Origin of the sequence: Subtercola boreus, assembly GCF_003399645.1 — a bacterium.
Lineage (GTDB): Bacteria > Actinomycetota > Actinomycetes > Actinomycetales > Microbacteriaceae > Subtercola > Subtercola boreus_A.
Map to the genome: position 1 here is coordinate 1 of NZ_NBXD01000013.1, position 57,671 is coordinate 57,671.

50 protein-coding genes (1 of these 50 running past the window's edge) are annotated in these 57,671 nt (G+C 67.4%); 30 read left to right on the forward strand and 20 right to left on the reverse strand.

Annotated elements, in window-relative coordinates; translation table 11 throughout:
* The 9 genes from B7R24_RS18375 to B7R24_RS05655 all read left to right on the forward strand — a co-directional run.
* On the forward strand, window positions 1–89 hold an 89-nt coding region (locus tag B7R24_RS18375; RefSeq protein ID WP_367302594.1), incomplete at its 5' end, for an IS3 family transposase.
* A 266-nt stretch (window positions 90–355) separates the two neighbouring features.
* Window positions 356–1,000 (forward strand): sigma-70 family RNA polymerase sigma factor, encoded by a 645-nt coding sequence (locus tag B7R24_RS17990; RefSeq protein ID WP_116418001.1) that lies wholly within the window; start codon window positions 356–358, stop codon window positions 998–1,000.
* Window positions 1,001–1,013: 13 nt separating this feature from the next.
* Entirely contained in the window at window positions 1,014–1,661 is a 648-nt protein-coding gene (locus B7R24_RS05625) for a hypothetical protein (RefSeq protein WP_116418002.1), read from the forward strand.
* A complete protein-coding gene (locus tag B7R24_RS05630) occupies window positions 1,654–4,524 on the forward strand; it encodes a hypothetical protein (RefSeq protein ID WP_116418003.1) in 2,871 nt (956 codons plus the stop codon). The genes B7R24_RS05625 and B7R24_RS05630 overlap by 8 nt, the downstream gene beginning before the upstream one ends.
* A 732-nt stretch (window positions 4,525–5,256) precedes the next feature.
* Window positions 5,257–5,541 carry a type II toxin-antitoxin system Phd/YefM family antitoxin gene (locus B7R24_RS05635; protein WP_172582723.1) on the forward strand — a complete coding sequence of 95 codons (285 nt, stop codon included), beginning with the start codon at window positions 5,257–5,259 and terminating at the stop codon, window positions 5,539–5,541.
* A complete protein-coding gene (locus B7R24_RS05640; RefSeq protein WP_116418005.1) occupies window positions 5,538–5,810 on the forward strand; it encodes a type II toxin-antitoxin system RelE family toxin in 273 nt (90 codons plus the stop codon). The genes B7R24_RS05635 and B7R24_RS05640 overlap by 4 nt, the downstream gene beginning before the upstream one ends.
* Window positions 5,811–5,954: 144 nt before the next feature.
* Window positions 5,955–7,088: a hypothetical protein gene (locus tag B7R24_RS05645; RefSeq protein ID WP_116418006.1), complete on the forward strand. Its 1,134-nt coding sequence runs from the start codon at window positions 5,955–5,957 to the stop codon at window positions 7,086–7,088.
* 48 nt (window positions 7,089–7,136) lie between these two features.
* Window positions 7,137–8,306: a hypothetical protein gene (locus tag B7R24_RS05650; RefSeq protein ID WP_147303974.1), complete on the forward strand. Its 1,170-nt coding sequence runs from the start codon at window positions 7,137–7,139 to the stop codon at window positions 8,304–8,306.
* 206 nt (window positions 8,307–8,512) lie between these two features.
* On the forward strand, window positions 8,513–8,665 hold the full coding sequence (locus tag B7R24_RS05655; RefSeq protein ID WP_253259290.1) for a DUF805 domain-containing protein: 153 nt from the start codon (window positions 8,513–8,515) through the stop codon (window positions 8,663–8,665).
* Here the strand turns inward: B7R24_RS05655 and B7R24_RS05660 are convergent.
* The 4 genes from B7R24_RS05660 to B7R24_RS05675 form a co-directional block, all read right to left on the reverse strand.
* The gene (locus tag B7R24_RS05660) at window positions 8,662–10,557 is read right to left on the reverse strand and encodes a S9 family peptidase (protein WP_253259291.1); all 1,896 of its coding nucleotides are present in this window, start codon (window positions 10,555–10,557) and stop codon (window positions 8,662–8,664) included. The genes B7R24_RS05655 and B7R24_RS05660 overlap by 4 nt on opposite strands.
* Window positions 10,554–12,338, reverse strand: coding sequence for an N-acetylglutaminylglutamine amidotransferase (locus B7R24_RS05665; protein WP_116418009.1), 1,785 nt, complete (start codon window positions 12,336–12,338; stop codon window positions 10,554–10,556). Before B7R24_RS05665 ends, B7R24_RS05660 begins: the two co-directional genes overlap by 4 nt.
* Window positions 12,319–14,895 carry a carboxylate--amine ligase/circularly permuted type 2 ATP-grasp protein gene (locus B7R24_RS05670; protein ID WP_116418010.1) on the reverse strand — a complete coding sequence of 859 codons (2,577 nt, stop codon included), beginning with the start codon at window positions 14,893–14,895 and terminating at the stop codon, window positions 12,319–12,321. The genes B7R24_RS05665 and B7R24_RS05670 overlap by 20 nt, the downstream gene beginning before the upstream one ends.
* Before the next feature lie 83 nt (window positions 14,896–14,978).
* Window positions 14,979–15,506 (reverse strand): DUF4190 domain-containing protein, encoded by a 528-nt coding sequence (locus B7R24_RS05675; protein ID WP_172582724.1) that lies wholly within the window; start codon window positions 15,504–15,506, stop codon window positions 14,979–14,981.
* Window positions 15,507–15,630: 124 nt separating this feature from the next.
* Between B7R24_RS05675 and B7R24_RS05680 the strand changes: the two genes are divergently transcribed.
* A complete protein-coding gene (locus tag B7R24_RS05680) occupies window positions 15,631–16,590 on the forward strand; it encodes an alpha/beta fold hydrolase (RefSeq protein ID WP_116418011.1) in 960 nt (319 codons plus the stop codon).
* A gap of 266 nt (window positions 16,591–16,856) precedes the next feature.
* Here the strand turns inward: B7R24_RS05680 and B7R24_RS05685 are convergent, their stop codons facing one another.
* Window positions 16,857–20,678 (reverse strand): ABC transporter ATP-binding protein, encoded by a 3,822-nt coding sequence (locus B7R24_RS05685; RefSeq protein ID WP_216363629.1) that lies wholly within the window; start codon window positions 20,676–20,678, stop codon window positions 16,857–16,859.
* A 137-nt stretch (window positions 20,679–20,815) separates the two neighbouring features.
* Between B7R24_RS05685 and B7R24_RS05690 the strand changes: the two genes are divergently transcribed.
* Together B7R24_RS05690 and B7R24_RS05695 are read left to right on the forward strand one after the other, a co-directional pair.
* Entirely contained in the window at window positions 20,816–21,736 is a 921-nt protein-coding gene (locus B7R24_RS05690) for a 2-deoxy-5-keto-D-gluconate 6-phosphate aldolase domain-containing protein (RefSeq protein WP_116418012.1), read from the forward strand.
* 84 nt (window positions 21,737–21,820) lie between these two features.
* Entirely contained in the window at window positions 21,821–23,206 is a 1,386-nt protein-coding gene (locus B7R24_RS05695) for an NtaA/DmoA family FMN-dependent monooxygenase (protein ID WP_116418013.1), read from the forward strand.
* A gap of 59 nt (window positions 23,207–23,265) precedes the next feature.
* Here B7R24_RS05695 and B7R24_RS05700 read toward each other — a convergent pair whose 3' ends face one another.
* The 5 genes from B7R24_RS05700 to B7R24_RS05720 form a co-directional block, all read right to left on the reverse strand.
* On the reverse strand, window positions 23,266–23,721 hold the full coding sequence (locus tag B7R24_RS05700; RefSeq protein WP_116418014.1) for a VanZ family protein: 456 nt from the start codon (window positions 23,719–23,721) through the stop codon (window positions 23,266–23,268).
* A gap of 126 nt (window positions 23,722–23,847) precedes the next feature.
* Window positions 23,848–24,768 carry a DsbA family protein gene (locus tag B7R24_RS05705; RefSeq protein WP_116418015.1) on the reverse strand — a complete coding sequence of 307 codons (921 nt, stop codon included), beginning with the start codon at window positions 24,766–24,768 and terminating at the stop codon, window positions 23,848–23,850.
* 118 nt (window positions 24,769–24,886) lie between these two features.
* Window positions 24,887–25,957 (reverse strand): tetratricopeptide repeat protein, encoded by a 1,071-nt coding sequence (locus tag B7R24_RS05710; RefSeq protein ID WP_116418016.1) that lies wholly within the window; start codon window positions 25,955–25,957, stop codon window positions 24,887–24,889.
* Entirely contained in the window at window positions 25,954–27,306 is a 1,353-nt protein-coding gene (locus tag B7R24_RS05715) for an ATP-binding protein (RefSeq protein ID WP_116418017.1), read from the reverse strand. Before B7R24_RS05715 ends, B7R24_RS05710 begins: the two co-directional genes overlap by 4 nt.
* Window positions 27,307–27,350: 44 nt before the next feature.
* On the reverse strand, window positions 27,351–27,782 hold the full coding sequence (locus B7R24_RS05720) for a DUF6855 family protein (protein WP_116418018.1): 432 nt from the start codon (window positions 27,780–27,782) through the stop codon (window positions 27,351–27,353).
* A 55-nt stretch (window positions 27,783–27,837) separates the two neighbouring features.
* Between B7R24_RS05720 and B7R24_RS17280 the strand changes: the two genes are divergently transcribed.
* The gene (locus tag B7R24_RS17280; protein ID WP_147303975.1) at window positions 27,838–28,179 is read left to right on the forward strand and encodes a hypothetical protein; all 342 of its coding nucleotides are present in this window, start codon (window positions 27,838–27,840) and stop codon (window positions 28,177–28,179) included.
* Between the two features lie 22 nt (window positions 28,180–28,201).
* Here the strand turns inward: B7R24_RS17280 and B7R24_RS05725 are convergent, their stop codons facing one another.
* Window positions 28,202–28,465 (reverse strand): hypothetical protein, encoded by a 264-nt coding sequence (locus B7R24_RS05725; RefSeq protein ID WP_116418019.1) that lies wholly within the window; start codon window positions 28,463–28,465, stop codon window positions 28,202–28,204.
* Between the two features lie 122 nt (window positions 28,466–28,587).
* Here B7R24_RS05725 and B7R24_RS05730 point away from each other — a divergent pair, with 122 nt between their 5' ends.
* The 3 genes from B7R24_RS05730 to budA are packed head-to-tail and all read left to right on the forward strand — an operon-like array spanning window position 28,588 to window position 31,179.
* Window positions 28,588–30,036 carry a phytoene desaturase family protein gene (locus B7R24_RS05730; protein WP_116418020.1) on the forward strand — a complete coding sequence of 483 codons (1,449 nt, stop codon included), beginning with the start codon at window positions 28,588–28,590 and terminating at the stop codon, window positions 30,034–30,036.
* Window positions 30,037–30,055: 19 nt separating this feature from the next.
* Window positions 30,056–30,460: a DUF3054 domain-containing protein gene (locus B7R24_RS05735; RefSeq protein ID WP_116418021.1), complete on the forward strand. Its 405-nt coding sequence runs from the start codon at window positions 30,056–30,058 to the stop codon at window positions 30,458–30,460.
* Between the two features lie 8 nt (window positions 30,461–30,468).
* The gene (gene budA, locus B7R24_RS05740; protein WP_172582995.1) at window positions 30,469–31,179 is read left to right on the forward strand and encodes an acetolactate decarboxylase; all 711 of its coding nucleotides are present in this window, start codon (window positions 30,469–30,471) and stop codon (window positions 31,177–31,179) included.
* Window positions 31,180–31,190: 11 nt separating this feature from the next.
* Here the strand turns inward: budA and B7R24_RS05745 are convergent, their stop codons facing one another.
* On the reverse strand, window positions 31,191–32,780 hold the full coding sequence (locus tag B7R24_RS05745) for an SDR family NAD(P)-dependent oxidoreductase (protein ID WP_116418023.1): 1,590 nt from the start codon (window positions 32,778–32,780) through the stop codon (window positions 31,191–31,193).
* Between the two features lie 49 nt (window positions 32,781–32,829).
* On the opposite strand from B7R24_RS05745, the gene B7R24_RS05750 reads away from it, so the two are divergent.
* Window positions 32,830–35,409, forward strand: a complete 2,580-nt coding sequence (locus B7R24_RS05750; RefSeq protein ID WP_172582725.1) for a DEAD/DEAH box helicase — start codon at window positions 32,830–32,832, stop codon at window positions 35,407–35,409.
* Between the two features lie 105 nt (window positions 35,410–35,514).
* On the opposite strand, the gene B7R24_RS05755 is transcribed toward B7R24_RS05750, so the two are convergent.
* Complete coding sequence (locus B7R24_RS05755; protein ID WP_116418105.1) at window positions 35,515–36,399, reverse strand: UbiA family prenyltransferase; 885 nt, start codon at window positions 36,397–36,399, stop codon at window positions 35,515–35,517.
* Window positions 36,400–36,429: 30 nt separating this feature from the next.
* Between B7R24_RS05755 and B7R24_RS05760 the strand changes: the two genes are divergently transcribed.
* A complete protein-coding gene (locus tag B7R24_RS05760) occupies window positions 36,430–37,275 on the forward strand; it encodes a polysaccharide deacetylase family protein (protein WP_172582726.1) in 846 nt (281 codons plus the stop codon).
* A 31-nt stretch (window positions 37,276–37,306) separates the two neighbouring features.
* Here the strand turns inward: B7R24_RS05760 and B7R24_RS05765 are convergent, their stop codons facing one another.
* Entirely contained in the window at window positions 37,307–38,494 is a 1,188-nt protein-coding gene (locus B7R24_RS05765; RefSeq protein WP_116418026.1) for a lytic transglycosylase domain-containing protein, read from the reverse strand.
* 52 nt (window positions 38,495–38,546) lie between these two features.
* Window positions 38,547–39,176 (reverse strand): mycothiol-dependent nitroreductase Rv2466c family protein, encoded by a 630-nt coding sequence (locus B7R24_RS05770; protein ID WP_116418027.1) that lies wholly within the window; start codon window positions 39,174–39,176, stop codon window positions 38,547–38,549.
* A gap of 115 nt (window positions 39,177–39,291) precedes the next feature.
* Between B7R24_RS05770 and B7R24_RS05775 the strand changes: the two genes are divergently transcribed.
* Together B7R24_RS05775 and B7R24_RS05780 are read left to right on the forward strand one after the other, a co-directional pair.
* Window positions 39,292–39,846 (forward strand): YceI family protein, encoded by a 555-nt coding sequence (locus tag B7R24_RS05775; RefSeq protein ID WP_116418028.1) that lies wholly within the window; start codon window positions 39,292–39,294, stop codon window positions 39,844–39,846.
* A 156-nt stretch (window positions 39,847–40,002) separates the two neighbouring features.
* The gene (locus B7R24_RS05780) at window positions 40,003–41,478 is read left to right on the forward strand and encodes an HNH endonuclease signature motif containing protein (protein WP_116418029.1); all 1,476 of its coding nucleotides are present in this window, start codon (window positions 40,003–40,005) and stop codon (window positions 41,476–41,478) included.
* A gap of 260 nt (window positions 41,479–41,738) precedes the next feature.
* On the opposite strand, the gene B7R24_RS05785 is transcribed toward B7R24_RS05780, so the two are convergent.
* The gene (locus B7R24_RS05785; RefSeq protein ID WP_116418030.1) at window positions 41,739–42,821 is read right to left on the reverse strand and encodes a winged helix DNA-binding domain-containing protein; all 1,083 of its coding nucleotides are present in this window, start codon (window positions 42,819–42,821) and stop codon (window positions 41,739–41,741) included.
* Window positions 42,822–42,842: 21 nt separating this feature from the next.
* Complete coding sequence (locus B7R24_RS05790; protein ID WP_253259297.1) at window positions 42,843–43,886, reverse strand: App1 family protein; 1,044 nt, start codon at window positions 43,884–43,886, stop codon at window positions 42,843–42,845.
* 322 nt (window positions 43,887–44,208) lie between these two features.
* Here B7R24_RS05790 and B7R24_RS05795 point away from each other — a divergent pair, with 322 nt between their 5' ends.
* From B7R24_RS05795 to B7R24_RS05815, 5 genes are all read left to right on the forward strand, one after another.
* Window positions 44,209–44,880, forward strand: coding sequence for a TetR family transcriptional regulator (locus B7R24_RS05795; protein WP_253259292.1), 672 nt, complete (start codon window positions 44,209–44,211; stop codon window positions 44,878–44,880).
* Window positions 44,881–44,995: 115 nt separating this feature from the next.
* Window positions 44,996–45,808 (forward strand): ABC transporter ATP-binding protein, encoded by an 813-nt coding sequence (locus B7R24_RS05800; RefSeq protein WP_116418031.1) that lies wholly within the window; start codon window positions 44,996–44,998, stop codon window positions 45,806–45,808.
* A gap of 58 nt (window positions 45,809–45,866) precedes the next feature.
* Window positions 45,867–46,565, forward strand: coding sequence for an ABC transporter permease (locus B7R24_RS05805; protein ID WP_116418032.1), 699 nt, complete (start codon window positions 45,867–45,869; stop codon window positions 46,563–46,565).
* A complete protein-coding gene (locus B7R24_RS05810; RefSeq protein WP_116418033.1) occupies window positions 46,562–47,299 on the forward strand; it encodes an ABC transporter permease in 738 nt (245 codons plus the stop codon). The genes B7R24_RS05805 and B7R24_RS05810 overlap by 4 nt, the downstream gene beginning before the upstream one ends.
* Before the next feature lies 1 nt (window position 47,300).
* Window positions 47,301–48,236, forward strand: coding sequence for an ABC transporter substrate-binding protein (locus B7R24_RS05815; RefSeq protein ID WP_116418034.1), 936 nt, complete (start codon window positions 47,301–47,303; stop codon window positions 48,234–48,236).
* A gap of 30 nt (window positions 48,237–48,266) precedes the next feature.
* On the opposite strand, the gene B7R24_RS05820 is transcribed toward B7R24_RS05815, so the two are convergent.
* Window positions 48,267–49,202: a M56 family metallopeptidase gene (locus B7R24_RS05820; protein WP_116418035.1), complete on the reverse strand. Its 936-nt coding sequence runs from the start codon at window positions 49,200–49,202 to the stop codon at window positions 48,267–48,269.
* Between the two features lie 25 nt (window positions 49,203–49,227).
* On the reverse strand, window positions 49,228–49,650 hold the full coding sequence (locus tag B7R24_RS05825; RefSeq protein WP_116418036.1) for a BlaI/MecI/CopY family transcriptional regulator: 423 nt from the start codon (window positions 49,648–49,650) through the stop codon (window positions 49,228–49,230).
* A gap of 112 nt (window positions 49,651–49,762) precedes the next feature.
* Here B7R24_RS05825 and B7R24_RS05830 point away from each other — a divergent pair, with 112 nt between their 5' ends.
* The 4 genes from B7R24_RS05830 to cydC are packed head-to-tail and all read left to right on the forward strand — an operon-like array spanning window position 49,763 to window position 55,705.
* A complete protein-coding gene (locus B7R24_RS05830) occupies window positions 49,763–51,175 on the forward strand; it encodes a cytochrome ubiquinol oxidase subunit I (protein ID WP_116418037.1) in 1,413 nt (470 codons plus the stop codon).
* A gap of 2 nt (window positions 51,176–51,177) precedes the next feature.
* Window positions 51,178–52,239 carry a cytochrome d ubiquinol oxidase subunit II gene (gene cydB, locus B7R24_RS05835; RefSeq protein ID WP_116418038.1) on the forward strand — a complete coding sequence of 354 codons (1,062 nt, stop codon included), beginning with the start codon at window positions 51,178–51,180 and terminating at the stop codon, window positions 52,237–52,239.
* Complete coding sequence (cydD, locus tag B7R24_RS05840) at window positions 52,236–53,918, forward strand: thiol reductant ABC exporter subunit CydD (RefSeq protein ID WP_116418039.1); 1,683 nt, start codon at window positions 52,236–52,238, stop codon at window positions 53,916–53,918. Before cydB ends, cydD begins: the two co-directional genes overlap by 4 nt.
* On the forward strand, window positions 53,918–55,705 hold the full coding sequence (gene cydC / locus B7R24_RS05845; RefSeq protein ID WP_116418040.1) for a thiol reductant ABC exporter subunit CydC: 1,788 nt from the start codon (window positions 53,918–53,920) through the stop codon (window positions 55,703–55,705). Before cydD ends, cydC begins: the two co-directional genes overlap by 1 nt.
* 64 nt (window positions 55,706–55,769) lie before the next feature.
* Here cydC and B7R24_RS05850 read toward each other — a convergent pair whose 3' ends face one another.
* Entirely contained in the window at window positions 55,770–56,579 is an 810-nt protein-coding gene (locus B7R24_RS05850; protein ID WP_172582727.1) for an aminotransferase class IV, read from the reverse strand.
* Window positions 56,580–56,713: 134 nt separating this feature from the next.
* Here B7R24_RS05850 and leuS point away from each other — a divergent pair, with 134 nt between their 5' ends.
* On the forward strand, window positions 56,714–57,671 hold the 5' end (the start) of the coding sequence (leuS, locus tag B7R24_RS05855; protein WP_437123510.1) for a leucine--tRNA ligase. It continues 1,634 nt past the right edge of the window; the window shows 958 of its 2,592 coding nt (coding positions 1–958); its start codon is at window positions 56,714–56,716; the stop codon falls past the right edge of the window.

Sequence of the window (57,671 nt, forward strand, 5' to 3'; positions counted from 1 at the left end):
GCTGGTACAACGCCCGCCGACGCCACTCCGGCATCGGCTACCTCAGTCCATTAGAGTACGAACGCCGCCAGCTCACACTGGCAGCCTGACCAACCAACCACCTGTCCGGGAAACGGGGTCAGCCTCACAACCGTTGTAGCCCCTTTTGCTTGTATTTAAGCTTTCTATATCTGAATGTAATCGCGCCCCAATTTCGCTGGCGCTCCTAAATATCATCGTTGTTCAATGCCGACGGGCTGAGACCGCGTCATTGGGCTTGATCGACAATGTCTGTCACGGTTGGATTGTCCTAAACGAGATGATGGCTGCCTCGCCTACCAGCTATATGGAAATTCGAAGGTGATCGAGGAACCGAATGGGTGAAGGCACTATGGCGCGCGCACCTGATCTCGCCGCCCTCTATCTGGAGCATCGGGAGGCGCTTTTGCGTGCGGCCAAACATCAGCTGGTTAGGTTCAGTGCTGTGCATCGAGCTGAGGATGCGGTACACGAAGTCTTCGCCCATCTCATGAAGACGCTTCCGGAGCACAAAGTCGAAAACTCGGCCTTCTATCTCAGTAGTGCGGTCCGGAATCGGGCTGTCGATATTAAACTTCAGGAGGCTGGCCACGACCGACGAGGCGATAACGCAATCGCGGTCTCCGTCGACATTGCCGGGGTGAAGACCTTTGAAGCAGAATTCGACCGTGGTCGCGCCGCGAACTTAGTGAACCGCGCGCTCGCTGAAGTTCCTGAGGACGAACGATTGCTCGTCCTGACTCTGTATCGGGACGGGCGGAAGAACAAAGACATGGCTGAAGAGCTCGGAGTGACGGCGGGGCGGATTAGCCAGCTGCACAAACAGGCCCTCCAGAATACCCGTCAGGCGCGCGAAGGTACGGCGGCCCCTCGCCAAGTACGACTGTCCGCCTTACCAGGAGGACAAGGCGGTCGAGTTCGTTCTCGAACAGGCCGAACTGTTTGCGAACGGTACGGTCGGCGCGTAGGTCTGAATGTCTAGGCCGAGCGCATTCATGGACGAAAGGGAGCAGCGGATTCTCGCTGCTTTGGAGGGCAAGCGATTGGAGCTCGCCAACTTCTACCGAACGGCGCTGATGTTGCTCGGTGGCGAGCTCGAAGTGCTGGATCGCCGAACGCGCGTAGCGTTCATCGGGCACTGCATGCGTGAACTGATGAACAGGGTACTTGGGGCACTGGGTCGTCCGACTGCGCCGAGATTCAAGCCTTCCTCTGGTGACCAGGTCAAGGCGCTTCCCGATTTGCTCTCTCGGTTCCCAGAGCTTGAGCTGGACGGCGAGGGTGGGTCCGTCCCGGTTCCCCAGGAAGTAGCAGCTGCGATGGACAAGCTATTCAAGGCCTCGATCCACGAGAAGCGTCGGGTTCGAGACGACGTTGCTGCGCTGATCACGGACGACGGCAACGCAAGCCATGCGGCGGTTTCGAGTTGGATCGAGTCTCGCGACTACTTCGTGAAGTGGGCGCATCTACACGAACGCGATGTCGCGGAGTCTGACTTGCCTAGCGATGACGAAATCCGTGAGCGTGTCGGCATCGTTGAAGAGCTGCTAGACGGCGTGATCACTGCGTTCTTCACTAGCAGGCATTCCATTGATGACTTGCTCGCGGAAATCAACGCCATGGAGGACGAAGCCGATGCCTAACTACCGCACGCCAAGTCCCGATCAGGTGCACGCGACCCTCCTGAAGATTCCGACTTTCCAACTCCGTCGGATTTTCTACGAGGGACTCGAGAACCCGCTCTGGGTTCGTCCACTACTGGAGGCTGGAGCGTTCACGAACCCGCCGGAGCCGGAGCCGACTGGAGACGGGTTCATCCGCGACACCTACTGGCCTGAGCTTTCGTATCTGACTCGTATCGCGCCACAAGCGCCCGACGAGGTCGTCGATGTATTGCTACAGCTGCAGGACAGTAACAACGCCTGGGTCCGTCGCGCCGTGTTCGATATTGGATCTCAGATTCCTGCCGAATCGAGTGTTCGACTGGAACCACTGCTCAAGAAGTGGGTGACGACTGGGCTCGGGTGGAGGACAGACCCTCGTTCGCCCGTTTCGCTCGCGGTCAACTTGCTCGCTGGCGGGCAGCCGCGTCTCGGTCGCTGGCTCGCGAACGCCCTCTTCCAGGCTCGTCCGGGTGACGAAACCACGGCAATTCGCATGCCCGAACTTCTGCTGGAGGAGTATTGGTACGGGGAGGAATTGCCCCGGATAGTCCCAGCCCTGGGGGAGAACGCGCTTAAGGCGCTGGTTGGGTGGTTGACGTCATACGTCCACTCGTCCGGTCACGCCGCGGGTGAGCATGACTTCAGTGCAATGGACAGGTCTTCTATTGACTCGCGCGGTGACTCAACCGATCGCCCAGAGGACGCGCTCATAGACGCAGTCCGCGATGTGGCAATTCCGGCGATGCTCGCAGATCCAGTCGAGACGGTGAATGTCTTGTTGCGCAGCGGCGTGAAGCTGTTACGGAAGATTGCTATCTACGTATTGGCCGAGACAATTCGTCAGGAGATCGACGCAGGTAATGTCAGCGCGACCCTCCTGGGCTCCGCGAAGCAAGTGCTTGGCGATGCGGAATCCGACGATGAGTACCTCCGTGTCGAATACGCACGGCTGGCGCAAGCTGCCGCGCGCGCGGACAACTCAGCAACCTCGGTGGTGACGCCGTTTCTCGCGAAAGCATTCGAGACAGACCTTGCCTGGATGCGAGAGCGACTCGTCCGCCCGGAAGGGCTCGAAGACGAGCAATGGGAAGAGAGCATTCAGGCCAAAGCCCAGCGCTACAGGCACAGTTGGCTCTCGGCAATCGGCCGTGACGCGCTCCCAGCGGAATTGCGTGAAGATCTCGCGAAGCTCAATGTGGCCAACGGCGTGATCGACGACCCCCTCGAACCGATGGGTCGAGTCACAAGCTGGACTGGCCCTAACCCACACACGGGCCAGGATGAAATGGCGGCGATGGCACCGGCCGAGCTCGTTGTTCACCTCGCCAACTGGCACGACAAGGGCGATGGATGGGGCCCCGAACCATCCCACGAGGGCCAAGGCAGGGCGCTCTCGGGTCTGTTGACAACCCACCCGCTCGCCCTGAGCGGAGTGCCGAACTTGGGAAACCAACTTCGTCCCACCTACTTGCGCGCGATCTTGCAGGGATGGGAGGCAGCGTTAAAGGCGGATCTCGAGCTCGATTGGCCGCAATCCGCAGAGCTACTGGAGTTTGTCCTCGATCACTCGTTGGCTTCTCCCTTCCCGGTCGAAGGCGGTGACTTCGATGACGACAAGGACTACGGCGGGGCAAAGGACGCGGCTATCGGACTGCTTGACGAGCTACTAAAGCAACGAGGCCCGGTTGTGGTCCCGGAGGACTATGAGGAACGCTTCGCACAGCTCCTGATCGATCGCTCCGATAGTGAAGACGCATGGGTCAACTACGACAGCTACAAACACGAAGGTTCCGGTTGGGACCCGCTCAACATGTCGCTCAACTGGCAGTGGCCCAGCAGGGTTCGAGCCTTGATAGTCGCCGCGACACGCTCGGAGGGTGCATCCTGGCAGCGCGATGCGCTCAAAGCTATCGAGTCTGAGATGTCACGCGTCGACCAGCACGGTGCGGGCCGCGCGGCTCTCGGCGAAGGCTTGGGTCGTCTGTTGACGAGCGCACCCGACTGGCTTGGCACCCACCTAGAAGACCTAGTCGGTACTAGGAACTCCATCTCGGTCGAACAGCAGATCGTGCTGACAACGGCTATGGCGACGCACCGCTACAATCAGGCCATCTATGAGCTCCTGACACCGGCGATGCTTGCGGCCATCGATGTCGGCGAGTCGCTTGTGGCGGGCTGGAAGGGTGAGTCCGATCCTCTACCTCGGATCGGTGAGTGGGCAATCGACGCTCTGGTGTTGGGACACATCACCAAAGAGGACACGGTCTTCCAGGCGTTCTTCGCGCATACGACTCCGGCGGTCCGAGGCAATGCCCTGGGCAAGATCGCTTGGTCGTTCTTTCACGCCACGACAGTTGAAGACGCGATTCGCGATCGGTTCGGAGGGCTCTGGGACGACCGGATCAGTCACGTTCGAGAGCATCCGGAAGATAGCAAGGAACTCGAGGGCATCTACTGGCTCGCCAAGAGTGAATCCTTCTCTGCGGAGTGGTGGCTTCCACGCCTTGGTGACGCGCTAGAACTTGAGCCGGGTATTGCGACCGAGCGGTACATGATCGGGAAGGAACTCGCTCAGGCATCGGCCACCGATCCTGCCAGTGCGCTCGCGGTATTGAAGCTTCTGCTGGGCGGTCGCGCCGAAGGCGGGCGTGTGGCATTTGACCTGAGCCGGCACGCGATTCCCTTGGTCATTGCGAATGCGATCAGGTCTGGTGACGACGAGTTGAAGCGGGTCGCCGAGGCATACATGAATGAACTCGGTGCGCAAGGGAACCTCAGCCTTGAGTCTGAAGTACTTGCAGTACTTGAGGGCAAGGTCGGTATGGAAGATGTTGACGACTAGCAACGGGAAGAATCGATAGGAGGCCCAGCCGTTGTCGATCGAACAGCTCAAAGAACTACTCCAGCGTCAGACGAATGTCATCGTCACGACAGGAACCGGTGGACCGCGCATTCAGGATGTTGACAACGACTACCAGGTGAACGATCGTGTCCTCGTCGCCAATTTCCGGCGACCCCAGTTAGACCCGCCGTTCCATTGGCGGGCGCTCTGGGAGTGGCATGGTTACTATTCGCAGAACTTGGGACCGTTTTCGCGAAGGTAGTCCAATCTGGACTTTGAGGGTGGGTCTTAGCCGAGTTGATCTCTTACGAACTCAAGTCGGTGTCTCACCTTTTGAATTATCTGGCCCAGGTCACCGAGAGAATTTTTACGCGGTAGCCATCCTCTTCGTATTGATCGGAAATGTCTGGCGGCTCGTTGCTCTGACCGAGTTAGTGTTTGACGGTGTCGGAGATCTCGTTGCCGACAATCCAGCACTCCCACGTCGTGTCCAACGGCTTGAAGCGGGTATCCATTGACCAACTTCGGAACTAAGGCGACAGTTCCAAATTGCAGTCGCGCTTCTTGAGGCAGACGCGAAACCGCTGATCAGAATGGGGTCTCCGTGATCAGCCGTCTGAGTTCTGGGGGCAAGTTTGAAATCCTTCGCGTTAGGTCCACCACCAAAGGGCCCGCGCACTGCGCGGGCCCTTCTTCTCTGCCGACCAGGCAATGTGCGCTAGAATTGTGTACATGACGACTCTCTCCGTAGCGGATGCCCGGGCCAACTTCTCGAAGCTCGTGGAGTCCGCCTCGATGACCCACGAGCGCTTCGAAGTCACGCGCAACGGAAGCCGATCGGCTGTGTTACTGGGCGCCGACGACTACGATTCCCTTGTCGAGACGGTGGCAGTCCTGAGCGACTCCGAGCTCATGCGCGACATTCGTCAGGGCCTCGACGACCTTGCTGCCGGTGACTCCGTGAGCTCAGACGAGATGCGGGCGATCATGGTCGAGGCGGGGCGCGCCGATCGGTGAGTGAAGGCTACGACGTTCGGTTCTCGAAAGCAGCACGTCGGGCACTGTCGAAGCAACTGCCCGAGAAGGTGGCGGCTGCAGCCTTCGAATTCATCATGGGTGCGCTCGCCGGCAACCCGAAGCGTCTTGGCAAGCAGCTGGAAGCTCCTCTGTGGCCTCTGTATTCCGCACGGCGCGGCGAGTATCGCGTCATCTACCGGGTCGAAGATCGGCACCTGGTCGTAGAGATCGTGTCGATCGCACACCGCTGGGATGCCCACAGGCTCTAGCGGATGATCTGGCGGGCGACCCTCCTCCGTGGGCGTCACCGGTGTCGACACGAGGAGCGTGTGTTGAGCAGGGTGGCGCGGCTTTGAAACCGACTTAGGCTGGAGGAGGCGAAGGGTGCCCTCCGCCAGACAGGAGAGTTTGCGATGACGTCGACCACCCCCTCTACGTTGCAGTCCGCCGGGCCGCTGCTGTTGGTTGCAGGGGTGTCGCCGGGGGGCGGGGCGGTGCTGTTCGCCGCCGATGTGACGCGGGCCCGGGTACTGGCGTTCGAGGTGCGGAGCGAAGACACCGCCGAAGCGGGCGCGCCCGGCGCAGCGGGCACCACGGAGGTGCGCGTCGACCACCTCGACGCGAAACTCGCCTCCTTGCTGGGGGTCGAGCAGACGGACGTTCTCGTCAAGGGGTTGGCCGTGCATCCGGTGTCGCACGAGACGTACCTGAGTGTCGCCCGCGGGTCGGGGGCCGAGGGTCGGGTCGCCATCGTCCGGGCGGATGCAGCGGGGCAGCTCAGCGTGGTCGAGCTCGACGAGCTACCCTTCACGGCGGTCGACCTCGACGATGCGCCCGACGCCGACGATGAACGGCAGGACGTGTGGCTCGACGGCATGGAGGCGAGTTCGAAGCCCCGCGAGATCCACGGTGTGACGCTCAACATCGCGCAGGTTCCGCTCTACCGGTCGACGATCACCGACCTGGCGTGGGTCGACGGGGCGCTGTTCGTGGCGGGGCTCAGCAACGAGGAGTTCACGTCGCGGCTGCGGCGGATACCGTTCCCCTTCGACGGGTCGACCGTTGCCACCTCGGTCGAGATCTTCCATGTCGACCACGGAAAGTATGAGACGCAGTCGCCGATCCGGGCGCTGACATCATTCGACGGGGGCGCGAGCATCCTCGCGACCTACACCTGCACACCGGTTGCGGTCTTCTCGGTCGCCGACCTACGCGGGGAGGGTCTGGTGCGGGGACGCACCGTGGCCGAGCTCGGTCCGATGAACCAGCCGTTCAGCCTGGTGTCGTACGAACGGGACGGTGAGGAGTTTCTGCTGGTCTCGAACACGCGGCACCCGCTGCTGAAGATCCCGGCGGCGTCGATCGGCGGGCAGTCGGGGCTCACGCTGGGACTGTCGGCGGAGGGTGCCTCGATGGGGGTTCCGCGGGAGAGCCTCGACCACCCCGGTGTCACGTGGATGGCGAACCTTGACCGCCGCAGCATCGTGGTGGTGCAGGAGGAGGGCGGCGAGCTTCACCTGCGCACGCTGACGGCGGAGGTGCTCTGAGCGGGCGGGGCGCAGACGGCCTGGCGATGGCAGGGAGGTGTGGTGGCGGTGAGCGACGCAGCACAGGGCGTCGGGACGGTGCGCGCGGAATGGGCCGACAGCGTTGTCGTCGTCTCCGGATGCGACCTGCCCGTCGCGCTGACCGTCGTTCCGCTCGGGGCGCTGCAGCTCGGTGCCGACCTCGTCGCGACCGCCGGTTCCTGGCTGCGGGAGGGCGGCACGGCTCGGTTCACTCCCCGGTTCGGTGCCGCACCCGGCAGCGCCTGGGTGGTGCTCGAGCGGCGCGAGCCGGATGGCGCGGCGGCGCCCGACGCCGCTGCCGAGGAACCCTGGCGCGAGCTCGCCCGCCTGACCGTGCCTCGCCCAGATTCGATCGCCGGCCCAGCTTCGACCGCCGGCCCAGCTTCGACCGCCGGGCCAGCCTCGTCCGCCGCGCCAGGCGGGGGCGCTCCCGCCGCCGCGGCCGTCGAATCCATCGACCCGGGGGGCGCCCGGGTGCCGGCGAACCTTTTCCGGTTCAGGGTGACGTTCTCGCGCGAGATGGCGGAGGGTTCGGCAGCCGGCCACGTGCACCTGCGCGATGCGAGCGGTGCGATCATCCCCGGAGCCCTGCTCGTGATGCCGCCCGAGCTGTGGGATCGGGCGCGCCGCCATCTGACGGTGCTGCTCGAGCCGGGACGCATCAAGCGCGGGCTGCAGCCCAATGTGCAGGCCGGGCCGCCGCTGGTCGAGGGATCGACGGTGACTCTCGTCGTCGACCGGGCGTTCCGCGATGCGATGGGCGCCGAGCTGGGCGCGGGTGCCCAGCGCACGTTCGTCGTGGGGCCGGCGGAGCGCTCCCGTGTCGATCCTGACCGGTGGCGGGTGAGCTGGCCCGAGACAGTCGGGGCGCCGCTGGTGGTGCGGTTCGACAGGCCGCTCGACCGGATGCTCGTCGAGCGATGCCTGCATGTGGTCGATGGGTCGGGGCATCCGGTGTCTGGAGACAGCTCGATTAACGTCGACGCGAGCGAGTGGGTGTTCGTTCCGCGGGCATCCCGCACCCGGGAAGCGCCCGGCGACTGGCGCCTCATCATTCAGTCCCGCCTGGAGGATCTCGCCGGCAATTCGGTGCGGCGGGTCTTCGACCGCGATCTGGGCGACCGGGACGACGACGGGCCCCCTAGCGAGGCCATCGTCTTGTCGAGTGCCAGCCCTCCACTAGGGTCTCTTCCCTGAGTCTGTCGGCAAAGGCAAAGATGGTGGCGATCGAACAGTTCGGTCGAAAACGCGACCCGAGGATGCTCCCGTGACGATGCCACCTGTCCCGCTTCTTCAGCCCCCGTCGTCGTCGTCCGCGCCCGGTGGGCCGGCGCCGCTCTAGGCGCCTTATTACAACGCTCCGCTCGGGGTGGCCGTTCGCCGGTTCTTCTCGAAACAGAATGATGTCGCTGGCTCGCCGTCTGCACGACACGAACCGGTCCGGTTACTGGATCTTCATCGGTTTGGTTCCTCTGGTGGGCGCCATTGTGCTGATCGTCTTCGCGGCGTCCGGACCGAACCCGGCTGGCGCGCGCTTCGACAAGCCCAAGAACTAGAGGTTCGCCGCGAGGAACCGCACCATCGCCTCGGCGAGGCGCTGGCGGGAGTCGGCGCGCCGGTACTCGTGGCCCTCCCCGGCGAGTTCGAGGTACTCGACCGCGCGGCCGATCTCACCCAGCGCAGCGACCACCTGGTGGGCCTCGTTCACGGGCACGTTCGTGTCGAGCTCCCCGTGCGCCACCAGGAGGGGAACGTCGATCGCCGACACCGCAGTGAGCGGCGACAGCCGGCGCAGCAGCTTGCGATCGTGTTCGGGGTGCCCGTACTTCGTCACGGCAGCGGCGGCGATCCACGGCTCGGTGTCGCGGTAGAAGGTGAGCAGGTGCGACATGCCGCAGATGTCGATCCCTGCCGCGAAGACGCCGGGCGAGAAGGCCAGCGCCGCGAGCGTGAGGTAACCGCCGTACGATCGGCCGGTCACGGCGATCCGTCTCCTGTCGGCCACCCCGAGGGTGACGAGATGGCCCGCGGTGGCGAGAACATCGTCGAAGGCGCCCTGGCGTCCCCGCACGTCGTCGAGGTGGCCGAACTCCCGGCCGAATCCGGATGACCCGCGCACGTTGGGTGCGAACACCGCGATTCCGGCGGCGAGCATGGCCTGGTACTGCGGGTTGAACGTCGGGCGTTCCTGCGACTCGGGACCGCCGTGCAGGCTCAGCATGGCAGAGCCCCGGGCGGGGTCGGGTTCGCCCGAGACGGAACCCCGGGCATCCTGAACCCGGTAGAGCCAGCCGGTCAACGGCAACCCGTCGAGTCCCGCGTATGATTCGAGGGTCGGCTCGACGAGGTCGACCGGTGGCAGATCGGGCACCTGCGTGACGCGGTGCCAGGTGAGCGCCCGGGTGTCGAGGCGCCAGAGTTCACGGGGATGCGTCGGCCCCTCCACGCTCAGGATGACCGTGGAGCCGTCACGACTGAGTACCGGCGATGACGCGACCAGTCCCGGCAGGTCGGGCACGGCGGTGCGTTCGCCCGTCGTCGTGTCGAGCAGCTCGAGCTCACTGCAGCCGGCGTGGTTCCAGACGAGCAGCAGCAGTCGGCCCGCGTCGTCGGCGTCGAGCGCCTCGAGTTCGGCGTCGCCGCGTTCGGCGAGCACCCGGGCAGCGCCGCGGAGTCCCGCGGGGCCGAGGGGGAGCGCGACGAGGCGGTGACGGGGAGCATCCACCTCTGTGGCGAGGTAGGCGACGAGCGGGGCTCCGGTGCCGGTGGGGGCCGGACGCAGCAGGGCGACCGCGGTCGACCCGGTGGAGGGGTGCGGCAGCAGCGGATGGTCCGCGTCGTTCACCCGGTCGACGACCACGCAGAACTCGTGGCCGCGGCGTCCGTCGCGAAGTACGGCGAGCTCTTCCCCCACGGAGAGGTCGAGCACGTGGATGAGCTCGCCGACAGCGAGGGGCTCGGTGCGTCCCGTCGCCGGGTCGACGAGGAAGGTGCGGGTGGGCTCGCCGACCTCGACGCTCGGCACGGTGACGACGACGCGGTGGCCGCTGCGGCTCCACGGCCCGAGTTCGGCGTGCTGATCGCGGCTGCCGGCAATGCGGCGGGCGTCGGTTCCGTCGGGCCTCACCACCCAGACCTGGCTGCGCACTCCGCCGTCGGTCGCGACTGAGCACGCGAGCCAGGCACTGTCGGCCGACCAGGTCACCGCGATCACCGGGTCGTCGCTGAGGTGGATCGGCGAGGCGCTGGGCAACACGTCGTCTGGGGCGTCAGTGAGGGCCGCGACATCCTGAACCCAGAGTTCGGGCAGCCCGCGGCGGTCGCTGACGAACGCCATGCGGCGGGCATCCGGAGTCATGGTGGGGTTCCAGCTGCCCCACGCGTCGACGAGCCGGTGGGCGAGAGCGACCGCCCGATCGACCTGCCGGGTCGTCTGTCGCTTCGTCACCTGATGTTCTGCGTCTGTAGCCACATCTCCAGTAAACCCAATTGCCAGAGCGCATTCGAACCGAGGGTTGTTCGGGTCTCGTTCGGATTCGCGAGCAGACGGTCGATCTCGGCCCTGTTGAAGATGTCACGCGACATCGCGGCGGGGTCGGTGAGCGCATCGCGCACGCGCTGCAGGTAGGGCCCCTCGAGTTGCCTGATGGCCGGCACCGGGAAGTACCCCTTGGTGCGGTCGATCACCGCGTCGGGCACGATGCCACGGCTGGCGCGCTTCAGGATGCCCTTGCCGCCGTCGCTCAGCTTGAGATCGGGCGGGATGCTGCCCACCAGCTCCACGAATTCGTGGTCGAGAAACGGCACCCGGGCTTCCAGGCCCCACGCCATCGTCATGTTGTCCACCCGCTTCACCGGGTCGTCGACGAGGTTGATCGTGGTGTCGTTGCGGAGCGCCGCGTCGACGGCCGTGTCGGCGCCCGGGCGGGCGAACTGCCGCGTGACGAACCCGGTGGGGGCGTCATGGTCGAGCATCCATTCGGCGTTCAAGAGCGACGGGAGTGCGGGCCAGCGGCGGTCGAAGAAGACCTTCGAGTACTCTTCGACGGCGTCGCCGCGCGGGATGCCCGCGAGCGGCGGATACCAGTCGTAGCCGCCGAGCACCTCGTCGGCGCCCTGGCCCGACTGCACCACCTTGACGTGCTGCGAGACGTCTTCGCTGAGCAGGTAGAACGCCACGCAGTCGTGGCTCACCATCGGTTCGCTCATGGCGGCCACCGCGGCGTCGATGCCGGGCAAAAGGCGTGAGCTGTCGATCGCGATGCGGTGGTGATCGGTGCCGAACTCGTTCGCGACGAGGGTGGAGTACTCGAACTCGTCGCCCGACTCGCCGCCCGCCGAATCGAACCCGATGCTGAATGTTGCGAGATCGGTCTGGCCCAGCTCGGCGAGCAGGGCGACAACGAGGCTGGAGTCGATCCCGCCCGACAGCAGCACCCCCACGGGGACATCGGCGACCATCCGCCGCTCGACGGCGGTGCGGAGACTGGCGATGAGCGCATCCTGCCAGTCGTCGTCAGACCAACCCGCGCGATCGCTGCGCCGGCTGAAGTCGGCCTGCCAGTAGACCGTGTCGGTGAAACTGCCGTCGGTTTCGACGACCCTGACGGTGGCTGGCGGGAGTTTCTTCACGCCGTTCAGGATGGTGAGCGGTGCCGGCACGACGGAGTGGAACGTCATGTAGTACGACAGCGCCTCACGGTCGATCGACGTGTCGGTGCCGCCGCCCTCGAGCAGGGCCGGAAGTGTGGAGGCGAACCTCAGCCGCTCACGCGTGTGGTCGAGGTAGAGCGGCTTGATGCCGAGGCGGTCGCGGGCGAGCACGAGGCGGCCGCTGGCGTGCTCGACGATCGCGAAGGCGAACATGCCCAGCAGATGGTCGACGACGTGTGTGCCCCACTCGGCATATCCCTTGGCGATGACTTCGGTGTCGGAGGTCGAGAAGAACCGGTGGCCCCTGGCCTCGAGTTCTTCTTTCAGCTGGCGGTAGTTGTAGATGCAGCCGTTGAAGGCCAGCGTGAGCCCCAGCTGGGTGTCCACCATCGGCTGGGAGCCGGCCGGGCTCAGGTCGATGATCGACAGACGCCGATGACCCAGCGCGACCGGGCCGTGCGACCAGAGTCCGTCGCCGTCGGGACCGCGGTGCACCATGCAGTGCGTCATGCGGGAAAGGTCGCCCACGTCGGCACTCGGACCGTCGAATCGCAGTTCACCGGCCAGACCGCACATGCGTGCTCCTCTCGTCTCGGGCGTCGCCCGGCGTCTCGTCGGGGCCGATGATCCAGGTGTCCTTCGCGCCGCCGCCTTGGGTCGAGTTGACCACGAGGCTGCCCGTCGGCGCGACGCGGGTGAGGGCGAGGTCGGCCAGCTCGAAGTTCTCGGGCTTGGTGCCGGTGACGTAGACGAAGGCGCGCAGGTCGACATGCCGCGGCTCGAGCGTGGCCCCGGTGTACGCGGGCAGGGAGCTCAGCGCCACGACCTCCTGGGCCACCCAGGCGGCCGGGTCGCCGGCGATCTCCGAGCGGCGCTTCGCGACCTGGGAGGCGGTGGCGGCAGGGCCGATCATCACGCCGTGGCCACCCTCGCCGTCGACCGGCTTCGTGACGAGTTCGCCGACCCGCTCCAAGACGCTGCGGCGCTCGCTGTCGTCGCTGGTGCGATAGGTGGGCACTGACTCGAGAAGCGGACGCTCGTCGAGGTAGTACGCGATGAGATCGGGAATGGTGCAGTACATCGCCTTGTCGTCGGCCACGCCGTTCCCGGGCGCATTCGCCAGGAAGACGTTGCCGTTGGCGGCGACATCCATCACCTCGGCACCGATTCTGCGGCCGTCTGTGGTGGCCAGGTCGACAAGTTCGGGGTCGATGCGCACGTAGAGCGAACGGATGACCGTGCGATTGTCGCCCGTGACGACACGGCCCGCGTGAATGTCGAGGTCGTCGGCCGTGACGAGCAGCAGCCCGGCGTCGGCGGCCAGCCGACTGTGCTCGAACCAGGCCGAACTGTGCGGGCCGCTGGAGAGCAGGGCGAGGGCGCCGAGTCCGGTCTTGCGGGGGCCGCCGAGACTCTCGCGCAGGGCACCGAGCGCCGAATGCGGATCGAGCAGACCGGGTGGGCGGGGGAGGTCGGGCACGACCGCATCCATCAACCGGCGCGCGGCCATGGCATAGGCGGCGCCGCTCGGAGCGCGCACGTTGTCTTCGAGAACGCGCCAGCCGCCGAACTCGTTGCGCACGAGATCGAAGCCCATGATGGGGGCGCGAACGGTGTCACGGGGAAGGCGGGCCGCCTCGGCGCGCCAGCCCTGGGCATCCAGAACACTGGCGGGCAGCACCCCGTCGGCCACCGCGCGCTGGTCGCCGTAGATGTCGCGGAGGAACGCATCGATGGCCCGGGCCCTCTGGCGGAGCCCGGCGCCGAGTTCGGCCCACTCGAAGGCGCTGATCACGCGGGGCACCAGGTCGACCTCGAAGGGCGAGAACGCGCCGCGCACCCCGAAGTTCAGCTGGGCCTCGTCGGTGAACCGGGCCCGTTCGGCGCTGCGCTCTTCGAGAGCCTCCGGGGTAAGCGTGCGGTAGAAGTCGATGATCTCGCGGTAGGCGGGGCGGGGCGCCGCACTCGGACCGACGGCTTCATCACCGGCTCGGGTGCGGTAGTTGCGCAACGCCGATGCCGCGGGTTCAAGCCCCTCGGCCGGCCCGTGCGTCTCGGCGACGACAAGATCGACCACGTCAGTGAGATTGCCCCGCTCGGCGAAGGCAGCGCGCTGGCGGTCGGCCGAATTTCCCCGCGCGAGCGCGGTCTGGGCCAGGCGACGCACTTCGTCGAAGTCGTCGAGCTCCTCGAGCTGCGGTCGCAGCCGCTTGACGAGACCGCGCACCGCCTGCGCGGCGACGACGGGTTTCGGGTGCTCGGTCGGTTCGAGCAGGTGGCCTGACAGCCCGCCGCGCGCGGCCTGCCACATCGCGGCCCGGTGCAGGGGAGCCCGGATGCCCAGCGGCGGTCTGCCGTCTTCGATCTCCAGCTCAGCCGCCCGCACCGAGGCGCGGAACAGGCCCGCGATCAGCACAGCGTCGTCGACGATGGGGCACGCGTCGCACACCCGCAGCTCGAGCGTCGGTTCGTGGGAGGAGGGTCGAACGTCGAAGTAGGCCATCTTCGCGTCGGCGATCACGCCACTCGAGATGAGGTCGGCCAGCATCTCGTCGTATTCGGCCGCACTCGCCAGGTACCCCGTCGCCCCCGCGCTCGGCCAGCGCTGCCAGATGGTGGTGCGGATGCTCGCATAGCCCGTGTCATGACCGTTCAGGAACGGTGAGCTGGCCGACAGCGCGAGCAGGATCGGGATGTCGCGGGAGACCCGCTGCGCGACCTGCACCGCCATGTCGCGGTCGGAGACGCCGACGTGGATCTGGAGCCCGCAGATCAGCTGCTCATCGACGAGGAGACGGTACTGTTCCTGCATGCGCCGGTACCGGCCGGTCGCGGTGAGCTCGAAGTCGGCGAACTCGGAGTGCGGGGCGGTGCCGACGGCCGCGACCCCGAGCCCGAACTCGGCGGCGGCGTCGATGAGGCCGCCGCGCAGGCGGAGCAGCTCGGCGCGGAGGCCACTGAGCGTCGATGTGACGGCGGTGTTCGTCTCGACCGTCGTGCGCTGGATCTCGGCCGAATAGTTGTCAGACGGCAGGCGGGAGAGGAGTTGTGGTGCTCTGGCCGAAAGTTTGCCGCTTTCGAGATCGATCAGGTGCAGCTCTTCTTCTGCACCGAGGGTCAGCTCCGCACTCATGCCGACAACTTACTGGGGTCGCGCCCCGCGTGCCGGGTCTCAGGACGAATTACCGGGGAGTTGACAAGATTTCACGCGACACGCTAGGTGTTGTAGCTGTAGGTCGACCCGACGCCAACCGCGCCGACGATCACGACGATGAAGATGATGTAGGCGATGACCGCGAGGACGACCAGAGCCGTGTACGCGTAACCGATGATCATGCCGGCCAGGGCGAGCCCGTGCCCCGCCTCGCCGGTGCGCTTGATCTGGCTCAGCGCGATGTGCCCGGTCACGATGCCACCGATGGGAACGGTCAGCGAGAGCACCAGGGCGACGATCGCGAGGGTGTTGGTGCGCTGCGCGGCCGGTTGGGCGTAGCTCCCGTAGGGGTCGGGCTGGGCGGCGTAGGCCTGGGTGGCGTAGGCCGCAGGGGGTGCGGCGGGCCGGCCGTAGGGGTCGACCTGCGAGTAGGCGGGCTGCGCCGCGTACTGCGGCTGCGTGCCGGGCTGCTGCTGCCGAAAGTCGGGCTGTGACTGGGGCTGGGGTTGCGGCTGGCCGTAGGGCTGCGTCTCGGCGGTCGGCTGGTGCTGGCCGGGCTGCTGCGGGGGGTAGGGGTTCTGATCGCTCACCGTGCGCCAACTTTCGAGGAGGAGGGTCGTTCGTTCTCCAACCCTAGAGGACGGGCGTGCGGCGCCGCTGGGAACGGCTCGCCCCCGCGGCTCGATTACGCTAGCCAGAGGGAGGGGAGGAACGATGGTTCGACGCTCCACCCTCACGCCCCTGCGGGAGAACCTCCCCCCGACCATGCTCGATCTGCCCGACGGCCGCCGCCTGGCCTACCACGAGTACGGCGACCCGGCCGGAACGGTCATCCTGAACTGCCACGGCGGTCTGGTGAGCGGCATCGATGTGGAGTATTCCGACGAGCCCGCCCGGACGCTGGGGCTGCGCATCATCTCGCCGAACAGGCCCGGCGTCGGTGGCACCTCGCGCCTGCCCGGGCACCAGATGCTCGACTGGGCCCGCACAGATGTCACCGCTCTGCTGGCATCCCTCGGCGTCGAGCGGTTCTCCGTGCTCGGCTGGTCGGAGGGTGGCCAGTTCGCGCTCGCGGTGGCGCACGAGTTTGCGACCCGGGTGGATCGCGTGGCGATCGTCGCCGGCGCCCTCCCGCTCGCCGAGCGCGCGGGCGCGGGTGCGGGTGGCCCGGGTGCGGATCCCGTCGGCGCGGGGGTCGGCGACCGGCTGAGGGAGCTCAATGCGACCGACCGGCGGCTGATCGGGCTCGCCCGACGCGCGCCGGAGTTGGCGCGGATCTATTTCCGGGGCACGCGGGTACTCGCCCGGCTGTCACCGCCGCTTCTCGCCTGGGTGGCAGCGGGGCAGCTCGGCGAGACCGATTCGGCGCTGCTCCTGAAGTACTCGAACTGGTTCGCCCGCACGGTGGGGGAATCGGTCGTCGACACGCGCGGCTCCGTTGACGAGTACGTGGCCTTCGGGGCGCCCTGGGGGTTCGCGCCCGAAGACGTACGCACCCCCGTGGTGCTGTTTCAGGGCGATACCGACCGGGTCATCCCGGCGCACTGGTCGCGCACTCTCGCCGAGCGACTCCCGAACGCCACCCTGCACGAATACCCCGGCGAGGGTCACTTCATCGCCCTCACCCGCCGCGCCGAAGTGCTCACGCACCTCGCCCCCTCACCCCCCGCCTGACTGCCCTACCACCAGACGAACGGGCGCGGTTGCCGCGCACGGACAGGTCGTTCAGGTGCCGCAGGTGCCGCGCGTGCCGCACGTGGCGCGGAGGGCACGGCACGTCTCGCCCGAGCCCCCGCCCCGTCACCGCCCGCCCGTCCTGTCCGGCCTCACGACTTTGCGCAAAAGCACGCAAACGCGCGGGCTTGGGTGCTTTTGCGCAAAATGCGCGGGCGCACGCGGGCGCGGGCGGGGGCGCGCAGGGGCGGGCGCGAGCCCGCGGGTCAGGCCGGGCGCTCGACCGTCTCGAAGGCCTCCCACATGGTGGCGTAGCGGCCGCCGGCGGCGAGGAGGTCGTCGTGGGTGCCGAGTTCGGCGATCGATCCGTTGTGGAGCACCGCGATGCGGTCGGCGGCGCGTGCGGTCTGCAGGCGGTGGGCGATGACCACGGTGGTGCGGCCGGCCGAGACACGTTCCATGGCGGCCGTCACGCGGGCCTCGGTGGCCAGGTCGAGGTTCGAGGTCGCCTCATCGAGCAGCAGGATGGCCGGGTCGACGAGCTGCGCGCGCGCGAGGGCGATCAGCTGGCGCTGCCCTGCCGAGAGCGAGCGTCCGCGCTCACTGAGCACGTGCGCATACCCGCCCGGGAGCGACACCACGAGATCGTGCGCGCCGACGGCGCGGGCTGCGGCCTCGACACGATCATCCGTCGCCGAAGGGTCACCGAAGGCGATGTTGTCGCGCACCGACCCGGTGAAGAGAAAGGCCTCCTGCGGCACGTAGCCGAGCTGCGTGCGGAAGGCGACGAGGTCGAGGCTCCGAACGTCGAGCCCGTCGACCAACACGGCGCCCGAGTCGACGTCGTAGAAGCGGGCCAGCAGTTTCATGATCGTCGACTTTCCGGCGCCGGTCTCGCCGACGAGGGCGATCGTCTCGCGCGGCCGGATGTGCAGGTCGATATGGCGAAGGGCCTCCGCGGGCTTCTTCAGCAGCGCGTCGGGGCTGAGGGCGAGCCGGGCATCCGAGGGCCCGCGGCGGCGTGCCACGCCGAGCGAGACGGGGTCGGGGGCGACGGGGTAGGCGAAATCGACTCCCACGAGCGACAGGGCTCCGCGAAGCCGCGGCGGCGTGACTGCGGTGCCCACGGGCGGCTCAGGCGTGAGCGTCTCGAGCTGCATGAGCTCCGAGATGCGCCCGACCGACACCCTCGTCTGCTGCCAGGAGTCGAACACCTGCGACAGCTGCTGGATGGGCGAGAAGAACATCGAGATGTACAGGATGAACGCGATCAGCTCACCCGAACTGAGCTGCCCCGACGCGATGAGGCCGGCGCCGACGCCGAGCACGATCGCGTCAGCCACCCCCGAGAGGAACTGCACGAACGGGAAGTACAGCGCGACCAGCCTCTGAGCGGCGACCCGCGACTCGAGGAAGGACCGCCCCAGGCCGTGGAAGCGCGTCACCGTCGCAGTCTCGTGCACGAACGCCTGCGACTCACGAACCCCCGACAGGCTCTCCTGGAAGTCGGCGTTCACCACGGCGATGCGGTCACGCGCCTGGTCGTAGAGCGCCGACGACCTGTTGCGGAACCAGATCGTCGCGATCACCAGCGGCACGACGACGGCCAGCGTGCAGAGGCCGAGCTCGAGGTTGATGGTCAGCAGTGCCACCCCCACGCCGACGAACGTGACGATCGAGACCAGCGCCGAGAGCAGCCCGTTCTGGATGAGCGACTCGAACTGGTCGACATCGGTGGTCATGCGCGTCATCACCCGCCCGGCCATTTCGCGCTCGTAGTAGTCGAGTGACAGGCGTTGCAGCTGAGACCAGATTCGGATGCGCAGCGACAGCATCACGCGCTGGGCGATCCGCCCGGTGACGAAGGTCGACGCGATGCCGTTCAGCAGGTTGGCGAGGGTCACTACGAGATAGAGCGCGGAGGCAGCGAAGAGCACCATCGCCGACCCCGCCTGCACACCGCTGTCGATGCCCGTCTTGACCAGCACGGGGCCGAGCAGCCCGGCGGCCGCGTCGAGCACCACGAGCACCAGCCCGAGCAGCAGGGGCCTTCGAAACTCCGTCAGCAGCCGACCGAGACTGAACTGCGGATCATGCGCGGTCTCGTGCTCGAGGTCGATGCTCGGGATGTCGCGCACGGGCTCCAGCCCCGCGACAGCCTCGAGCAGCTCGGCGTCTGCCGCAAGCATCCCGTTCCGACCGGATCCGGCACCGCCGGCCGGAGCCCCGCCGGAAGTGCGCGCCGCCGCGTCTGCGTCATCCTGCCGGCCCTCGACGAGGGTGCCGTGCGCGGTCAGGTCGGCCAGCACCTCGATGCGGCCCGAGGCCGCGGCCGCCTGCGTCGCCTCGTCGAGCCCGGAGAGCAGTTCGCGGTAGGTGGCGCTGCGGTCGAGCAGTTCAGCGTGGGTTCCCGAGTCGCTGACCCGACCGTGTTCGAGCACCACGATGCGGTCGGCGAGGTGCAGCGTCGACTCCCGGTGTGCGATCAGCAGCACCGTGCGCCGCCCGAGCGCTTCGTCGAGGCCGGCGTGGATGAGCTGCTCGGTACTCGAGTCGATCGCGCTCGTGGCGTCGTCGAGGATGAGGATGCGCGGGTCGTACAGTATGGCTCGGGCCAGCGCGATGCGCTGCCGCTGACCCCCCGAGAGGCTCAACCCACGCTCACCGACCACGGTGTCGTACCCGCGGGGAAGGCGCTCGATGAAGTCGTGCGCCTGGGCCACACGCGCGGCACGCTCGATCTCGTCGGCGGTGGCGTCTGGCCGACCGTAGGCGATGTTCGCGCGGATCGAGGAGCTGAACAGAAAGCTCTCTTCGAACACGACGCCGACCTCGCGGCGGAGCGAGGCCAGAGTGAGCTGCCGGGCATCCACCCCGTCGACCCGCACCGACCCTGCGGTCGGGTCGTAGAAGCGCGACACCAGGGCCGCGACCGTCGACTTTCCGCTGCCGCTCGGCCCCACGATCGCGACACGCTCGCCGGCCCGCACGTGCAGCTCGAACCCGTCGAGCACCCGAGAACCGCCGTCGCCGTAGCCGAACCGCACTCCCTCGAAGTCGATCGCCCCGCCGCCCGACGGCAGGGGCACGGCGGCCTGGGCATCCTCGATCGTCGGGGTGGTGTCGAGCAGCTGGAAGATGCGCTCGATGCCCACCCGGGCCTGCTGCCCCACGGTCAGGATGCCGGCCAGCTGCCGAGCGGGCGCCATCAGCTGCGAGACATACGCCGAGAACGCCAGGAACGTACCGATCGTCAGCTGGTTGTTCAGTGCCAGCCACCCGCCGAAGGCCAGCACGGCGACCTGGCCGAGGGTGGGCACCGCCTCGAGCAGCGGTTGGAAACGGGACTGGATGCGCACCGCCCGCATCTGGGAGGAGTAGAGCGCGGTCGACACCCCGACCATGCGGTCGATCTCGTGCTTCTCGCGCCCGAACGCCTTCACCACGCGCACACCGGTGACGTCTTCGTCGACCATCTGGGCGACCTCGCCCTCGCGCTGCTGGGCATCCCAGGTCGCCGGCAGCACCCGGGCGCGCATGCGGTACGAGATGAGCACCAGCAGTGGCGTGACCACGAGTGCGACGAGCGCGAGCAGCGGTGACAGCACGAACATCACGACGAGCGACAACACCATGAGGATGACGTTGCCGCTCATGATCGGCAGCATCATCAGCAGACCCTGCACCAGCGTCGCATCGGAGTTCGCCCGCGACACCAGCTGGCCCGTCGACATGCGGCCGAGGCTGGTAAAGTCCATCGTCTGCAGGTGGTCGTGCATCCCATTGCGGAGATCGGTCTGCACCTCGAGGGCGACCTGCCCGCCGTGGTAGCGCCGAACGTAGGTGAACGCGAACGTCACGGCCGCCAGCGCGATGAGCAGCCCGAGCCAGGGCAGCAGGGGAGCATCCGGCACCAGGATGACGTTGTCGACGATCTGCCGGGCGACCAGCGGCACCACTACCTGGCAGGCGCTGCCGAGAAGTGCCGCGCCGAGCGAGAGGTACAGGCTGCGGCGATGGCGGAGCATGTAGGCCGAGAGTCGGCGGATCCACCCGGGCTGGTGGGGGGAATCACTGACTTTCGGCACTGATCGAGTCTACGTTCACCCACCGACCCCGGGGCCCCTCGGGGTCGGTGACTGAGGGGGAGTGCGCCGGGCGGGGCGATGTGCCTAGGCTGTCAGGCACAGCGCGCCCCGGGTCGCGCCAGACAAGGGAGGCGCACATGGCTGAGCTCGAATCCGGCAGGCTGCTGTTCATTCTCGCGGCCGACCACCGGGACAGCCTCGAACGCGACCTCTACCGGCTGACTGCTCCGCCGACGCCCGACCAGGCCGCGCGCATCGTCGCCGACAAGCTGCTGATCTATCGGGCGGTTCTGGATGCCGCAGCCGAGCTGCCCGCCGAGGTTCAGCCGGGCATCCTCATCGACGAGCAGTACGGGGCATCTGCGGCCGAGCTCGCCGCGTCGTCGGGCGGTGCCGTCGACCTCACGATGCCGCTGGAGGCCAGCGGGCATCCGTTCTTCGAGTTCGCCTACGGCGACGCGTGGAAGGCGCACGCCGAATTCTTCGCCACCGACCACAGCAAGGTGCTCGTGCGTGACAACCCGGGGTTCGCCGTGCACGACCGAGAGAAGCAGGCGGCAACCCTCGCCGAGGTCTCGGCGTGGGCGCGGGAGGTCGGGCGTCCGCTCATTCTCGAGCTGCTGGTGCCGGCGACGGATGCCGACAAGGCGGCCACCGGCGGTGACACCGACCGGTACGACAGCGAGAGAAGGCCGGGTCTCACCGTCGAGGTGATGGAGTACCTGCAGGACGCAGGCGTGAGCCCGTCGTTCTGGAAGATCGAGGGACTCGAGACGACCTCGGCCGCGGAGTCCGTGGCGCGAACGGCTGTGCGCGGCGGGCGGGATGCCCGGTGCATCGTGCTCGGACGGCACGCCCCGACCCAGAGACTCGACCGCTGGCTCGACATCGCCGCGCCCGTGGACGGGTTCGCGGGGTTCGCCATCGGGCGCAGCATCTGGTGGGATGCGCTGCTCGACCACCTCGACGGCCGGGCCACGGAGGGCGAAGCGCGGGCTCGCATCCGCGATGCGTACCTCGGTTTCGCCAAGGACTACCTGAAAGCGTCGGAGCGCTAGCCAGGGGTCGCCGCGTCCGACATTTCACACGTCGGAAACACGTTCGTTCGCGCCGGGGAGGGTGTGGGGTGAAAACCTGTAGCCATGAAGCAACTCCTCCTCGGTATCTTCCAGTTCATCGGCCCGAACGGCACTGTGGGCTCGGCCTGGCAGCACCCCGACGACACGTCGACCGACTTTCTGAAGATCAGCCACTGGACGAAGCTCGCGACGAAGTTCGAAGACGCCGGGCTCGATTTTCTCTTCCTGGCCGACAGCTACGGTTTTCCTGCCCTCGATGGCGAACTCATCGAGGCCTCGGTGCGGGAGGGGCGCGGCATTCCGCAGGGCGACCCCATGCCCATCGTCACCGCGATGGCGGCGGTCACCGAGAAACTCGGCTTCATTCTGACGACGTCGACCACTGTCGAGCCGCCGGCTGCGAACGCTCGCCGCTTCGCCACCCTCGACCACTTCACAGACGGCCGCATCGGGTGGAACATCGTCACCGGCTCCTCGGGCGCCACCGCGGCCGCCCTGATGGGCAAGGATCTCATCTCGCACGATCTCCGCTACGACATGGCCGACGACTATGTCGATGTGAGCCTCAAGCTGTGGGAGGGCTCGTGGGCCGATGACGCGCTGGTTCTCGACAGGCAGAGCGGTGTGTACGCAGACCCTGCGGGGGTGCGGATGATCGATCATGACGGCCCGTATTTTCGGGCCCATGGCATCCTGACCCTGCCGCCTTCGCCGCAGCGCACCCCCGTGCTGGTGCAGGCCGGGGCGTCGGGCCGCGGGCGGGAGTTCGCGGGCCGCAACGCCGAGGCGGTCTTTCTCGCGGGCGGGGAGCCGGCCACGGTCGCGGCCAACGCGGCCGGTGTGCGGGCCAGTGCCGTCGCGGCCGGGCGCGCGGCCGATTCAGTGAAACTGCTGGTCGGAGCCTTGTTCATCACCGCTGCCACGCATGACGAGGCGGTGGCGAAGCACACCGAGATGCTCGCCATGTCGACAAATGAGGGTGCCGCCGCCATCTATGCGGGCAACACCGGCATCGACCTACTGGCGCTCGACCCCGACAAGCCCCTTGCTCAGACGAAGACCGAGATGGGGCAGTCGAACCTCGAGCGCTACCTCGGCACAGACGGCCGGCCGGCACCGCTGGTGCGCGACATCCTCGAGAACTTCCGTCGCACGGGTATCAACGGGAGTGTGTTCATCGGTACACCGGTGGAGGTCGTCGACCAGCTCGAGGAGTTCGTGGCCGCGACAGACGTCGATGGCTTCCTGATCCAACCGCACATGACCCCGGCAACCTACAACGATCTCATCGAGCTGGTGCTGCCGGAGCTGCGCCGACGCGGCCTCATGGGTGACGCTCCGGCGGGCTCGACGCTCCGCGAGCACCTCTTCGGCGAGGGCAACAACCGCCTCCCCGCCTCCCACCGGGGGCACGCGTTCGCCCATCCCGGCGCGGTGCTCCGCTCCTAGGGGTGGTTCCGTGAGGTTCGTTTCGGGCGGGACGGTTCGCGAGGGTGAGTTCGGGAGGGTCAGTTCGGGAGGGCCAGGGCCCGGGCGCGCTCGCGGCGGATGCGCCTGGCCTTGCCCGCCGTGAGCACGAGGGCGAGAAGCACCCCGAGGGTGGCGCCGGTGGTGTTCGAGACCACGTCGCGGAGGTCGCTGACGCGACCGGGGAGATACAACTGCGCCACTTCGATCGACACGGTCATCACGAACCCGATGACGATGGCGAGCCACCACTGGCGCCGCCCGAGCAACAGCAGCAGAAAGAGCCCGATCGGCAGGAACATCGCCACGTTGGCGCCGAACTCGACGCGGTCGTACGTGATCCAGTCGGTCGAGGCGTGGCGGCCGAGCACCCGCAGGGCCCGGTAGAGCACGCCCTGCGCCTGGGTGTCGAGCGGCTGCGGCCCGAGTGTGACCCAGGCGACCACCCCGAGGTACACCACCGTGAAGGCGGTGAGCGCGGGGTGTCGTCGGAACATGTCAACACTCTGCCCGACAAGCCTCTGTGAACCTTGGACGTTCGCTGTGAAGCGCCGAGCCGGGCACCCGCCGCACCGGGTACCCGCCGCACCGGGTACCCGTCCCATCTGGTCGGCGCCGCGTCCCTACGGCGTCGGAGCGGGCGTCGGTGTCGGCGTCGCGGTGCTCTGCGGCACCGCCGCCTGGTAGGTGCTGGTCACGAACGCCTCGAACGCCGTCGCATCGCTGTTCGAACCGGTGTAGACCTTCCCGTCGACCACCACGGTGGGTGATGTCGTCAACGAGCTCACGTCGGAGTTCGGCAGTGCCGCCTTCGCGCGGTTCGTGGCATCCACCACCCAGTTGTCGAACTCACCCGACGTGATGCACGTCGAGACCCCGGCGTCTGTCACGCCCGCCTTCGTCACCAGGGCGACGAGCTCATCGGTGCTGAGGCCGGCCCCGGCGATGGTGGCCTGGTCGGCGATGAGGGCGTTGTGCACCGCGAGAACACTCGACGGCACGGCGTTCGCCACGCAGGCGATGGCATTCGCGGTGCGCATGGACTGGCTGTTCGAATCCGTGCTCGCGAGCGCCACGGGGTGCAGCTCGAGCGTCGCATACCCCTGGGTGACCCAGCCCTGCACGGTGCTGCCGTTCGTCGTCTCGAACTGGGCGGCATCCGCACTCGAGTAGTCGACGTAGAGGTCGACGATGAGCACGCCGTTGGAGGGGGCGAAGCTCGAGGCCGCCGGGGTGTCGCCGACCTGCAGCGCCGCTGTCGTCGACGGCGTCACGGTGGTGCCGTCACCCGTGAACAGCACACCGTCGCTCGCCATGTTGGCGGGGCCGATGAGCGAGGCGCGCACGGTGTTGGCAATCACCAGGCCTGCCACGGCAAGCAGCGCGACACCGATCGTGATGAGGCTGGTGCGCCGGATGATGCGGTTGCGCCTCTGTCGCCGTCGTTCCTCTTCGCGCTGGAGCCTCGCGAACTCGCGCTGCAGCGCCTGGCGCTCCTTCTTGGGAAGGCCCCTGAGCTCGAGGTCGTAACTGTTCGCTGGCACGCGTGCTCCTCCTCTGGACGACCCGCCTCATCCGGTCGACCCGACCCATCCGGTCGACCCGAGAGTAGGGACGAACCCTATGAATCGGCTTTCGACGCGCTGACAACTCTGCGAAAGCTCACACCACGCGCTCCACCGACCGACGGCGACGCACGATGACGACGATCGAACCGGCCACGAGAAAGGCCCCGGCGACGAGGTAGAGCAGTTGGGCCATCCGCACCGAGGTGAAGCAGGCTGCGACGATGAGGGCGTAGTCGCCCACCAGCAGCACCGCCCAGACCACGAGCAGTCGGTCGAGCCGAGGGATGCTGCGTACGAAGCGCCCGAATCGCCTCCCCGCTGCTCGTCGGAGCTGCACGATGTAGACCCCCACGAAGATGCCCGACACGGCGGCCGTCGCGATCAGGAAGTCCTGCCAGACCAGGCCGTAGACGGGGGAGTCGCTCGGTTGCGAAGCCCCGCTGAAGGCGACCGTGACGATGGCGAAGGCGATCCACAGGATGAAGTGGATGCGCCGGAGCGCCACTGCCGCCACGGCCCGCAGGTTGCGAAGCGCCACCTCAGACGCGGGATCGGTCACGAGGATGTCGATGAACCCGGCCGCCGCGCTTCCCGCACGCCCCTGCCGCAGCAGCACGAGCGAGAGGTTGTTGCGGGCTGCCGGATGATCGGGCTGCAGCCGGAGCGACGCCCGGAACGCCGCCTCGGCCGCTGCCCAGTCCTGCTGGGCGAGGGCGACGTTGCCGACGGTGAGATGGGCATCCGGCTCCATCGGCGCCAGCCGCACCGCCTCCCGGGCGGCCTCGACCGCGTCACCGGTGATGCGCTTTGCCGCGATGTCGACCTGCGCCACCTGGGCGTGCGTCACCCAGAGCCCGGGAGCGATCGCCTGCGCGGTCGACGCGGCGGCCTTCGCCTCGGCCACGTTTCCGAGTTTGGAGTACGCAAGCGCAACGAGGCGCCATGCCCACTCGTTGTCGGGGGTCAAGGCGATGGCCTGCCGCGCGGAACCGAGCGCCTGTGCGGCCTGGCCCGCGCTGAGGTGGGCCTGGCTGGCAAGGCACAGGCCGCGGTCGTCGTCGGGGTTCGACGCCAGGTGCGGGGCGAGCGCGCGCAGGGCGTCGGCGGGCTTGCCGAGCGACAGGTAGGTGCGGGCGTTGACCAGCGCTGAGTCTTCGTGCGTCACAGCCTGCGCGCCTTCTTCAGGTAGGCCTTGAGCTCGGTGTAGGTTCCGTCGTCGTCGCCGAACAGCACCACGTTGCGGGCGCTGTCGAGCCAGCTCGACGTGGAGGGGCTCACCTCGGCCAGAGCGTCGGTGACGTCGGTCATGCCGATGAGCCGCAGGCTGCCGGTGGTGGCGCTGTCCATCAGCGCCCGTTCTGCCGCGACCTCGCAGACGTAGGCGATGTCGGCACCCGACAGGCCCGCGGATGCCCGTGCCAGCGGTTTGAGCTCGATGCCCTCCACCGGGCGGTGCTGGAGGTGGTAGCGAAAGATCGACTCCCTCGCCTCTTCATCCGGCGGCAGCACCAGCACGGTGCGGTCGAAGCGACCCGGGCGACGCAGCGCCGGATCGACATCCCACGGCTGGTTCGTGGCGGCGAGCACGAACACGCCCTCGTTCTGGTCGGCCACGCCGTCGAGCTCGGTGAGCAACTGGTTGACCGTGCCCCGCAGTGCGCTGTTGCGGGTCTGGCTGCGGCGCTGGCCGAGGGCGTCGATCTCGTCGAAGAAGATCACGCAGGGCGCCTCACGCCGTGCCAGCTCGAACGCCTCGTGCACGTTCTGCTCGCTGTTGCCGAGCATCGGGTCGAGGATGTCGGCGAGCCCCACGGTGAGAAAACGGGCACCGAGCTCACCGGCGATCGCGCGGGCGATGAAGGTCTTGCCGCAACCGGGCGGCCCGTACATCAGCAGCCCGCCTTTGAGGCTCTTCGCGTAGAGCTTTCGGAGTTCCGGGTTCGACAGCGGGGCGAGGAATGCCGCGTTCAGCCGGTTCTTGACCGCCGTCATGCCGCCCACGTCGGCCAGGGTGATCACCGAGCGCTCGATGTCGAAGCCCGACCCCGGGGCGACGGTGGGAGTCGCGTCGACGAACATGGGCTGCGCGAGCTCGTGCACGTCGTTCTCGGCGGCGCTCCAGTCGAACTCGGTCGGGTCGGTGTCGGCTGCCGCATCGACCCCGGTGGCGACGTCGTTCTCGGGTTCCGACGTCTCGGCGGTGGCCTCATCGGTCGGCTCCGGCCCGGCCGGCGCCCGCGCGGCCGGCGCCTCGGCGACCCACTGTTCCGTGACCGACGGTTCCGTGACCGGCGCCCGAACGTGCTCGGCGGGCAGGCCGGTGAGCGCGTCGGTCATGAGCTGCCGAGCATCGGTGTTGCCAGGCTCCCGCTGCAGAACCCCGGCGGCCAGCGAGACGGCTTCCGCCGAAGAGCCGGCCGTGAACAACAGCCGGCCGAGCAGCAGCTGCAGGGGAATGTCGTCAGGGGAAGAGGCGAGGGCCCGGCGCAGCGAGCTGATGAGTGGCTCTTCCATGGGCTGAGTTTAGACCGGGCATCCTGATGGCTGGCTCGGTATTTCTACAGTGCTCTGACGCGGTTGTTCCGGGCGTCGTGGGTGAGTTCTGCGAGGCCGAGAGCTTCGAGCAGGGGCGGAAGGTACATGCCGAACCGCCCGCGAAAGCCTCGGCGGAGCCCATACCAGCCGCCCAGCGGATTCTCCGGGGAGCGCCCGAACTCCTCGACGCTGCCTGCCGCTGCGGGCTTCGACTCATCGGCGGCGCCGAGCGGGACCCAGTCGCCCCGGGCGACGAGAAAGGCGTGCAGGTCGTCGAGGGCACGGGCATCGTACGAGAGCTTCGTGCTGCCGACCCGGCAGACGAGCGACGGCGGCGATGTCGTGTCGTCGCGGTACATCGTGTAGGCCGACGACCCCGGGGCCGTCACCAGGTTCCAGGGGTCTGACGCCGTGCCGCTGCCCGGGGCCTCGCCCGTCGGTTCTCTGTCGCCCATGATGCGTCCTCGCCTCTGCCGGGTCTTCTCTCTCGCAGTATGGCACTCTGGAACGGTGCAGCACAGGGTCGCGGTCTCCGTGGTGCGTCTGGATTCCCTGCTGCCTGCCCCGGATGATCGAGGGCACCTTCAGGCCCTCGAGAACCTGCTCACCCCGCACGAGCGCGCTGTCGCTGTCGCGGTGCTCCCTGTTGCGGCGGGATCGGTCGAACAGGTCGGCGTCGACCTCGAACCCGTCTCACCCGCGACATCAGCGTCGCTGCGGGAGCCGAGCGCGAGCCCGGAGTGCCCTGGGCCGACGTCGTTGTCGACCCCAGCCTCCGGGTCTCGCCGTCTGCGGGCGGCTACGCCGCAGCGGTCGCCGTGGGCGGAGTCAGCGACCCGCTGGCCGAGCTGACGACCACCGTCGTCGACGCGACTCAGATCGTTCGGCTCGCCGCCGCCACCGGCGCGTTCGACGAGAAGCTCTCGACGGCGTGCTCGAGGTCGGTGTAGTACAGCAGGTTGCGCGGAGCCTGCAGTTTCATCACTTCGAAGAACGACCCCGTCTTCTCGATGTAGCCGAGCACGCACTCGGCGTTGGACTCGGGAATGCGACGATCGCAGATCCGCCATTCGTGGTCGGAGAGAATTGAGATACGGATGTCTGCAGCCTGAGGCGCAGCACTCAATTGGTCGGTCACATCAAACCTCCTTTGGTTTAGTGCTTGTAGCCATACAAGCAATTCCCCCACCCTCCCTCAAGGGATTGACACCCGGCTGTGAATCCACATCGAGAGGGTGAAGATCACGAGATACTGGGTCTGTGGATACCGTAGATGCGATCGTCGTGGGGGCGGGCCCGAACGGCCTCGCTGCGGCCGTCACCCTCGCCCGGGCCGGGCTCTCGGTGCGGGTCTATGAGCGCGCGGCGACGATCGGCGGGGGAGCGCGCACAGCCGAACTCACGCTGCCGGGCTTTCTGCACGACGTGTGCTCTGCCGTGCATCCGCTCGGCATCGCGTCGAAGTTCTTTCGCGACTTCGAACTCGACTCGCGCATCCGGCTCGTGCAACCGGAGGTGGCGTACGGGCATCCGCTCGACGGCGGCCGAGCCGGCATCGCGTACCCCAGTCTCGACCAGACGGCGCAGGGCCTCGGCATCGACGGGCCCGCCTGGCGGCGGATGCTGCATCCGCTCGCCTCGCGCTGGAGCGAGCTGGTGTCGTACACGGGTGGATCGCTGCTGCGGGTTCCCGAGAGCCCGTTCGCCGTGGCGGCATTCGGCTTGCGCGTGCTGGAGCAGGGCAGCCCGCTGTGGTCGCAGCGCTTCGAGAGCGATGTGGCGCCGGCCATGATGAGCGGGGTCGCGGCGCACTCCATCCTGCCGCTGCCCGGGCTCGCACCGGCCGCCGCCGGGCTGTTGCTCGCCACGCTCGCGCACGGGGTGGGCTGGCCGATTCCGGTCGGCGGCAGCCAGTCGATCGTGCAGTCGATGGCAGATGATCTGCTCGCCCGCGGCGGCGAGATCGTGACCCAGACCGAGATCACGAGCCTTGACGAGCTGCCGCCGAGCCGGGCGGTGCTGCTCGACGTGTCACCGAAGGCGTTGCTGTCGATCGCGGGTGATCGGGTTCCGAGGCGGTACGCACGGGCCCTCAGCCGGTTCCGCTACGGGAACGCGGTCGCCAAGCTCGACCTCGCGCTGTCGCAGCCGGTGCCGTGGACGAATGTCGAGTTGCGACGGGCAGGCACGGTGCATGTCGGCGGAACGCACGCCCAGATCGCCCGTGCCGAGGCGATCGTCGCGTCGGGCAAGCACTCCTCCAAGCCCTATGTGCTGGTCTCGCAGCCCTCCGTGGTGGATGATTCCCGGGCACCCGAGGGCAAGCACGTGCTCTGGGCCTACACGCACGTGCCGCGCGGCTCCGACGTCGACCAGACCGAGACGATCATCGGCCAGGTCGAACGCTTCGCCCCGGGCTTTCGCGACACGATCCTCTCCCACGCGGGTCGCACAGCCGTCGGGGAGGAGCAGATGAACCCCAACTACGTCGGCGGCGACATCAGCTCGGGCGCGGCGACGCTCGGCCAGCTCGTGCGGCGACCCACCCTGTCGCTGTACCCCTGGCAGACGCCGATGACGGGCGTGTACCTGTGCTCGCAGTCGACCCCGCCCGGCCCCGGCGTGAACGGATCCGCCGGCTGGCACGCCGCTCGCCGCGCACTCGCGGTGGAGTTCGGCATTCGCAAGGCGCCGTACCTGGGGCTGTAGTCCTTCGTAGACTGGCTCCATGACCCAGAACGCCGTACCCGCCAGGGTCCGCCCACCCGTTTCGCCCCGCCGAGTCGTCACGGCCCTCGTGCTCGACGTGGTGCTGGTGCTGGCGTTCGTGCTGATCGGGCGCAGCAGCCACGACGAGGGGTTCAGCATCGTCGGAACCCTCATGACGTGGTGGCCGTTCCTGCTCGGGCTGGCGGTGGGGTGGCTGGCCACCCGCGCCTGGCGCTACCCGTTCGCTCCGGTGCTGCCGGGCATCCCGATCTGGCTGTTCACCGTCGTCGTGGGGATGCTGTTCCGGGTGCTGAGCGGGCAAGACGTGGCGGTGAGTTTCGTCATCGTGACCATCATCGTGCTGGGGGTGTTCCTGCTCGGCTGGCGGCTCATCGCCGGGCTGGTGCTGCGGCGGCGCCGGTGAACCAGCCGGTGATTCACCAGTTCTCCGTGGTGAATGCGTTGATGGCGGGGCTCTACGACGGGTCGTTCCCGGCGCGTGAGGTGCTGGCGGCAGGCGACTTCGGGGTCGGCTGCGGGAACGCGCTGAACGGTGAGCTTGTTGTGATCGACGGCCAGATCTTTCGCTGCACCGACGACGGGAATGTGACCCGGGGCGATCCCGACGAGCTGCTGCCGTTCGCCGAGGTGGTCGCCTTCGCGCCGACTGCATCCCACGAGTTCTCCGCCCGACTCGATCGAACCGGGCTCGAAGCGTGGATCACGGCGCTCGCAGGCAACCCCAACCAGTTCTACGCCATCCGGGTCGACGGTGAATTCGAGCACATGCTGGTGCGCGAACCGGTGCGTCAGCATCATCCGTACCGCCCTCTCGCCGAGGTCATGTCGACGCAGCGCGAGATGACGCTGCCGACCACGACCGGCTCGCTGGTCGGATTCTGGGCGCCCCCCATTTTCCAGGGCATCAGCGTGGCCGGCTACCACCTGCACTACCTCGACGATGCCCGCACCCACGGCGGCCACACGCTCGACTACACCCTGTCCCGGGGAACCCTGCACCTCCAGCCTCTCGCGGGCATCACCCTGCGCCTGCCCACCACCCCCGCCTACGCGGCTGCAACCCTCATCTCTCCCACGTCAGACGCCGACATCCGCCGCGTGGAGTCCCGCTCCGCCCGCTGAGTCACGCAAGATCACCAGGGGGAGGGCGCGTAGTCCTTGAGGAACACGCCGGTCAGGTCTTCGCCGGCCTCGCCGCGCACGATGGGGTCGTAGACGCGGGCGGCGCCGTCGACGAGGTCGAGCGGAGCGTGGAAGCCCTCTTCTGCGAGCCGCACCTTGGTGGGGTGGGGGCGTTCGTCGGTGATCCAGCCGGTGTCGACACTGGTCATCAGGATGCCGTCGGTCAGCATCTCTTTGCCGCTGGTGCGGGTGAGCATGTTGAGCGCCGCTTTCGCCATGTTGGTGTGCGGATGCCCGGGGCCCTTGTATCCGCGCGCGAACACGCCCTCCATGGCCGACACGTTCACGATGTACGCGCGCCCCGACTCGGCGGTCGATGCCGCCGCAGCCAACGACGGACGCAGGCGCGACACCAGCAGGAACGGAGCCGTGGTGTTGCAAAGCTGCACTTCGAGCATCTCGAGAGGGTCGACATCCTGGACCGCCTGCGTCCAGCTGTTCTCGTGGTGGGTGTCGGGCACCAGCCCGCCCGCGTCGATCGCGGTGCCCGCGGCGAGCCGATCGAGCGACGACGACCCGGCGGCCAGCGCCATGGCAGCGAGCTGTTCGCCGCTGAGCTGATCGGGTGAGAGAAGTGCGGCGCCGAGCGCTTCGCCGGGCACCAGCAGCGCCGGGTCGAGCAGCTCGCCGCCGGGTGTCCCGGTCGATGCGGCGACCCCCGCGACCGACGCCCGCTGCAGCAGCGGATGCGCCGCAACCGATGCCGCCAGCGCCTGCGGATGCGCGTCGTTCGTGTGCCCGAACGTGATCATCTCGGGCAGCGGCCCGTCAGGCAGCGGTGCCAGCTCGGCCTCGGCCAGGGGAGCGTACGATCCGGGTGAGCGCTTCACCGTCTGCGCGGCATTGTTGATGAGAATGTCGAGCGGCCCGGCCGCAGCGACCGTCTCGGCGAGCCCGATCACCTGCGACGGGTCGCGCAGGTCGATGCCCACGATGCGCAGGCGGTGCAGCCAGTCGGCCGAATCCGGCAGGCTCGAGAACCGCCGCACGGCATCCCTCGGGAAGCGCGTGGTGATCGTGGTGTGCGCCCCATCGCGCAGCAGTCGCAGGGCGATGTACATACCGATCTTGGCGCGACCGCCGGTGAGCAGCGCACGCTTTCCGCTGAGGTCGGTACGGGCATCCCGCTTCTGGTGGCTCATCGCCGCACAGGTTGGGCAGAGCTGGTGGTAGAACGCATCGACCTGGGTGTAGTGCTGCTTGCAGATGTAGCAGGGCCGGGACTTCAGCAGGGTACCGGCGGTCGGTGCGCTGCTGAGGGCGGCGAGCTGGATGCCCCGCGTCTCATCGTCGATGCGATCGGCCGCCCCGGTGGCGGTATTGGCGATGACGCTGCGGTCGGCGCTCGCGATGGCGTCGCGTTTCTCGTCGCGACGGTTCTTCTTGACCGACTTGAACATCTTGGCGGTGGCCCGGCGTACAGCGACGAAATCCGGATGCTCGTCGTCGATCTCGTGCAGGCTCGCGAGCACGCGCAGGGCCACTTCGAGCTCCGCGGGGTCGATGCCGGGCGGGGGAGAGGGCGAGGGGTTCTGATCCATGGGCACAGAGAATCCTACGCTGAGCCGAGTAGGGCATGATCGAAGCATCATGGATGTCTCGCTGACCACCTACCTGCCTGACCTCCCCGAACCCGACCAGATGGCCGACCCGGACGACCTCTTCGAACGGTTCACCGAGTACACCGCCTCACGCGGCCTCACGCTGTACCCGGCACAGGAGGAGGCGATCATCGAGATCGTCTCGGGCCAGAACGTCATCCTGAGTACACCGACCGGTACCGGAAAGTCGCTGGTGGCGGTCGCTGCGCACTTCGCCGCAATCGCCGACGGCCGCCGTACGTTCTACACCGCTCCGATCAAAGCCCTGGTCAGCGAGAAGTTCTTCGCCCTCGTCGAGATCTTCGGCGCGGCGAACGTCGGCATGGTCACCGGCGATTCGAGTGTGAACGGCGACGCGCCGATCATCTGCTGCACGGCCGAGATCCTCGCGAACATCGCCCTGCGGCACGGCGCCGATGCCCCGGTCGACCAGGTCGTGATGGACGAGTTCCACTTCTACAGCGACCCCGAGCGGGGCTGGGCGTGGCAGGTTCCACTGCTGACGCTGCCGCGAGTGCAGTTCATCCTCATGTCGGCCACGCTCGGCGATGTGTCGTGGCTGACGAAGGATCTGACGCGCCGCACCAACCGCGGAACGGCCGTGGTCACCGGGGTGGAGCGGCCGGTTCCGCTCAACTACTACTACGCGACGACTCCCGTGCACGAGACGGTCGAAGACCTGCTGAAGACCGGGCAGGCCCCGGTGTACATCGTGCACTTCTCCCAGCTCGCGGCCCTGGAACGCGCGCAGGCTCTGTCGAGCATCCGCATCGTCAGCAGGGAACAGCGGGATGAGATCGCCGACGCGATCGGCGACTTCCGGTTCACCACGAACTTCGGCCGCACCCTGTCGCGGCTGATCAGGGCCGGGATCGGGGTGCACCACGCGGGCATGCTGCCGAAGTACCGGCGCCTCGTCGAGCAGCTCGCCCAGCGCGGCCTGTTGCGGGTGATCTGCGGCACCGACACCCTCGGGGTCGGTATCAACGTGCCGATCAGAACCGTGTTGCTGACGGCTCTCACGAAATTCGACGGCACGCGGATGCGCCAGCTGACCGCGCGAGAGTTCCACCAGATAGCGGGTCGCGCCGGCCGGGCCGGCTACGACACTGCAGGAACCGTCGTGTCGCAGGCGCCCGAGCACGAGACCGAGAATGCGCGGCTGATCGCGAAGGCGGGCGACGACCCGAAGAAGCTGAAGAAGGTCGTGAAGAAGCGCGCGCCCGAGGGATTCGTGTCGTGGGGTGAACCGAGCTTCAACAGGCTGATCAACGCCGAACCCGAGACGCTCACCAGCAGCATGCAGATCAACCACGCGATGCTGCTGAACATCATCGGCCGGCCGGCCGGCGAGGGCGGGTTCAGCGACGCGTTCTCCGCCACTCGCGCACTGCTCGAAGACAACCACGAGCCCCGCCACCGAAAGCTCGAACTCGAGCGCCAGGCGCTGGCGATCTACCGCACCCTGCGCACCGCAGAGATCGTCGAGCAGCTGCCGCCCGACGCGACCGGCAGGGTGGGCATCCGTCTGACCGTCGACCTGCAGCCGAACTTCGCTCTCAACCAGCCATTGTCACCGTTTGCGCTCGCGGCGTTCGAACTGATCAACCTCGACGCTCCGACCTACGCGCTCGACCTCATCTCGGTGATCGAGGCCACACTCGACGACCCTCGTCCCGTGCTCAGCGCGCAGCAGTTCCAGGCGAAGGGCGAGGCCGTCGCGAGCATGAAGGCCGAGGGAATCGAATACGACCAGCGCATGGAGCTGCTCGAGCAGATCACGCATCCGAAGCCGCTGGAGGAGCTGCTGGATGCCGCGTTCGAGATCTACAGGGCGTCACAGCCGTGGGTGGGCGATTTCGAGCTGAGCCCGAAGACCGTCGTCCGCGACATGTACGAGCGCGCGATGACCTTCAACGACTACATCGGGTACTACAAACTGAACCGTTCGGAAGGTCTCGTCCTCCGCTACTTCTCGGATGCGTTCAAGGCCGCACGCTCGACGATCCCCGACGAGGCGAAGAGTGAAGACCTCATCGATCTCATCGAATGGCTCGGCGAACTCGTGCGGCAGGTCGACTCGAGCCTGCTCGACGAGTGGGAGGAGCTGACGAACCCCACCGAGGTGCAGGGCGAAGCCGACGACATCGCGGCGCAGGGCCGGGGCGTCACGGCGGTGCTGCCGCCGGCGCCGCACAGCGTCGTGTCGAATCCGCGGGCGTTCCGCATCCTGGTGCGCAACGAGCTGTTCAAGCGCGTGCAGCTCGCGGCGCTCGACAGGGTCGACGACCTGGGCGAACTGGATGCTCCGCTCGGCTTCTCGCGCACCGCCTGGGCCGAGGCGCTCGACGGCTACTACGGCGAGTACGACTCCATCGGTACGGGGGGAGCGGCACGCAGTGCATCCCTTCTCACGATCGACGAGCGCCGCGACGTGTGGGTGGTGCGCCAGACCTTCGACGACCCCGACGGCGACCACGACTGGGGTATCGATGCGGAAGTCGACCTGACCGCATCCACCGCTGAGGGCGTAGCGATCATCCACGTCACCGGCGTGAACCGCCTCTAGCCGCGCGCCCCGTCTCGCCCCCGCCCGGCGTCCATTTTGCGCAAAAGCACCCAAACCGATTCCGTTGGGTGCTTTTGCGCAAAACGTGGCGACGGCGAATCGCGCTCAGACCTTGAGCTGCGACCCCGGCAGGGCGAGTAGCACCACGTCGATCAGTGCGCTGGCGATGATCAGCTGGAACAGCACCCGCCCCGGCGGTCGCGTGAGCACGAGTCGTACGCCGAGCGCCGCCACCAGCACCCCGAGCACCATGCCGGTGATCGTCAGGAGGCTCGGGCCAGCGCCGATGAGAATGGCGAGGGAGGCGAGCAGCAGCGCGACGAACGCCGCGATGCCCGACGGGATGCGCCCAAGGCGGTGCGGCAGTCCCCGGATGCCCGTCTGCCGGTCTGCGTCGAGATCGGGCAGCACGTTGGCGAAGTGTGCGGCGAGCCCCAGCAGTGAGCCGGTGGCGATGACCCACCACGCGGCTTCTGCGGGAGGCTGGCCGGCGAGCGTCACGACCTGGGGCAGCAGTCCGAAGCTCAGCATGTAGGGGAGCCATGAATAGGCCGTCTTCTTGATGCCGAGGTTGTAGGCGACGCCCGAGACGACGAGCACGAGGTGCGCGATGGCGGCCGAGACACCGAGCACGAACGAGAGCGGGATCGTCAGTAGTGCGACCACGATGAAGGCGTTCCGCACGGCCGCAGCCGAGATCTCGCCCGCGGCGATGGGTTTGTCGCTTCGTCCGATCTCGGAATCGCGTCGCGCGTCGATCCAGTCGTTCGACCAGCCGATCGCGAGTTGGCCGGCAAGGATGGCGACGCCGACGGCGAGAACCCACGGTGCGCTGAGCCCAGTGGCGAACCCCAGGATGACCGAGAGAGCGGTGACGGCGACGGTCGGCCCGGGGTGCGAGGCGCCGATCAGTGCCCTGACGCGACCTCCGGGCACGGGGAAGTGCCCCTGCGCGTCATCTCGAGTTGCGTCGTCAGGAGGATTGCTCATCATTCCTCTCCCAGCCGCTACGGTGAACGCGTGCAGCGCCGTCTCTTCCTCACCCTAGCCGCAGCTGGGGTCGCATCTTCGGTGACGGCGTGTAATGCCCTCGAGGAACAACCCGGGCCGACAGCCACCCTGATCGATGACCAGGCCATGACACCCACACCGACGCCCACGTTCACGCGAACACCGGCGCCCACCCCGATCCCCACGTCGACCCCCACGCCCACCGCGCCGGCCCGACCGGATCTCGTGAAGGTCGCCATTCCCGACGGGGTGATCACCGAGCTGCCCGGCACGGGCAACCTGCTCGCCTGGACGGTCGACGACGGCTCGAGCAGCGAGGTCATCAGAAAGTACGCCGAGTTCGCCCGGGACACGGGTACCCGCCTCACCCTCTTCGCGAACGGCGCCTACGAGGGCTGGGCTGAGAACGCCGACCTGCTCCGCCCTCTCGTGGCGACGGGCCAGATCCAGCTCGGCAATCACACCTTCGACCATGTCGACCTCACCGAAGCCTCCGACGACGAGGTCATCGAGCAGCTGCAGAAGAACCACGACTTTCTCGTCGACACCTTCGGGGTGGATGTTCGGCCCGACTTCCGGCCGCCGTACGGGTTCCACAACCACCGCACCGACCATCTCGCGGCGAGCATCGGCTATACGGCGCCGGTGCTCTGGTACGGATCGCTCTCCGACTCCGGCCTCATCACCTCTGAGCAGCTCGTGGGGTTCGCCGAGACGTGGTTCCTGCCCCAGCACATCGTCATCGGGCACCTCAACTTCACCCCGGTGACCGAGGTGTTCCCTCAGCTGCTGGAGATCATCCGGAGCCGCGGGCTTCAGACGGTGACACTCGACGACGTCTTCCTGAAGCCCTGAGGGCAGGATGCCCGGGGCAGACCCTCTGTGCTCAGTACCAGTGCGGGCTGGTGTTCTGAGAGTGCGCCCAGGCCCCGCACGGATTGCCGTAGCGGCCCGTGATGTAGGCGAGGCCCCAGTTGATCTGCGTCGCGGCGTTGGTGCGATAGTCGGCGCCGGCGGAGGCCATCTTGCTCGCCGGTAGAGACTGCGGGATGCCGTAGGCGCCGCTCGACTCGTTCAGGGCGTTCGCACGCCAGCCGGACTCGCGATTCCAGAGGTTGAGCAGGCACTGGAACTGGTCGGAACCCCAGCCGCGCGCACTCACCTGGCCCTGCGCGTAGTTCTTCGCGGCCTGCGGATCGGAGACGGCCACGCTCGTGCCACCCGACCCGCCGCCGACCTCGGCGCTGCTGTCGTTTCCGTTTCCGTCACCGGCGTTCGCGGCGGCCTCCTTGGCGGCGGCAAGTTCGGCGGCCTGGCGGGCTGCCTCCACTCCGAGCTGGTACTGCTGCTCGACGGCGGCTGTGGTGTCCTTGAGACTCGCGAGCTGGGCGAACAGCACATCGCTCTGCGCCTGCTGGGTTGCGACCTCAGCGTCGGCGGCCTGCTGGGCGGCGGTCGCATCCGCGGCGGCCTGCTCGGCGGCGTCATTCAGCTGGGCCCTCGCGGACTCGGCGACGCCGGCCTGCGAGTTCAGCGTGTCTGCGAGGTTCTGCGTCGATGTGGCGAGAGCGCTCAGGCGGGCGGACTGCTGGGTGAGCTTGCTGAGGGTTCCGAGCTGGTCGAGCAGGGTGTCGGCCTGCGCGCCGCTCAGAAAGAGGTTGGCGGTCTGGTTGCCACCGGAGCGATAGAGCTCCACCGTGAGCTGGGCGAACTGCTTCTTCGCCTCGGCGGCTTTGGTGCTCGCGTCGTCTGCGCGCTGTCGGGCGGTGTCGGCGACCTGGGTCGCGGACTGCAGCGCAGCAGTCGCCTTCAGGTACTCGTTACCCTTCTGGATGGCGACGTCACCGAGTTCGGCCGCCTGCTGCTGCAGATCGCCGATGAGAGACGTGATGTTCTGCACCTCGGCGGCCTTCGTGGCCTCGTTCGCCTTGGCCGCGTTCACGTCGTCCCAGCTGGGGTAGTCGGTGCGCACGGCGATGCTGGCCGAGGCCGTCAGGGGCGCCACAGCGCTCGTCGCGACACCCGCCGACAGCACCAGCGCAGCCGCGACGAAGAGGCGCACCGAACGTTTCATAGCCCTACGCTAAGCGACGCCGGGCCCAAACGGCGTAAACCCACGCTGCCGATCAGCTGAAGATCGGGTCGCGGGTGCGGCTGCGCTTCAGCTCGAAGAACCCGTCGAAGCTCGCCGCGGCGACGATTCCGTCCCACAGCGTGAGTGCGACCTCCCCTGTGGGAGCAGGAGAGATGACCGGCCCGAAGAAGGCGATCCCATCGACAGCGAGGATGGGCGTGCCGACATCCTGGCCCACCAGGTCGATGCCGCTGCGGTGCGATTCCCGCAATTCGCTCTCGAAACGGTAGGGGTTGGCCTCTGGATCATCCGGAGCATCGTTCGACAGTTCGGCGGGGAGTCCCACCTCTTCGAGAGCCTCGGCGATCACCGCGTCGGTGTCGGTGCGCTGGCCGAGGTGGATGCGCGTGCCGAGCGCGTCGTAGAGCGGCTTCACGAACTGCTGGCCGTGCAGCTCCTTCACTGCAGTGACGAGCTGGGTGTAGCGGAGGGCGCGGGGCAGGAAGGCTCGCATCCCCTCCGTCATCTCGTTGTTCTCGTTGAGGATCGCGAGGCTCATGACATGCCAGGTGACATCGAGATCGCGGTGAGTACTCACCTCGTCGACCCATCGGCTGGTCATCCAGGCCCAGGGGCACGAGGGGTCGAACCAGAAATCGACACGCGTTGTTTCATCAGTCATAGGTCAACTCTGTCACTCTCGCGGAATAATGAAGTGAACGATACGTTTGTATCTACAAGTATTGTCGATGTGTTCCTTCACTTCGACGTTTCACCCAGATCAGGAAGAAGACATCATGAGCGACACGTACACGATCCCCGGACACAAAGCCGGCACCTGGACCATCGACCCCTCGCACAGCGAGGTCTCTTTCAGCGTTCGCCACCTGCTCATCAGCAAGGTCAAGGGCAAGTTCGAGAAGTTCGACGCCACCTTCGTCACTGGTGAGAGCCCCCTCGACACCAAGCTGACCGCAACGGCCGAGGTCGCCTCGATCAACACCGGCGACGAGAACCGCGACGGACACCTCCGCACCAACGACTTCTTCAACGCCCCGGAGTTTCCGACGATCTCGTTCGTCTCGAACAGCGTCGTCGCCGAGAAGGACGACCTCAAGGTGACCGGCGACCTGACCATCAAGGGCGTCACCAAGCCCGTCACGTTCGACGTCGAGTTCGGTGGCTTCGGCAACGACCTCTACGGCAACTACAAGCTCGGTCTGACGGCGAAGACCGTCATCAACCGCAACGACTTCGGTGTCAGCTGGAACGCGCCGCTCGAGGCCGGCGGAGTGCTCGTCGGCGACGACGTCACCATCACGATCGACCTGCAGGCCGCGCTTCAGGCGTAGGTTTTCACGCTTCAGGATGCCGTCGGCCCCCTCCCGGGGTCGGCGGCATTCTTCGATTTCCAAGCTGCGAAAACTCTCAGAAACTATTTTCGGGGTTGGTCTGTTTTGGGGTGTTTTTGCTGAGGTAATGTCAGTGGTTGGTGTTTGACTGGAGTCATGAAACCACCGCCCACACCACCCGAAGTCGACACGGCGTCGGCGATTGTGGGGTGCGTGGATGCGCTCATCGGGTTGGGCGTACTCGACCCCGGATCGGGTGCCGTTCCTGCCGCGCCCACGGGGCTTGCCACTGGTGAGTTGATGGCTGGTGTGGTGCAGGTCGAGTACCTGGAACGGTTGGTCACATCGTTGCGCCTGCAATTGGCTGGGGAGGTGGCTGACCGGTGCAGACCCGAACTCGGCGAAGAGGGGTTGTCGAAGGCTTCCAACTTCTCCAACCCTGCCCGGTTCCTGATCGCCCATACCGGCACCAGCGAACAGACCGCTAAAAGGCTGATGGATGTCGGGGGGAAGCTCCGGATCACGATGTCGCTGTGTGGTCTGCCGAACCTGCCCGCGTTCTCCCACGTCGCGGAGGCGGTGGGGTTGGGTGCGATCGGTCTTGACGCGGCGGCCGTGATCACGACCCGGCTCGGCCGGTTGGCGAAACGGACGGGGTTCACGGATGCTCTGATCGAGGCTGAGGCGGAACTGGTGTCTCTGGCGCAGAACTCTGCGGGTGCCCAGTGCTTCTCAGCCGATGACATCGACGGGTTTGCAGTACGGATGATCGCACACCTCGACCCCGACGGCACCGAGCCCACCGAAGCCCAACTGCACGACAGACGCCACCTGACCCTGGTCACGGAGAAGACCGGCATGACAAAACTCACCGGCCTCCTCCCCCCGACCGCCGCCGGTCACCTCCGGGCAGCGTTGGAGCCGTTCACGAGCCCCCGCATCCCCACCTTCACAGACACCACCGGCACCGGCACCGGCACCGGCGATCTGACCGCCCCCGACGACGACTCGGTCGACCCGCTACTCCGCGACACCCGCACTCGGGGTCAGAAACTCGCCGACGGCCTCCTCCAACTCGTCACCACCGCAGCAGGCCTGCCGTCGATGCCGCGCCTGAACGGGGCAGCCCCCACCGTGAACGTGCACGCCACCCTCGACGACATCACCTCCGGTCGCGGTATCGGCTGGATCGACGGCCTCACCGAACCCGTTCCCGCGAGCACGATCGAAACCCTGCTCTGCCACTCCGATGTCATCACCACCCTGTTCGGTGAGCACGGGCAGGTGTTACAGCACGGCAAAACGAAGCGTCTCTTTACCGCCGCGCAAAACCGTGCGTTGGCCGCCCGCGACGGCGGATGCGTCTGGCCCTCCTGCGAAGCACCACCATCCTGGTGCGAATCACACCACGTCGAAGGCTGGCAAACGAAAGACCACCAACCCGGCCGCACCGACCTCGACAACGGCGCACTCCTCTGCCACTTCCACCACTCCCATGTACACAAAACAAAATGGAAACTGGTCATGCAAAACGGCACCCCGCACCTCATCCCACCCGACTGGCTCGACTGGACCCAAACCCCCAGACCCTGCCAACAAAACCGCGCCCGCCCACTCCCACAAACCGGCTAACCCGGCGCGCGCAGCGAGCCCACACCCACAGCACGCCCGAGCATCGCGTCGCGTGCTCCCGGCCATCCGGCCCAGCCATCCGCGCACCGTACTGTGCTCATATCCAGCCGTTTACCCCACCATCCGCCCACCCCACCCCATCCATCCCCGGCAAGCCCGCAGGGCGCGGCAGCCCGACCAAGCCCACCGCCGCAAGTGCGCCCACCCCTGCCACCTGACCTGTCCCCGCGGGTCGCGGCTCGAGGCGCCTCAGCGCGCCTCTACGGTGCGAGGGGCACGCCGAGATAGGCCGCGTAGCGGTCAGCCGCACGCGCAGCACCCCGCTGTTGCGCCGCCGACAGAGGCTCGAAGGGCTGCGGCAGCACTGCGACCCGTTTCGGCGACGCCCTGCGGGACCAGGTTCCGACGATGCGGCCGCCGGCCACAATGGTCGGCATGAACATACCGTTGTTGCCCGGAACGATCCGCTCCCAGTACTCCGGAGCAAGCACCGCGGTGCGGTTCGCATAACCCAGCAGGTATTCGTCGAAGCCCGGCAGCAGCTGCACTACCGCTCGCAGTGGGGGCTGCGCGAGCGTGCCGGCGGGCATCCAGTACTCCGCACCGTCGACGACCAGCGATTCGAGGTTGTCGCGGGCGGCGTCCAGCCCCAACCGGGCGTCGCCCGTGAGCAGGTTCGACCACCACAGAAAGTCCCTCAGCGTTGCCGGACCGTGGCTGGTGAAGTACCGCAGGGTGAGCTCCCGCGCGCCCTCGTCGTGCGAGAGGCGACGCGGATGCTCGACCCACTCCTCGAGCAGCACCAGAGCCTGCGCCCCGCCCACCATGGGCCCGAAGCACAGCGTCTTGGTGTGGCTGAGGTACCACAGCAGGTGCGAGCCGCGGTTGCTCGTCGTATCGATTCCGTGCACCCGGAACTCGGCGAAGAGCGCGTCGCGAACCAGCGACCGACCGCCCTCCAGGCTAGCGATTGCCACGGCGCGGGCCTTTTCGAACGTGTCGGAGTCCAGTCCGAGCTGCCGGTGACGGGTGGCCGCGCCGGTCACCGTGCGCGTGGCGGTGAGGTCGAGCATCCATTCGAGGTCTTCGGCGACGACGAAGTGCAGGGTTCCGCGGAAGGGCCACGAACGCACGACCGCGCCGGAGTTCAACTCGTCGTCGACGGTGGCGAGCGTGGCGCCGGGGGAGCGCAGGGCGATCGACCTTTTCGCTCCGGGAAGGTCTTGCGCCTGCATCGCGGTCATGAACCGCACGACACCGGTCGGGTCGAGGGCGGGTGGCTGTTGGATGTGCTGGTTAGCCAGCCTCAGCCGGGCTAGTTGTACTGCCTGCTGCTTGTTCATGTGGCCACTCCGGCGCAGCGACTACAGCAGGTCGGCCGCGTGGAGCTGTTTCGCCAGCCCCGAACCGTCGGGGGCGTACACCCAGAGCGCGTCGGACTTCTCGCTCATCGACTCAGACTTCGAACGACCACCGGCGAGCACCGCCTCGCTCGGGGAGAGCTGCCGGATGGCGATCGCCGCGACGTTCTCGGGGTGCTGCTCTTCGAACTCCCCGTAGATCTCCTCGTCGTGCTGCCCGTCGTCGCCGATGAGCAGCCACTGCATCGTGGGGAACTCCTCGGCGAGCCGATGCAGGTTGTCGCGCTTGTGTTCGCGACCGCTGCGGAAGAGCCGGTCGTGGGTGGGCCCCCAATCGGTGAGCAGCAGGGGCCCCGACGGGTACAGGTTGCGCGACAGAAAGCGGCTGAGGGTCGGCGCCACGTTCCATGCGCCCGTGGAGAGGTAGATGGTGGGCGACCCGGGATGACCCGATGCCAGCCGGTCGAGCAGCACCGCCATGCCCGGCGTGGGCATGCGCGCGTGCTCGTCGAGTACGAAGGTGTTCCATGCCGCGAGCAGGGGGCGGGGGAGGGCCGTCACCATGACGGTGTCGTCGATGTCGCTCACCACGCCGAACTGTGTCTCGGGCGCGATGATGAAGACCTTCGATTCGACGATCGGGGAGTCTTCGGCGCGCAGTGAGATCGTGTGCCAGCCCGGTTCGAGTGTCGCGGGGATGACCGCATCGACCACGCCGCCCCGGTCGGCCTTGACCTGGTGTTCGACGCCGCCGACGGTCACGCTCACATCGACTTCGTTGATGGGCACCGAGGTGAAGCTGCGCCAGCCGCGCACCATCTCCTCGCGCCGACCGATGATCGGCAGGCGCCGGCGCGGTTTGCGGTCGTGGGTGAGCAGCACGCGACCGAGCACCCGGATCCACGCCGTCGAGCCGTAGCCGGTGTAGGGGATGACCGTGGTGTCGTAACCGCGTTTACGAGCCCTGTTCTCGCGGAACTCGTGCAGCGCATCCTCGATGCGGGCCGCGCGGTGCAGAATGCGCTCCGGCGTGATGCGCTCAGGAATGGCCCAGGGCGTCGCGGCCGGAAGGGGGGATCGTACCGTTTCGTCTGCCACGTGATCAGTCTGTCAGACGTCCCTGCAGAGCGTCTGACCCGGCGTGAGGTTGGCCACGAGCATCCATTCGACAGAAAGTCTTACGTTCGCGACACCATCAGCACAGTTTTCTGACAGATGGTGGAGAACTTCTCAAGAACCTGCGCCCATTGTCACTGGTCACGCAGACACGGCGAGTAACATGAGACTTACTTGTTACACAAGAACATTCCGAGCAGAAGGTGATGCCCGCCAGCGGCCACCGCTCATAGTGAAGGGGCCGGCCAGAAAAGTGTCACTCAGTAAGCTCATCGATGAAACCCTGCTCGAAATGGTCAACGTACGCAACGAACCCGTGCAGGTGCGCAGTTCCACCCGAATTTCGGCGCTGGTCGACGCTGCTGCCGAGGTGGTCGAAGAGGTCGGCGTCGAGCGCATGACCACGGCCATGGTCGCCGAGCGGGCGGGCGCCTCGATCGGCACGGTGTACCGGTACTTCCCCGACCGGATCGCCGTGCTGTCGGCCCTCAGCCTGCGCAGCATGGACCGCTTCCTGCGGCAGACGCGCGAGAACATCCTGCGCGAGAAGCCCGCCACCTGGATCGACATGATGATGATCGCCTTCGAGACGTCGGTCGCCATGCACCGCACCGAGGTCGGCTTCACCTCGATCCGTCTCGGCGACCTCGTGTCATACCCCGATGTCGAGCCGGCGGGCATCCGGTCGGTGCGCATCGCCAACGCGTTCGCCGCCATCATCAGCCAGGACTTCGGCCTCGACTCGACGGCCGAACTCACCCTGCACCTCGAGATGACCGTCAACATGATGGATGCGCTCCTGGTGCGCGCCTTCGTGAGCGAGAAAGACGGCGACGACAGGATCATCACCGAGGCACGCTCGATCGTCTCGACCTACCTCGCATCGTTCAGCGAGAAGCCGGCCAAGGCCGCCTCGAAGAAGTAGGTCTGCTCCGCCTGTCGGAGGGTTGCGTCACACTGTGTCAAGCGCAACGGCGTGCTTTGCCAATTCACGGTTTCGGTGTTTGGCTTAGCTCTCAACCTCACGACTGGAGATCTGCGTGATCGAATTCCGCACGGTGACGAAGCAGTTCCCCGACGGAACGGTGGCGGTCGACGCACTCGATCTGGTCATCCCTGCGCGTCAGACCACGGTTCTCGTCGGATCGTCGGGGTCGGGCAAGACGACGATCCTCCGCATGATCAACCGGATGGTCGACAAGACGTCGGGCGACATCGAGATCGATGGCGAGGACATCTACTCTCTCAACCCCGTGAAACTGCGGCGCAGCATCGGTTACGTCATGCAGAACTCGGGCCTGCTGCCGCATCGCAAAGTGGTCGACAACGTCGCCACCGTCCCGATGCTGAACGGGGTGAAGAAGGCCGACGCCCGTGAGGCGGCGCTCACGCTGCTCGACACCGTGGGGCTCGACCGGCAACTGGCCGAGCGGTACCCCAGCCAGCTGTCAGGGGGTCAGCAGCAGCGCGTCGGTGTGGCCCGCGGCCTCGCGGCCGATCCGAACATCCTCCTGATGGACGAACCCTTCGGCGCCGTCGACCCGATCGTGCGGGCCGAGCTGCAGCAGGAGCTGGTGCGCATCCAGCGCGAACTCGGCAAGACCATCGTGTTCGTGACGCACGACATCGACGAGGCGTTTCTCCTGGGCGACCAGGTCGTGCTGCTTGAGAAGGGCGGCCGCATCGCGCAGGCGGGCACGCCCGCCGACATCCTCTCGAAGCCGGCCAGTGACTTCGTCGCGACGTTCATCGGCGCAGATCGCGGTCGACGCGCCCTGCGGGTCGAGGTCGTCAACGGCCGCAGCGTCGTGGTCGACGAAGACGGTCGCCCGACCGGGGTGCTGCAGTCGTGACCGCCAGTGCCGCGAACGGCCTCGTGCAGAACTGGGCCGCGCTGAAGAGGTCACTCGCATGAATTGGGTCGTCAACAACCTCGGGCTCATCTGGAGCCTCACGCTCGACCACATCGCCCTGGCCGTGCCCCCGATCATCCTGGGTTTCCTGATCTCGATCCCCATCGGCTGGGTCGCCAACCGCTACCACGCCTCCCGTGGCGTTCTGCTCACGATCAGCGGGCTGCTCTACACGGTGCCCTCGCTGCCGTTGTTCATCGCGCTTCCCGCGATTCTCGGCACCGGCATCCTCGACCCCGTCAATGTCGTCGTCGGCCTCACCATCTACGCCGTTGCGCTCATGGTGCGTTCGGTGGCGGATGCTCTGGCCGCCGTCGATTCCGGTGTACGCCAGGCGGCCACCGCCATGGGCTACTCGGGGTGGCAGGGGTTCTGGCAGGTGGAGTTCCCTCTCGCCGGTCCTGTGCTGCTCGCCGGTCTCCGCGTGGTCTCGGTGAGTACGGTGAGCCTGGTGAGCATCGGTTCGGTGATCGGCGTCTCGAGCCTCGGCTACCTGTTCCTGAACGGGCTTCAGCGCAACATCGTCGCAGAGGTCATCAGCGGCATCGTCGCGACCCTCGTCATCGCCATCGTGTTCGACCTGATCCTCGTGGCGGTCGGCCGTATCCTGCTGCCGTGGGCGAAGGCCGATCCGTCGGCCCGCCAGACCAGGCGCCGCACAGCCGAGCGCGCCCTCACGGGGACGGTGACCTCGTGAACCTCTTTCTCGACGGGATCGCGTGGATCTTCGATCCTGCCCACCTGAACGGCCCCGGCGGCATCTGGGTGCGCATCGGCGAGCAGCTCTCGTACACCTTCGGCGCGGTGGCGCTGGCCGCGATCATCGCCATTCCGCTCGGCCTGTGGATCGGCCACACCGGCCGCGGCCGCGACGTGGCCGTGCTCACCTCGGGCGGATTGCGCGCGCTGCCGAGCCTCGGCCTGCTGATCATCTTCGCGCTGGCGATCGGGATCGGGTTCAAGGCGCCGCTGCTCGCGTTCGTCATCCTCGCCATCCCCTCCCTGCTCTCGGGCGCCTACGCCGGGGTCGAGGCCGTCGACAGGCGCACCGTCGACGCTGCTCGCGCGCAGGGGATGACCGAATGGCAGGTGCTCACGAAGGTGGAGCTTCCACTCGGCCTGCCCCTGTTGATCGGCGGAATCCGTTCGGGTGTGCTGCAGGTCGTCGCGACGGCGACACTCGCCTACTTCGCCAGTGGCGGCGCACTCGGCGTGTTCATCAACGACGGCCTCAAGACCCGCGATTACGCCGAGCTCATCGGCGCCTCGATCATCGTCACCGTGCTCGCACTGCTGCTGGAGGGCATATTCGCCCTGCTGCAGCGGTTGTTCGTGCCACGCGGTGTCACCGCGGGTCGAATATCAGACGTCCGCTCTCGGCCACTCCGGCCGCGCGCGGTGGTGGGATCCCCCATCCAAGAAGGGAAATAGCATGTTCACAGCATTGAAGAAAGGCCGTATCGCCGCCCTCGGCGTTATCGCGGTCAGTGCGGCAGTCGCACTGGCAGGGTGTTCGTCAGGGAGCAGTCCGCTCGACGCGGGCTCGACCTCGACCGGCTCGGCCGCGGCGGGCACCATCGTCATCGGCTCGCAGTCGTACTACTCGAATGAGATCATTGCGGAGATCTACGCTCAGGCACTTGAGGCCAATGGCCAGACCGTGACCCGCAAGTTCAACATCGGCCAGCGCGACGCGTACCTGCCCGCTCTCGCCAGCGGAGAGGTCACCCTCTTCCCGGAGTACTCCGGAAACCTGCTGCAGTTCTATGACAAGTCCACCGCCGCGGTCTCGGCCGACGATGTCTATGCCGCACTGAAGACGGCCGTGCCCGCGAACCTCGAAGTTCTCGAGCAGTCCGCCGCAGCCGACCAGGACTCCTACAACGTCACCAAGGCGTTCGCCGACGCCAACGGCGTGACGAGCATCGCCGATCTGGCCAAAGTGTCGAACGTCACACTCGGCGGTAACGCCGAACTCGCGACCCGCCCCTACGGCCCTCCCGGGCTGCTCAGCACCTACAACGTCACGGTCGGCTTCACGCCGATCGATGACTCCGCCGGCCCGCTCACGCTGAAGGCCCTGCTCGACAACACCATCCAGGTCGCGAACATCTACAGCGCCGACCCGAGCATCGGCGAGAACAACCTCGTGACGCTCACCGACCCGAAGAACCTGTTCCTCGCGTCGAACGTCGTACCGCTGATCAACAAAGACGCCGCGACCCCCGAGGTGACCGACGTGATCAACAAGGTCGACGCCGCGCTGACCACTGAAGATCTCGTGAAGATGAACGGTGAGAGCACGACCGACCAGAAGTCTTCGGCCGACATCGCGAAGGAATGGCTCGACGGCAAGAAGCTCTTCTAGAGCATCCTGTGACGGCGGTTTCCGGTCGTGCTACGACGTGAAGAGCAGCACGACCGGAAACGCCAGCAGGAGCGCAGCGAGGCCCAGGATGCCCGTGCGGGCGGCGAGCGTCAGCTGCGGCTCCGGGTTGGTGAGTCGTCGCATGCGCACCAGAACCGCGGGGGGTGCCGGATCGGTCACCGCGACCGCGGAGGAACCGCGGCGCACGATGTTCTGCGTTTCGGCCGAACCGACCAGCGCGATCGCTTCGGCGAGGGTCGTGTTGTCGGTGGAACGACGGCTCTGGTCATCCGCCAGCATCTCGATCAGCAGTGAGACGGCGACCTGTGCGAGCGTCGCGATCGGGAACCACGGTAATGAGCCGCGCCACGACTCGAAGGCGACGAGCAGAATGTGGTGCTGCTGCTGCAGGTGAGCGCGTTCATGCGCGATGACCGCCTCGAGCTGGTCGGCGTCGAGCAGCGAGACCAGGCCTTCAGAGAGCACCGTGACGGTGCGGGCGCCCGGCAGGCAGTAGGCCACCGGCGCGGGTGAATCGAGGATGAGCGTACCGGGCCGGCCGACCAGGGGCGTACTCAGCAGGTCGACAAGCGAACGGTGTCGGCGGCGCTGGCGTTCCGTGCGCACGATCGTGACGATGAGGTTCAGCACGAGATGAGCCGCGAGGAGGGCAGCGCTCGACAGAGCGAAAACGTGGATGAGGCCGACCCCGGGGGGTAGTGCGCCGGCGAAGAGCAGGGGCGGCAGGTCGAGCAGCCCGCTGATGATGCTGCCGCCGAACGGGATGAGCCCGAACGTCACGAGTGACCCGATCATCGACAGGCCACCGGTGAGGGCGATGGACTGCCAGAGCAGCAGCGCAACACCGGGGGAGCGCGATGGCCAGTGCGCCCTGGCGAGCAGAACGGGAACCGGCCACGCCAGAATGACCGCGAGCGCGGCAAGGGTCAGAGAGGCGAAAAGCACGCGCCCAGCGTAGCTGTCGCGGCCGTCAGTTGGCCGGGGTGGCGCGGATCGCCGACGTCGACGAGCTCTCGTCGCCGGGTGTCGCAGCCCGCTGTTCGAGCAGCTGGCGCAAAGTGTCGGCCTCCTGCGGACTGACCTGACCCACGAACCGCGCCAGCGCGGCCGCGCGGTCGGGCTCGCTGCCCAGCACCTGCTGGAGGAGCTCGGCGGTGTGATCGGCGCGGGTGGTCACGGCGAAGTAGAGGTGCGGGCGCACCTTGCGGTCGCGGTCGACGAAACCCTTGCGCTCGAGGCGCGAGAGAACGGTGAGCATGGTTGTCAGTGCGAGGTCTTTGCCGGCACTGGTCTTGTGCGCCAGCTCGTCACGCAGCTCGGCGGCCGTCACGGGTGCGTCGCTCTGCCAGAGCCGTTCCATGATCGAGCGCTCAAGATCGCCAAGTGTTGCCATGACCACTACATTAGCGGGTTTTTCCTGCGCGTTCTACGAGAGGTAGAAAGCTGTTCTACACTAGGTAGAAGTCAACTTCTACAAACTGTAGAACAAGACGCGTGGAGGAATCGTGAACGACCTGCTCGACCCGCTGCTGCTGTCGCGCTGGCAGTTCGGGCTCACGACCATCTACCACTTTCTCTTCGTGCCGCTCACCATCGGCATGGCCCTCACCGTCGCCATCTTCCAGACGGCGTGGGTTCGCACAGGGCAGGCGAAGTACCTGCAGCTGACGAAGTTCTTCGGCAAGATCTTCCTGATCAACTTCGCCATGGGTGTGGTGACCGGCATCGTGCAGGAGTTCCAGTTCGGTATGAACTGGTCGGACTACTCCCGCTTCGTCGGCGACGTCTTCGGTGCGCCGCTGGCGCTCGAGGGGCTGCTGGCGTTCTTCCTCGAAGCGACCTTCATCGGCCTCTGGATCTTCGGCTGGGACCGCCTGCCGAAGAAGCTCCATCTCGCGACCATCTGGGTCACCGCGCTGGCGAGCATCCTGAGCGCGTATTTCATCATCGCGGCGAACTCCTTCATGCAGAACCCGGTCGGCTACCGGATCAACGAGGCGAAGGGTCGCGCCGAACTCACCGACATCTGGGCGCTTCTGACGAACAAGGTCGCCCTGGCTGCCTTCCCGCACACGATCTTCGCCTGCTTCATGGTGTCTGCCGCTCTGATCGTGTGCGCCGCCACCTGGCACCTTTCACGCAACCAGCACCTCGAGACGATGCGCCCGGCGCTGAGGTTCGGGCTCTGGATGATGGTGGTCGCCGGGACGCTCACCGTGCTCTCGGGAGACCAGCTCGGGCTCGCCATGGTGTCGACGCAGCCGATGAAGATGGCAGCGGCCGAGGCGCTCTACAACACCTCGACGGGCGCGAACGCATCGTTCTCGGTGTTCACGCTCGGTACACCCGACGGGGTGAGCGAGCTGTTCTCGATCCGCATTCCGTACCTGCTGTCGTTCCTGTCGACCCACACCTTCGACGGCACTGTAGAGGGCATCAACGATCTTCAGGCCCAGTACACGCAGTTGTACGGCCCGGGCGACTACACACCGACCATCTGGGTCACCTACTGGGCGTTCCGGTACATGATCGCGTTCGGGGTTCTCGCCATCCTGATCTCGGTCGGCGGCCTCTGGTTCACCCGCAAGGGGCGGATGCCCACCAAGCGCTGGATCTGGCGGGTCGCCATCTGGTCGATGCCGCTTCCGCTCGCGGCGATGATCATGGGTTGGGTCTTCACCGAGATGGGCCGGCAGCCGTGGATCGTGTTCAGTCTGCTCAAAACGTCTGACGCCGTCTCGCCCAACACGACCGGTCTCGAGGTGCTCATCTCCCTGGTCGCCTTCACGCTGATCTACGGCACGCTCGCCGTGGTCGAGTTCCGGCTGATCAAGAAGGCCGTTCAGAAGGGGCCCGACGACGCGCCGGTGCCGGATGCCGAGTCGGGCGAGATCAGGCACGAAGCGACGGTGTACTAGACATGGACCTCCCCACCCTCTGGTTCGGCCTGCTGGCCTTCTTCTTCATCGGCTACTTCGTGCTCGACGGCTTCGACTTCGGTGTCGGCATGTCGCTGCCCTTCCTCGGCCGCGACTCGCGCGGGCCGAATGACGTCGACCGGCGTGTGCTGATCAACACCATCGGACCGATCTGGGACCTCAACGAGACCTGGGTCATCGTCGCGGGCGCCGCCATGTTCGCGGCCTTCCCGGAGTGGTACGCAACGCTGTTCAGCGGCTTCTACCTGGTGTTCCTCGCCATTCTCCTGGCGCTCATCCTGCGCGGCGTCTCCTTCGAGTACCGGCACCAGCGCCCGGAGCTGGTCTGGAAGAGACGCTTCGACCGGATGATCGTGGTCGGCTCGGCCGTGCCCGCCTTCCTCTGGGGCCTGGTGTTCGCGAACGTCGTACGGGGCGTGCCCCTCGACGCCGGGTTCAACTTCACCGGCAGTGTGGTGGACCTCTTCTCGCCCTACGCCGTGCTCGGTGGGCTCACCACTCTGCTGCTCTTCTTCACCCACGGCGTCGTGTTCGTGTCGCTGAAGACGACAGGTCCGATCCGGGAACGGGCGCGGTTGCTGGCGGGCCGTGCGGGGCTTGTCACGATCGTGGTCGCCGCCGGGTTCCTCGTCTGGACGACGGTGTCGTTCGGGTCGGTGCTCTCGGGCATCCTGTCGGCCGTCGCAGCGGTCACACTCGTGGGCGCCTGGCTCGCGAACCAGCGCAAAGCGGAGGGCTGGGCCTTCACGCTCATGGCTGCAACGATCGCCGTCGCTGTCGCGTCGCTGTTCCTGTCGCTGTTCCCCGATGTGATGCCTGCGACGAACGACCCCGCCCACAGCCTGACGATCGCGAACTCGTCGTCGTCGGGGTACACGCTCACACTGATGAGCTGGGTGGCACTGGTGTTCGTGCCGCTGATTCTGGCGTACCAGGCGTTCACATACTGGGTCTTCCGCAGGCGCGTCAGTCGGTCGACGATCACCGGTGAAGCTCCGGATGTCGCGGCTGACGCAAGTGCGCCCGGGCCGGTCTCAGCGTGAAACCCGTCGATGCGAGGCTGCGGTACGCGGCATCCGCCCGCCTGTTCTTCGGGCTCGGAGGGGTTCTCGCCGCCCTGCAGACCGCCTGCATCGTGGGATTCGCCTGGCTCGTGAGTTCGACCGTCGTGGCCGCGATCGGTGGGGCGTCTCTTTCGATGCTGGTGCCGTCGCTCGCCGCGCTGGTCGGAGTGATCGTGCTGCGCTCGGCGATCGTCTGGCTGATGGAGGTCAACGCGGCGCGCGGTTCGGCGATCGTCAAGAGCGAGCTGCGGCGGAAGGTGCTGGCCTCGGTGGCGCGGCTCGGGCCCGGGTGGCTGGCCGGTCGGAGCAGCGTGCGGGTCAGCACGATGGTGACGACGGGGCTGGATGCTCTGGACACCTACTTCGCCAAGTACCTGCCGCAGCTCATTCTCACCGCGATCGCGACTCCCGTTCTGGTGGTGGTGATGCTGGTCGCCGACCTCACCAGCGGCGTCATCGTCGTACTGACGCTTCCGCTCATCCCGGTGTTCATGGTGCTGATCGGCTGGGCGACCCAGGCGCTGCAGGCCGCGCAGTGGGAGAAGCTCGGGGCGTTGTCGTCAGGGTTCCTCGACGTCGTGGAGGGGCTGTCGACGCTTAAGGTGTTCGGGCGCGAGAAGCGCCAGGTGGGGCGCATCCGGGCCGTGACCGATCAGTACCGCGTCAGCACCATGAAGGTGCTGCGGCTGTCCTTTCTCAGCGGATTCGCGCTGGAGCTGGCCGCGAGCCTGTCGGTTGCGCTGGTGGCGGTGTCGATCGGGTTGCGGTTGGTGGGAGGAGACCTGGGGCTCGGTGTGGGGCTGTTCGTGCTGATGCTGGCGCCCGAGGCGTTCCTGCCGCTGCGGCAGGTGGGGGCGGCGTTCCACGCGGCTGCGGACGGGGTGGCGGCGACGGATGCGGTCTTCGAGGTACTTTCCGCGGACCCCGCTGCCGCGGATCCCGCCCCCGCGGCTGCCCGCGTCGCCTCCGCGCTCGGCGAGAGGACGCACGGTGCTGCGATTACGCGTCTGTGGGTCAGTCATGGTCCTCTCGATGATGCGCGGTTCGCCGTGCAGGACTTCTCAGCGGAGTTGCGGCCGGGAACGCTCACCGTGCTCGCGGGCCCGAGCGGCGCGGGGAAGTCGAGCATCGTCGGCGCCATGCTCGGGTTCGTGCCCTTCTCGGGCACCATCGACGCGGCGCCGATCGCGTGGGCGGGGCAGCGTCCGTCACTCCTGGCAGGCACCGTGTTCGACAATCTGACGCTCGGCAGCGAAGATCCATCGCGGGCTCTCGTCGAGCGCGCCCTCGCGCTGGCGGCCGCCGACGACATCGATTCGGCGATCGTGCTCGGTGTGAACGGCGCCGGACTCTCGGTCGGACAGGCCCAGCGAGTCGCTGTGGCGCGCGCCGTGTACCGCCTGCTCGAGCGGGACTGCGGTGTGCTCCTCCTCGACGAACCCAGCTCGGCGCTCGATGCGGCGACCGAGGCCCGGCTCATCGCGGGCGTGCGCGCGCTCGCGGCGGGCGGGGTTGCCGTGCTCGTCGTGTCGCACCGCGACGCGTTCCGGCTCGCGGCCGACCAGCTGCTCGAGCTCGCGGCGCCCGCGCTCGCCGCCGAGCCCAGCTCCGCCACCGCCGCCCTGTCCGCCATCCGCTCCACCGGGGCGGTTCGCTGATGCGGGCCACGGAGGTACTGCGTCTGGCGCAGCCGTCGCCTCGGGCGTTCGCGCCGGCACTCGCGTTCGGGCTGCTCAGCGCGCTGTCGACCGTGGCGCTCCTCGGCACCTCTGCGTATCTCATCGCGCGCGCGGCGGAACAGCCGCCCATCCTGTACCTGTCGATCGCCGTCGTGGGTGTGCGCGCATTCGCCCTGGCCCGCGCCACGTTCCGCTATCTTGATCGACTCGCCGGTCACGGTGCAGCCTTCCGCGCCCTCGCGTCGCTCCGGGTCGCGATCTACGAACGCATCATCCCGCTCGCCCCCGACGGACTCGCCGCCACCCGCCGCGGCGACCTGCTCGCCCGCCTCGTCGGTGACGTGGATGATCTGCAGAACCTCTCGCTCAAAGTCGTGCAGCCGCTGCTGACCTCGCTGCTCGTGGCGGTTCTCGCCGTCGTCGGTGTCTGGCTGCTCCTGCCCGCCGCCGCGATCGCGCTGGCTGCGACCCTGGTGATCGCACTCGTGCTCGGCACGTGGATCGACACACGCATCGCCGCCCGCGCTGAGCGCGAACTCGCTCCGTTGCGCGGGTCGTTCGCCGACGAGACGCTCGACTTCGTGCAGAACCTCGATGTTCTGGCGGCCTTCGGGGCGACGGATGCCCGGCTCCTCCACCTCGCCGAAACCGATGCGCGGCTCACCCGGTCTGCGTCCCGCCGTGCTGCCGGAGCGGGGGCCACGGCTGCCGTGGTCTCGCTGCTCGCGGGCCTGGCGACGGTCGCAGCGCTGGTGGCAGGCGTGCCTGCGCTAGGCACTGCGCTCGGCACCGCCCTCGGCGGGCAGCCTCTCGGCGCGACGGCTTTCTCGGGGCCGCTTCTTGCGGGGCACACGTTCTCCGGGCCGCTCCTCGCGATCGTGGTGCTCGTGCCGATAGCCGTGTTCGAGGTGTTCGCGGCGGTTCCGCTCGCCGCGGGTGCCTGGCGCCAGGTGTACGCGAGCGCCTCGCGGGTGGCTTCGGCGCTCCCCGATGCGCTGCCGCCGCAGCTCCCTGCCTCGGGGGTGCTCGACGCGCTGACAGCCTCGGCTCCACCTGTCTGGGCGTCGCCCGGCGGCGTACCTCCGATCATCCGTCTCGTCGATGTATCGGCCACGTGGCCGGTTCTGCACGGCCCGCATGACAGACAGGGGCTCGCCGAGGCACTGCTGCCGGCGCCGGAGCCTGCGCTGCGGTCGGTCAGCGTCACCGTTCGGCCCGGGGAGCGGCTGCTCGTCGAGGGGCCGAGCGGGAGTGGCAAGACGACGCTCGCGCACGTTCTGGTGCGGTTTCTGGAGCACGAGGGCTCGGTGACGATCGGCGGCGTCGACGTGCGCGAGCTCGCGCCGGAGGAGGTTCGCACGGTGATCGGGCTCTGCGAACAGGTTCCGTACCTGTTCGACGCCAATCTGCGGCAGAACCTGCTATTCGCCCGCGAAACCGCCACTGATGACGAGCTTCTGGCAGTGCTGGCCCGGGTCGGGCTGGCAGAGTGGTCGGCCGCACGCGGCGGGCTTTCTGCGCGGCTCGGCGAGCGCGGGGCCCTCGTCTCCGGCGGTGAGGCCCAGCGCATAGCGCTCGCGCGGGTGCTGCTCGCCGACTTCCCGGTCGTGGTCTTCGACGAACCGACCGCGAACGTGGATTCGGGTCGCGCCGACACGCTGCTGCGCGACCTCCTAGAGGCGGCGGGCCCCGACCGGAGCGTGGTGCTGATCTCGCACACCCCCGTTCCGCCCGAACTGGTCACCCAGCGGCTCCGCCTCGGCTGAGTATCCGCTCGCCCGCGCAGTCGCTCGCCCGCGCATCCGCCCGCCCCGCGCATCCGCCTGCCCGTCAGGGCGCGAGGGGGCGCGCCAGCGCCCCGAGCCGCCTCTGCCACAGCGCCTGGCGACCGGGTTCGGCCACCACAGCCGGCCCGCCCCGCCACGCGCTCACCACACGGATGCCGTGCAGCGCGTTCACCGCCCACACCTCCGTACCGCCGAGGTCGGCTGGCCGCACGCGTTCCGACCCGGCCCGCACTCCGAGCGCAGCAGCCAGCACCAGAACCGAGCGCGCGGTGACGCTGTCGACGCGTTCGAGGTCGGGTGGCGGCATCCGCAGCTCGTCGCCGCGCCACCAGAGCAGTGCGGTCGTGGTTCCGTCGGCGACAGCGCCGTCCGGCCCGAGCAGCACGAGCTCGTCGACCCCATCGATGCGGGCCTCGTCGCGAAGGCTCGCCAGGGTGAGCAGGTCGGGGCCCTTGCGGTTCCGGATGCTGCGGGGGTCGGGCCCGGCATGGGTACGCAGCACGACCGACGCTGAAAGCGGGGGAGCCAGCCGCATCAGAATCGACAGCTCCCACCGCCCGGAGCGCGTGCGGCTCAGTTCCGCGCGGGGAAACCAGCGGTGGATGGGTGGAATGGCGGAGACCGCCGCCGCCCAGAAGTCCGCGAGCGCCGTCTCGTCGTCGAATCCTGCCGCCTCTGCCGAGCGCATGAACCGCTGCCTGTGCAGGTCGATGGCGCGCACCCGGCCCGAGTCGACCAGCCAGGAGTCAGCGACCTCGAGCCCCTGCCGGTCATCCGGAGCCAGTGCCACCCCCACGAGCGACCCGTCACGGTAGACGAAACGGCGCGCGTCGGGCGAGGGGGAGTCGGTCATGATGAGTTCACGGTAGCAACAGCCCCGCCTGAGCATCGTTTAGTACCATTGATCGCTGGAGACCGCGAGCACCGGGCGGTCACCTGCTGGCCGCCACTTTGCGTCCGTAACCGACGATTGAGAATTACGTGACTATCGAAAGCGATTCCGCCCTGCGCGGCGCCGAAGACGACGCTTCTGTCGACCCCACCCGTTACAGTTTCGAGGCCCTGCAAGACAAGTGGCTTCCCGTGTGGGACAGACTCGAGCCTTTCAAGACCGATCTCGAGAACGACAAACGGCCGCGCAAATACATTCTCGACATGTTCCCGTACCCCTCGGGCGACCTGCACATGGGTCACGCCGAGGCCTATGCCCTGGGCGATGTCATCTCGCGTTACTGGCGCCACCAGGGTTTCAATGTGCTGCACCCCATCGGCTGGGACTCGTTCGGCCTGCCCGCCGAGAATGCCGCCATCAAGCGCCAGATCGATCCGCGCGAGTGGACCTACGACAACATCGCGCAGCAGAAGGCGAGTTTTCGCCGCTACGCCGGTTCGTTCGACTGGTCGAGGGAACTGCACACCAGCGACCCCGAGTACTACAAATGGAACCAGTGGCTGTTCCTGAAGCTGTACGAGAAGGGCCTCGCCTACCGCAAATCGAGCTGGGTGAACTGGGACCCGGTCGACCAGACTGTTCTCGCGAACGAGCAGGTGCTGCCCGACGGCACCTCTGAGCGCAGCGGCGCCATCGTGGTCAAGAAGAAGCTGACCCAGTGGTACTTCAAGATCACCGACTACGCCGACCGCCTGCTCGACGACCTCAAGCAGCTCGAGGGCACCTGGCCGGCCAAGGTCATCGCGATGCAGCGCAACTGGATCGGCCGATCCATCGGCGCCGACGTCGACTTCGCGATCGAGGGCCGCGAGGCGCCCGTCACCGTCTTCACGACCCGGCCCGACACCCTCCACGGCGCGACGTTCATGGTCATCGCCCCCGAGAGCGAGCTGGCGGCCGAGCTGATCGGCGATCCGTCGGTTCCGGATGCTGCGCGCGAACGTTTCACGGAATACCTCACCGAGGTGCAGAAGAGCACCGAACTCGAGCGCC

Excerpts from the sequence above, each read along its gene's own strand:
- B7R24_RS05670 (WP_116418010.1), bottom strand. The coding sequence starts at position 14,895 with ATGAGTGCGGAGCTGACCCTCGGTGCAGAAGAAGAGCTGCACCTGATC.
- B7R24_RS05785 (WP_116418030.1), bottom strand. The coding sequence starts at position 42,821 with ATGAACAAGCAGCAGGCAGTACAACTAGCCCGGCTGAGGCTGGCTAAC.
- B7R24_RS05625 (WP_116418002.1), top strand. The coding sequence starts at position 1,014 with ATGGACGAAAGGGAGCAGCGGATTCTCGCTGCTTTGGAGGGCAAGCGA.
- cydC (WP_116418040.1), top strand. The coding sequence starts at position 53,918 with ATGCGGGCCACGGAGGTACTGCGTCTGGCGCAGCCGTCGCCTCGGGCG.
- B7R24_RS05665 (WP_116418009.1), bottom strand. The coding sequence starts at position 12,338 with ATGTGCGGTCTGGCCGGTGAACTGCGATTCGACGGTCCGAGTGCCGAC.
- B7R24_RS05825 (WP_116418036.1), bottom strand. The coding sequence starts at position 49,650 with ATGGCAACACTTGGCGATCTTGAGCGCTCGATCATGGAACGGCTCTGG.
- B7R24_RS05700 (WP_116418014.1), bottom strand. The coding sequence starts at position 23,721 with ATGTTCCGACGACACCCCGCGCTCACCGCCTTCACGGTGGTGTACCTC.
- B7R24_RS05720 (WP_116418018.1), bottom strand. The coding sequence starts at position 27,782 with ATGGGCGACAGAGAACCGACGGGCGAGGCCCCGGGCAGCGGCACGGCG.
- B7R24_RS05645 (WP_116418006.1), top strand. The coding sequence starts at position 5,955 with ATGACGTCGACCACCCCCTCTACGTTGCAGTCCGCCGGGCCGCTGCTG.
- B7R24_RS05655 (WP_253259290.1), top strand. The coding sequence starts at position 8,513 with ATGTCGCTGGCTCGCCGTCTGCACGACACGAACCGGTCCGGTTACTGG.
- B7R24_RS05765 (WP_116418026.1), bottom strand. The coding sequence starts at position 38,494 with ATGAAACGTTCGGTGCGCCTCTTCGTCGCGGCTGCGCTGGTGCTGTCG.
- B7R24_RS05750 (WP_172582725.1), top strand. The coding sequence starts at position 32,830 with ATGGATGTCTCGCTGACCACCTACCTGCCTGACCTCCCCGAACCCGAC.
- B7R24_RS05680 (WP_116418011.1), top strand. The coding sequence starts at position 15,631 with ATGGTTCGACGCTCCACCCTCACGCCCCTGCGGGAGAACCTCCCCCCG.
- B7R24_RS17990 (WP_116418001.1), top strand. The coding sequence starts at position 356 with ATGGGTGAAGGCACTATGGCGCGCGCACCTGATCTCGCCGCCCTCTAT.
- B7R24_RS05755 (WP_116418105.1), bottom strand. The coding sequence starts at position 36,399 with ATGAGCAATCCTCCTGACGACGCAACTCGAGATGACGCGCAGGGGCAC.
- B7R24_RS05805 (WP_116418032.1), top strand. The coding sequence starts at position 45,867 with ATGAATTGGGTCGTCAACAACCTCGGGCTCATCTGGAGCCTCACGCTC.
- B7R24_RS05695 (WP_116418013.1), top strand. The coding sequence starts at position 21,821 with ATGAAGCAACTCCTCCTCGGTATCTTCCAGTTCATCGGCCCGAACGGC.
- B7R24_RS05745 (WP_116418023.1), bottom strand. The coding sequence starts at position 32,780 with ATGGATCAGAACCCCTCGCCCTCTCCCCCGCCCGGCATCGACCCCGCG.
- B7R24_RS05815 (WP_116418034.1), top strand. The coding sequence starts at position 47,301 with ATGTTCACAGCATTGAAGAAAGGCCGTATCGCCGCCCTCGGCGTTATC.
- B7R24_RS05770 (WP_116418027.1), bottom strand. The coding sequence starts at position 39,176 with ATGACTGATGAAACAACGCGTGTCGATTTCTGGTTCGACCCCTCGTGC.
- B7R24_RS05735 (WP_116418021.1), top strand. The coding sequence starts at position 30,056 with ATGACCCAGAACGCCGTACCCGCCAGGGTCCGCCCACCCGTTTCGCCC.
- B7R24_RS05775 (WP_116418028.1), top strand. The coding sequence starts at position 39,292 with ATGAGCGACACGTACACGATCCCCGGACACAAAGCCGGCACCTGGACC.
- B7R24_RS05850 (WP_172582727.1), bottom strand. The coding sequence starts at position 56,579 with ATGACCGACTCCCCCTCGCCCGACGCGCGCCGTTTCGTCTACCGTGAC.
- B7R24_RS05630 (WP_116418003.1), top strand. The coding sequence starts at position 1,654 with ATGCCTAACTACCGCACGCCAAGTCCCGATCAGGTGCACGCGACCCTC.
- cydB (WP_116418038.1), top strand. The coding sequence starts at position 51,178 with ATGGACCTCCCCACCCTCTGGTTCGGCCTGCTGGCCTTCTTCTTCATC.
- B7R24_RS05690 (WP_116418012.1), top strand. The coding sequence starts at position 20,816 with ATGGCTGAGCTCGAATCCGGCAGGCTGCTGTTCATTCTCGCGGCCGAC.
- B7R24_RS05635 (WP_172582723.1), top strand. The coding sequence starts at position 5,257 with ATGACGACTCTCTCCGTAGCGGATGCCCGGGCCAACTTCTCGAAGCTC.
- B7R24_RS05715 (WP_116418017.1), bottom strand. The coding sequence starts at position 27,306 with ATGGAAGAGCCACTCATCAGCTCGCTGCGCCGGGCCCTCGCCTCTTCC.
- B7R24_RS05780 (WP_116418029.1), top strand. The coding sequence starts at position 40,003 with ATGAAACCACCGCCCACACCACCCGAAGTCGACACGGCGTCGGCGATT.